This is a genomic window from Sporosarcina aquimarina, assembly GCF_023715615.1.
Classification (GTDB): domain Bacteria; phylum Bacillota; class Bacilli; order Bacillales_A; family Planococcaceae; genus Sporosarcina; species Sporosarcina aquimarina_A.
Map to the genome: position 1 here is coordinate 115,344 of NZ_JAMBOM010000001.1, position 57,671 is coordinate 173,014.

Annotated in this window: 55 protein-coding genes, 1 tRNA gene and 2 pseudogenes (2 of these 58 cut by a window edge); 36 read left to right on the top strand and 22 right to left on the bottom strand. The window is 43.0% G+C overall.

Going from position 1 to position 57,671, the window contains the following annotated elements:
• From M3197_RS00540 to M3197_RS00570, 7 genes are all read left to right on the top strand, one after another.
• On the top strand, positions 1-43 hold the final stretch of the coding sequence (locus M3197_RS00540) for a saccharopine dehydrogenase family protein (RefSeq protein WP_251658075.1). Its footprint begins 1,124 nt before the window's first position; only the last 43 of its 1,167 coding nucleotides appear in the window; its start codon lies beyond the left edge, outside the window; its stop codon occupies positions 41-43.
• A gap of 26 nt (positions 44-69) precedes the next feature.
• Complete coding sequence (locus M3197_RS00545; protein WP_251658076.1) at positions 70-1,269, top strand: acyl-CoA dehydrogenase family protein; 1,200 nt, start codon at positions 70-72, stop codon at positions 1,267-1,269.
• 46 nt (positions 1,270-1,315) lie between these two features.
• Entirely contained in the window at positions 1,316-2,584 is a 1,269-nt protein-coding gene (locus M3197_RS00550; protein WP_251658077.1) for a serpin family protein, read from the top strand.
• A gap of 185 nt (positions 2,585-2,769) precedes the next feature.
• Positions 2,770-3,873: an NAD/NADP-dependent octopine/nopaline dehydrogenase family protein gene (locus M3197_RS00555; RefSeq protein WP_251658078.1), complete on the top strand. Its 1,104-nt coding sequence runs from the start codon at positions 2,770-2,772 to the stop codon at positions 3,871-3,873.
• A gap of 158 nt (positions 3,874-4,031) precedes the next feature.
• The gene (locus tag M3197_RS00560) at positions 4,032-4,601 is read left to right on the top strand and encodes a TetR/AcrR family transcriptional regulator (RefSeq protein WP_039042702.1); all 570 of its coding nucleotides are present in this window, start codon (positions 4,032-4,034) and stop codon (positions 4,599-4,601) included.
• Between the two features lie 66 nt (positions 4,602-4,667).
• Positions 4,668-6,872, top strand: a complete 2,205-nt coding sequence (locus M3197_RS00565) for a YhgE/Pip family protein (RefSeq protein WP_251658079.1) — start codon at positions 4,668-4,670, stop codon at positions 6,870-6,872.
• A gap of 506 nt (positions 6,873-7,378) precedes the next feature.
• Positions 7,379-7,765 (top strand): YhfM domain-containing protein, encoded by a 387-nt coding sequence (locus M3197_RS00570; protein ID WP_251658080.1) that lies wholly within the window; start codon positions 7,379-7,381, stop codon positions 7,763-7,765.
• A gap of 47 nt (positions 7,766-7,812) precedes the next feature.
• On the opposite strand, the gene M3197_RS00575 is transcribed toward M3197_RS00570, so the two are convergent.
• Positions 7,813-8,694 (bottom strand): SDR family oxidoreductase, encoded by an 882-nt coding sequence (locus tag M3197_RS00575; protein WP_251658081.1) that lies wholly within the window; start codon positions 8,692-8,694, stop codon positions 7,813-7,815.
• 132 nt (positions 8,695-8,826) lie between these two features.
• Here M3197_RS00575 and M3197_RS00580 point away from each other — a divergent pair, with 132 nt between their 5' ends.
• The 5 genes from M3197_RS00580 to M3197_RS00600 all read left to right on the top strand — a co-directional run bounded on the left by M3197_RS00580 (position 8,827) and on the right by M3197_RS00600 (position 12,181).
• Positions 8,827-9,609, top strand: a complete 783-nt coding sequence (locus M3197_RS00580) for a hypothetical protein (protein ID WP_251658082.1) — start codon at positions 8,827-8,829, stop codon at positions 9,607-9,609.
• Positions 9,606-10,907: a glycosyltransferase family 2 protein gene (locus tag M3197_RS00585; protein WP_251658083.1), complete on the top strand. Its 1,302-nt coding sequence runs from the start codon at positions 9,606-9,608 to the stop codon at positions 10,905-10,907. Before M3197_RS00580 ends, M3197_RS00585 begins: the two co-directional genes overlap by 4 nt.
• Before the next feature lie 269 nt (positions 10,908-11,176).
• Complete coding sequence (locus tag M3197_RS00590; RefSeq protein WP_251658084.1) at positions 11,177-11,314, top strand: hypothetical protein; 138 nt, start codon at positions 11,177-11,179, stop codon at positions 11,312-11,314.
• Complete coding sequence (locus M3197_RS00595) at positions 11,314-11,493, top strand: hypothetical protein (RefSeq protein ID WP_251658085.1); 180 nt, start codon at positions 11,314-11,316, stop codon at positions 11,491-11,493. The genes M3197_RS00590 and M3197_RS00595 overlap by 1 nt, the downstream gene beginning before the upstream one ends.
• Positions 11,474-12,181, top strand: coding sequence for a hypothetical protein (locus tag M3197_RS00600; RefSeq protein ID WP_251658086.1), 708 nt, complete (start codon positions 11,474-11,476; stop codon positions 12,179-12,181). Before M3197_RS00595 ends, M3197_RS00600 begins: the two co-directional genes overlap by 20 nt.
• Positions 12,182-12,233: 52 nt before the next feature.
• On the opposite strand, the pseudogene M3197_RS00605 reads toward M3197_RS00600, so the two are convergent.
• The 5 genes and pseudogenes from M3197_RS00605 to M3197_RS00630 form a co-directional block, all read right to left on the bottom strand.
• Positions 12,234-12,839 (bottom strand): annotated as a pseudogene (locus M3197_RS00605) (LLM class flavin-dependent oxidoreductase); the annotation flags it as partial.
• 42 nt (positions 12,840-12,881) lie between these two features.
• On the bottom strand, positions 12,882-13,835 hold the full coding sequence (locus tag M3197_RS00610; RefSeq protein WP_251658087.1) for an aldo/keto reductase: 954 nt from the start codon (positions 13,833-13,835) through the stop codon (positions 12,882-12,884).
• Between the two features lie 69 nt (positions 13,836-13,904).
• A pseudogene (locus M3197_RS00620) lies at positions 13,905-15,086 on the bottom strand (MFS transporter).
• 214 nt (positions 15,087-15,300) lie between these two features.
• Positions 15,301-15,873 carry a TetR family transcriptional regulator gene (locus M3197_RS00625; RefSeq protein WP_251658088.1) on the bottom strand — a complete coding sequence of 191 codons (573 nt, stop codon included), beginning with the start codon at positions 15,871-15,873 and terminating at the stop codon, positions 15,301-15,303.
• Positions 15,874-16,284: 411 nt separating this feature from the next.
• Entirely contained in the window at positions 16,285-16,650 is a 366-nt protein-coding gene (locus tag M3197_RS00630) for a MerR family transcriptional regulator (protein ID WP_251658089.1), read from the bottom strand.
• Between the two features lie 131 nt (positions 16,651-16,781).
• Here M3197_RS00630 and M3197_RS00635 point away from each other — a divergent pair, with 131 nt between their 5' ends.
• Complete coding sequence (locus M3197_RS00635; RefSeq protein WP_251658090.1) at positions 16,782-17,624, top strand: SDR family NAD(P)-dependent oxidoreductase; 843 nt, start codon at positions 16,782-16,784, stop codon at positions 17,622-17,624.
• Positions 17,625-17,973: 349 nt separating this feature from the next.
• Here the strand turns inward: M3197_RS00635 and blaI are convergent, their stop codons facing one another.
• Positions 17,974-18,357, bottom strand: a complete 384-nt coding sequence (gene blaI / locus M3197_RS00640) for a penicillinase repressor BlaI (protein WP_251658091.1) — start codon at positions 18,355-18,357, stop codon at positions 17,974-17,976.
• A gap of 16 nt (positions 18,358-18,373) precedes the next feature.
• Positions 18,374-20,149, bottom strand: a complete 1,776-nt coding sequence (locus tag M3197_RS00645) for a BlaR1 family beta-lactam sensor/signal transducer (protein WP_251660031.1) — start codon at positions 20,147-20,149, stop codon at positions 18,374-18,376.
• A gap of 231 nt (positions 20,150-20,380) precedes the next feature.
• Between M3197_RS00645 and bla the strand changes: the two genes are divergently transcribed.
• The 3 genes from bla (at position 20,381) to M3197_RS00660 (ending at position 22,481) form a co-directional block, all read left to right on the top strand.
• Entirely contained in the window at positions 20,381-21,295 is a 915-nt protein-coding gene (gene bla / locus M3197_RS00650) for a class A beta-lactamase (protein ID WP_251658092.1), read from the top strand.
• A gap of 676 nt (positions 21,296-21,971) precedes the next feature.
• Positions 21,972-22,205, top strand: coding sequence for a hypothetical protein (locus tag M3197_RS00655; RefSeq protein ID WP_251658093.1), 234 nt, complete (start codon positions 21,972-21,974; stop codon positions 22,203-22,205).
• Between the two features lie 36 nt (positions 22,206-22,241).
• Positions 22,242-22,481, top strand: a complete 240-nt coding sequence (locus M3197_RS00660) for a CagC family type IV secretion system protein (RefSeq protein WP_251658094.1) — start codon at positions 22,242-22,244, stop codon at positions 22,479-22,481.
• 263 nt (positions 22,482-22,744) lie between these two features.
• Here the strand turns inward: M3197_RS00660 and M3197_RS00665 are convergent, their stop codons facing one another.
• Complete coding sequence (locus tag M3197_RS00665; protein WP_251658095.1) at positions 22,745-24,394, bottom strand: sensor domain-containing protein; 1,650 nt, start codon at positions 24,392-24,394, stop codon at positions 22,745-22,747.
• Positions 24,395-24,522: 128 nt separating this feature from the next.
• Here M3197_RS00665 and M3197_RS00670 point away from each other — a divergent pair, with 128 nt between their 5' ends.
• The 3 genes from M3197_RS00670 to M3197_RS00680 all read left to right on the top strand — a co-directional run bounded on the left by M3197_RS00670 (position 24,523) and on the right by M3197_RS00680 (position 29,153).
• Positions 24,523-25,422 (top strand): EamA family transporter, encoded by a 900-nt coding sequence (locus tag M3197_RS00670; RefSeq protein ID WP_251658096.1) that lies wholly within the window; start codon positions 24,523-24,525, stop codon positions 25,420-25,422.
• Between the two features lie 175 nt (positions 25,423-25,597).
• The gene (locus M3197_RS00675) at positions 25,598-27,370 is read left to right on the top strand and encodes an ABC transporter ATP-binding protein (RefSeq protein ID WP_251658097.1); all 1,773 of its coding nucleotides are present in this window, start codon (positions 25,598-25,600) and stop codon (positions 27,368-27,370) included.
• On the top strand, positions 27,324-29,153 hold the full coding sequence (locus M3197_RS00680; protein ID WP_251658098.1) for an ABC transporter ATP-binding protein: 1,830 nt from the start codon (positions 27,324-27,326) through the stop codon (positions 29,151-29,153). The genes M3197_RS00675 and M3197_RS00680 overlap by 47 nt, the downstream gene beginning before the upstream one ends.
• Positions 29,154-29,188: 35 nt before the next feature.
• Here M3197_RS00680 and M3197_RS00685 read toward each other — a convergent pair whose 3' ends face one another.
• The 3 genes from M3197_RS00685 to M3197_RS00695 form a co-directional block, all read right to left on the bottom strand.
• Positions 29,189-29,692, bottom strand: a complete 504-nt coding sequence (locus M3197_RS00685; RefSeq protein ID WP_251658099.1) for a hypothetical protein — start codon at positions 29,690-29,692, stop codon at positions 29,189-29,191.
• A 159-nt stretch (positions 29,693-29,851) separates the two neighbouring features.
• Positions 29,852-30,322, bottom strand: a complete 471-nt coding sequence (locus M3197_RS00690) for a YusW family protein (RefSeq protein WP_251658100.1) — start codon at positions 30,320-30,322, stop codon at positions 29,852-29,854.
• Positions 30,323-30,414: 92 nt separating this feature from the next.
• Positions 30,415-31,434, bottom strand: a complete 1,020-nt coding sequence (locus M3197_RS00695; protein WP_251658101.1) for a DUF2804 domain-containing protein — start codon at positions 31,432-31,434, stop codon at positions 30,415-30,417.
• A gap of 123 nt (positions 31,435-31,557) precedes the next feature.
• Here M3197_RS00695 and M3197_RS00700 point away from each other — a divergent pair.
• From M3197_RS00700 to M3197_RS00710, 3 genes are all read left to right on the top strand, one after another.
• Positions 31,558-31,629: transfer RNA gene (locus M3197_RS00700), tRNA-Ala, on the top strand.
• Between the two features lie 93 nt (positions 31,630-31,722).
• Positions 31,723-32,208, top strand: a complete 486-nt coding sequence (locus tag M3197_RS00705; RefSeq protein ID WP_251658102.1) for an amidase domain-containing protein — start codon at positions 31,723-31,725, stop codon at positions 32,206-32,208.
• 83 nt (positions 32,209-32,291) lie between these two features.
• Complete coding sequence (locus M3197_RS00710) at positions 32,292-32,876, top strand: nitroreductase family protein (protein ID WP_251658103.1); 585 nt, start codon at positions 32,292-32,294, stop codon at positions 32,874-32,876.
• A gap of 337 nt (positions 32,877-33,213) precedes the next feature.
• Here M3197_RS00710 and M3197_RS00715 read toward each other — a convergent pair whose 3' ends face one another.
• A complete protein-coding gene (locus tag M3197_RS00715) occupies positions 33,214-34,611 on the bottom strand; it encodes a dipeptidase (protein ID WP_251658104.1) in 1,398 nt (465 codons plus the stop codon).
• Positions 34,612-34,947: 336 nt separating this feature from the next.
• Here M3197_RS00715 and M3197_RS00720 point away from each other — a divergent pair, with 336 nt between their 5' ends.
• The 3 genes from M3197_RS00720 (at position 34,948) to M3197_RS00730 (ending at position 38,447) form a co-directional block, all read left to right on the top strand.
• Positions 34,948-36,198 (top strand): hemolysin family protein, encoded by a 1,251-nt coding sequence (locus M3197_RS00720; protein WP_251658105.1) that lies wholly within the window; start codon positions 34,948-34,950, stop codon positions 36,196-36,198.
• 110 nt (positions 36,199-36,308) lie between these two features.
• Entirely contained in the window at positions 36,309-36,854 is a 546-nt protein-coding gene (locus M3197_RS00725) for an RNA polymerase sigma factor (RefSeq protein ID WP_251658106.1), read from the top strand.
• A gap of 117 nt (positions 36,855-36,971) precedes the next feature.
• Positions 36,972-38,447 carry a phospholipase D family protein gene (locus M3197_RS00730; RefSeq protein ID WP_251658107.1) on the top strand — a complete coding sequence of 492 codons (1,476 nt, stop codon included), beginning with the start codon at positions 36,972-36,974 and terminating at the stop codon, positions 38,445-38,447.
• Between the two features lie 99 nt (positions 38,448-38,546).
• Here M3197_RS00730 and M3197_RS00735 read toward each other — a convergent pair whose 3' ends face one another.
• Together M3197_RS00735 and M3197_RS00740 are read right to left on the bottom strand one after the other, a co-directional pair.
• Positions 38,547-38,729, bottom strand: coding sequence for an SE1832 family protein (locus tag M3197_RS00735; protein WP_251658108.1), 183 nt, complete (start codon positions 38,727-38,729; stop codon positions 38,547-38,549).
• Between the two features lie 28 nt (positions 38,730-38,757).
• Positions 38,758-39,798, bottom strand: a complete 1,041-nt coding sequence (locus tag M3197_RS00740) for a hypothetical protein (RefSeq protein WP_251658109.1) — start codon at positions 39,796-39,798, stop codon at positions 38,758-38,760.
• A gap of 529 nt (positions 39,799-40,327) precedes the next feature.
• Here M3197_RS00740 and M3197_RS00745 point away from each other — a divergent pair.
• The 8 genes from M3197_RS00745 to M3197_RS00780 all read left to right on the top strand — a co-directional run bounded on the left by M3197_RS00745 (position 40,328) and on the right by M3197_RS00780 (position 49,943).
• Positions 40,328-42,280: a cation:proton antiporter gene (locus M3197_RS00745; protein ID WP_251658110.1), complete on the top strand. Its 1,953-nt coding sequence runs from the start codon at positions 40,328-40,330 to the stop codon at positions 42,278-42,280.
• Positions 42,281-42,348: 68 nt separating this feature from the next.
• Positions 42,349-42,909, top strand: coding sequence for an NADPH-dependent FMN reductase (locus M3197_RS00750; protein WP_039042717.1), 561 nt, complete (start codon positions 42,349-42,351; stop codon positions 42,907-42,909).
• A 120-nt stretch (positions 42,910-43,029) separates the two neighbouring features.
• A complete protein-coding gene (locus M3197_RS00755; RefSeq protein WP_251658111.1) occupies positions 43,030-45,204 on the top strand; it encodes a DNA topoisomerase III in 2,175 nt (724 codons plus the stop codon).
• A 79-nt stretch (positions 45,205-45,283) separates the two neighbouring features.
• Positions 45,284-45,874, top strand: coding sequence for a hypothetical protein (locus tag M3197_RS00760; RefSeq protein ID WP_251658112.1), 591 nt, complete (start codon positions 45,284-45,286; stop codon positions 45,872-45,874).
• Between the two features lie 63 nt (positions 45,875-45,937).
• Positions 45,938-46,411 carry an aminoacyl-tRNA deacylase gene (locus M3197_RS00765; protein ID WP_251658113.1) on the top strand — a complete coding sequence of 158 codons (474 nt, stop codon included), beginning with the start codon at positions 45,938-45,940 and terminating at the stop codon, positions 46,409-46,411.
• Positions 46,412-46,887: 476 nt separating this feature from the next.
• The gene (locus M3197_RS00770; RefSeq protein ID WP_251658114.1) at positions 46,888-47,520 is read left to right on the top strand and encodes a YczE/YyaS/YitT family protein; all 633 of its coding nucleotides are present in this window, start codon (positions 46,888-46,890) and stop codon (positions 47,518-47,520) included.
• 86 nt (positions 47,521-47,606) lie between these two features.
• Positions 47,607-48,680 carry a hypothetical protein gene (locus tag M3197_RS00775; protein WP_251658115.1) on the top strand — a complete coding sequence of 358 codons (1,074 nt, stop codon included), beginning with the start codon at positions 47,607-47,609 and terminating at the stop codon, positions 48,678-48,680.
• Positions 48,681-48,752: 72 nt separating this feature from the next.
• Positions 48,753-49,943, top strand: coding sequence for a glycine C-acetyltransferase (locus M3197_RS00780; protein WP_251658116.1), 1,191 nt, complete (start codon positions 48,753-48,755; stop codon positions 49,941-49,943).
• Between the two features lie 78 nt (positions 49,944-50,021).
• Here M3197_RS00780 and M3197_RS00785 read toward each other — a convergent pair whose 3' ends face one another.
• Positions 50,022-50,192 (bottom strand): hypothetical protein, encoded by a 171-nt coding sequence (locus tag M3197_RS00785; RefSeq protein ID WP_251658117.1) that lies wholly within the window; start codon positions 50,190-50,192, stop codon positions 50,022-50,024.
• A gap of 14 nt (positions 50,193-50,206) precedes the next feature.
• Complete coding sequence (locus tag M3197_RS00790; protein WP_251658118.1) at positions 50,207-50,875, bottom strand: hypothetical protein; 669 nt, start codon at positions 50,873-50,875, stop codon at positions 50,207-50,209.
• A gap of 188 nt (positions 50,876-51,063) precedes the next feature.
• On the opposite strand from M3197_RS00790, the gene M3197_RS00795 reads away from it, so the two are divergent.
• Positions 51,064-52,008 carry an L-threonine 3-dehydrogenase gene (locus M3197_RS00795; protein WP_251658119.1) on the top strand — a complete coding sequence of 315 codons (945 nt, stop codon included), beginning with the start codon at positions 51,064-51,066 and terminating at the stop codon, positions 52,006-52,008.
• A gap of 573 nt (positions 52,009-52,581) precedes the next feature.
• Here M3197_RS00795 and M3197_RS00800 read toward each other — a convergent pair.
• From M3197_RS00800 to M3197_RS00820, 5 genes are all read right to left on the bottom strand, one after another.
• A complete protein-coding gene (locus tag M3197_RS00800) occupies positions 52,582-53,937 on the bottom strand; it encodes a YjiH family protein (protein ID WP_251658120.1) in 1,356 nt (451 codons plus the stop codon).
• A gap of 172 nt (positions 53,938-54,109) precedes the next feature.
• Entirely contained in the window at positions 54,110-54,775 is a 666-nt protein-coding gene (gene bshB2 / locus M3197_RS00805) for a bacillithiol biosynthesis deacetylase BshB2 (RefSeq protein ID WP_251658121.1), read from the bottom strand.
• 20 nt (positions 54,776-54,795) lie between these two features.
• Positions 54,796-55,146, bottom strand: coding sequence for a YojF family protein (locus M3197_RS00810; protein ID WP_025785533.1), 351 nt, complete (start codon positions 55,144-55,146; stop codon positions 54,796-54,798).
• Positions 55,147-55,274: 128 nt separating this feature from the next.
• Positions 55,275-56,108, bottom strand: coding sequence for a bifunctional hydroxymethylpyrimidine kinase/phosphomethylpyrimidine kinase (gene thiD / locus M3197_RS00815; protein WP_251658122.1), 834 nt, complete (start codon positions 56,106-56,108; stop codon positions 55,275-55,277).
• A gap of 72 nt (positions 56,109-56,180) precedes the next feature.
• Positions 56,181-56,429, bottom strand: coding sequence for a hypothetical protein (locus M3197_RS00820; RefSeq protein WP_251658123.1), 249 nt, complete (start codon positions 56,427-56,429; stop codon positions 56,181-56,183).
• 151 nt (positions 56,430-56,580) lie between these two features.
• Between M3197_RS00820 and M3197_RS00825 the strand changes: the two genes are divergently transcribed.
• Together M3197_RS00825 and M3197_RS00830 are read left to right on the top strand one after the other, a co-directional pair.
• Positions 56,581-57,363: a DUF4230 domain-containing protein gene (locus M3197_RS00825; RefSeq protein WP_251658124.1), complete on the top strand. Its 783-nt coding sequence runs from the start codon at positions 56,581-56,583 to the stop codon at positions 57,361-57,363.
• 5 nt (positions 57,364-57,368) lie between these two features.
• Positions 57,369-57,671, top strand: the 5' end (the start) of a protein-coding gene (locus M3197_RS00830; RefSeq protein WP_251658125.1) for a uracil-DNA glycosylase. 375 nt of this gene lie beyond the right edge of the window; 303 of the gene's 678 nt are visible here — the first part of the coding sequence; the start codon lies at positions 57,369-57,371; the stop codon falls past the right edge of the window.

Sequence of the window (57,671 nt, forward strand, 5' to 3'; positions counted from 1 at the left end):
CCACATTACGGAAACCATTCATACTGGTGAAGCCGCACTTTAATTCGCGCGATGCAAGGAGGTACTGAGATGGATTTCAACTTTACAGAAGAACAGCAGTTGCTACGTAAAACAGTGAGACGTTATGTCGATGATCGAATCCTTCCGAATATCGCGAAATGGGATACAGCAGGCGGTTTTGATCCCTTAGTTTGGAAAGAACTCGCAGACCTCGGGTTTATGGGGACTTGTATACCGGAACGTTATGGTGGTAGTGGCATGGACTATAATGCTCTTGCTATTTTGTGTGAAGAACTGGAACGCGGAGATACCGCGTTCCGAACCGCTGTATCTGTCCATACAGGCCTGAACTCGCTGACTCTGCTGCAATGGGGAACGGATGAACAGAAGCAAAAGTATTTGATTCCACAAGCTAAAGGAGAGAAAGTTGGTGCGTTCGGGCTGACGGAACCTGGTGCAGGATCAGACGTTGCGGCGATGGTTTCTACCGCTGTCCGTGATGGTGAAGATTATGTGCTAAATGGGCAGAAAACGTGGATTTCACTATGCGACAGTGCGGATTATTTCCTCATCTTTGCCTATACGGATAAATCGAAAAAACATCACGGAATTTCTGCGTTCATCGTCGAGCGTACGATGCCTGGATTTTCATCCAAAGCCATCAAAAATAAATATGGCATTAAAGCTGGAAACACGGGCGAGCTATTTTTTGAAGACGTCCGTGTACCTGCTTCCAACTTGCTTGGGAAAGAAGGGGAAGGGTTCAAAATCGCGATGTCTGCATTGGATAACGGACGCTTCACCGTTGCTGCAGGTGCAGTCGGTTTGATTCAGGCGTGTATGGAAGCGAGTATTGCATATTGTGAAGAACGCAGCACATTTGGAAAGCCGATTGGACAGCATCAGCTCGTCCAGCAAATGATCGCGCGGATGGAAGCGGGTTATCAAATGAGTCGCTTACTCGTCTACCGTGCCGGGGAGATGAAAAACGCCGGGCTACGTAATACTCGTGAAACGTCATTAGCCAAGTGGCAAGCGTGTGATTTTGCCAATCAAGCTGCAGACGATGCATTCCAAATTCATGGGGCATACGGATATTCAGACGATTATCCGGTTGCACGATTCTTGCGTAACTCAAAAGCACCGGTCATTTATGAAGGAACACGGGAAATCCATACGATTATGCAAGCTGAATATGTGCTCGGATACCGACAAGACAAGCCCCTTAGCAATATGTTGCCATCTTGGCCATGTGACGTAGACGTGTAACTTGTCTGATTCAAGACCGACTCATCTAGTAAAGGAGATGAGACCAATGTACAAAAAAGCTGTCCTCGCAGTGGCAGTCAGTGCTGTAGTTATCTTATCCGCTTGTGGAACGGTGAGCGCCCCAATGAAAAAAGAAGACCTAGAGCCTGATAAAATTGCAGTTTCTTTCGGAGAAGACGATTACTTGAAATTAAGTGAACCGACAAACGAACTTGGAGCACAACTTGTTACAAAAGCAAAACCAGACGATGACGGCAATGTATTCGTGTCACCAGTCAGTCTTATAATGGCATTATCCATGCTTCAAAACGGAGCGGATGGACAAACTCGCAACGAAATTAAAAATGCGATGCAAGTGATAGGAATGGATACGGAGTCCATTAACCGTGCGAACGCATCAATGTTGTATCACTTCCAAGGGTTAGACGAAGAGTTAGCCTTCAATACGGCAAATTCAATTTGGGTGAACGATGCGTATACGCTGCGAGAAAAATTTAAGCAAATAACACAAGACTACTATTTAGCTGAGGCTCAAGACATGGACATAACAGACCCGAAATCAGTAGATATTATGAACAAGTGGGTTCAGCAAGCAACAAACGGTAAGATTGACGAAATTGTCCAAGCACCCCTTGATGATAGCTTAGTTATGTTTCTGTTGAATGCTGTTTATTTCAAAGCATCCTGGTTCTATCCGTTCAATGAAAATGCAACAGAAGTTAATAATTTCAAGATTTCAGATGGAAATCTTACGAAAGTCCCATTCATGCAATTGAATGAGGAGCTACCCTACTTGGAAACAGATCAATTCCAGGCCGTTTCACTCCCTTACGGAGAAGAAGGAAAGATGACAATGGATATCTACGTCCCAAAAGAGGGGCAGAATTTTGACGACTTCCTCTCTTCATGGACTACTGAAAACCGAGCGAACTGGAAGGGTTCGTTTGAAACCCGGCTAGGTACAGTCCGTTTACCTAAGTTCCGGCTTGATTATGAAATTCAGTTGAATGATGTGCTTCAGGAATTAGGAATGCAGCAAGCATTTGGTGAAGGAGCGGAATTTTCAAAGTTAGTCGTAGAGGATGAAAATCCATTGTTTGTGAGCAAGGTGCTACAGAAAACCTATCTTTCTGTGGATGAAAAAGGGACAGAGGCAGCAGCCGTCACATCCATTACTATGGATACGGTATCTGCGCCAATGGGAGAACCTTTCCAATTCACAGCGGACAAGCCGTTCTTCATCACAATTCGTGACAAAGAAGCAGACGTATTGTTGTTTGCAGGGAAGATTGCCAATCCTGTACAAGGAGACTAGTCGCTAACAGTCTCGAAGCCGAGAGTGGTTATCGGGACTTTTTGTCCGCAAAGGATGCTTTGTTTTTAGACAAATCAAGCAAAATAGTTTTTTAATGGAAACTATGATAAAATAGAGTAGTTGAAATCAGTCAACATTTTTTTGTTCTACATTGTGAAGAATTTCACAAGAAAGGGGAAATATAATTGAAAATTACGATTGTTGGTTCAGGACACGGAGGTTCGACCGCAGCTGCTTGTCTAGCGCGAGATGGTCACCAAGTGAGTATGTTGAAGCTAAGCAATCAGCCTAACGAGCACTTTGCTAAATTGGAAGAAACGAAGTGCATTACATTGAAAGAGGGGAGCGAACAGCAAACCGTTCCGCTTCATGCTGTGACACGCAATCCTGCAGAAGTTATACCACAAGCAGACATTATCCTCATTTATTACGTCTCGAATTACCACAAGTCCCTCGCGAGCGCCCTAGCTCCACACTTGCAGAAGCAACAAACTGTTTACATTTGCCCGGGGTATCTCGGAAGCATTTACTTTTTGAACGAATTGAAACGAATTGGCAGAACTGAAGATGCGCCACTATTTGTTGAAGGCGAAACGTTGCCATACAGCTGTAGAATCACAAATCCCGGTGAGGTTACACTGTATTCAGAGAACTACGGTCATCCAATTGCATCCCTTCCTGCAGATCGTGTTCAAGAGGCATGTCATACGCTAAAACCGATTCTAGGCAACTGCATCCCGCGTGAAAATATTGCAGAAGTCGCACTCCACAACCCGAATCTTATTATGCACACAGTCGGGATTGCGCTCAACGCAGCATATATCGAGAACTCAGAAGGTCAGTTTTCGATGTATACAGAAGGATTTACGCCCTCCACTTGGAAAGTAGCACATGAGTTGGATCAGGAAAAAATGGATATGCTTGAGAAAATCGGTTCGAAACGCCGTTCATACATCGAAGAGTTCAAGGTGCGCACATTCACTGATCCTGAAGCCCAGTCAGATGATGAAGCATTTGCTATCTACGCAGACAGTGTCAAGGATTTGCATACGAAATCTGTTAACAATCGGTACATTACAGAAGACGTGCCAATGGGTCTTGGGCTCCTGCACTCGCTCGGAAAGCACATTGGTTTGCCGACGCCAGTGACTGATTCTATCATAACTCTATCAGGAACGATGGTCGGAGAAGATTATTTCCGAGAGGCGCGTTCTATAGAAAAACTCGGCTTCACAACCGCAGAAGAATTATTGTCATTCATCAATCCTAACAAAACCACTCAAGTATAATGGGATATAGGAAACGAAGGTGCGACACGGCCTTCGTTTTTTCTTTTAAGAATATGATCGGAAAACCCTTGCAATCTATTTGTAGGGCGCGTATTATAAGGAATGACCAAATGACTATAATTGAATTACAGTCATTTTACAATGAAAGAGGTGGGCACATGGATCGCAGAACGGAGATTTTGGAAGCCGCTGCAAAATCCTTCTCACTGTTTGGCTACAAAGCGACCACGATGGACCAAGTCGCTAAGATTGCAAACGTTGGGAAAGGTACGATTTACACATTCTTCGCTAACAAAGAAGAACTGTTCAACGCCATTGTCGTCGGAATGATTGAAGAGATGAGGACAGAAGCGGAAGCCGCCGCTATTGAAGGGGCAACATTTGAAGAAAATGCGCATGCTCGTCTTATGTCGATTTTGAAATTTAGAACGACACACCAACTGTACGCCAAACTGATTGATGAAGGAAAAGAAATCCGGACGCCTGCCGTACAAGAAGTCCTCGTAGATATCGAGAAACAGATTGTGAAATTCATTGCCGAGAAAATCCAAAAAGGCATTAATCGCGGTGAAGTCAAACCATGTAATGTTGAAATGGTCGCGTATTTGCTGTTTAAATCGTATATGGCTCTCGTTGTAGACTGGGGTAAAACCCACCATCAAGAGTTGGATCAAACCGAGATCATCGATTTACTGAGTAGTACCATTTTCAAAAGTCTCTTAATTTGAGACTTCTTTTTTTAAGAATCAATGACCAGAAATCCAAAGTGGTCAACCAGTCAAGGAGGAGAAAAAATGAAGAAGACGATGACAGGAGCGGAATGGAAGCAATTATTGCGCACGCGAAAAATGATTGTGCCTATGATTGCAATTTTATTCATACCGGTATTATATGCAGGGATGTTTTTGTGGGCGTTTTGGGATCCATACGCAAACATGGATGCACTGCCAGTTGCGGTTGTAAATATGGATGAAGGTGCCGAATTTGAAGGAACTGAACTTGATCTTGGTAAAGAACTTGTCGACAAACTTGTCGATAGTAAGCAGTTTGACTTTCAAAGTATAACTGAGTCCGAAGCAAAAAAAGGTCTCACGAATCAAGACTACTATATGACAATCGAAATTCCGGATAACTTTTCAAAACACGCAACAACATTATTGGATGAAACACCTGAAAAACTAGCACTGGTTTACAAACCAAATGAAGGCTTCAACTTCCTCTCTGCACAAATTGGAGATACTGCAATGGAACGCATCAAGGCTGAAGTGAACGAAAAAGTATCATCCACGTATGCGGAGCAACTTTTTGACTCTATTAAAGAAATGGGTGACGGATTTGGGGATGCTGCAGACGGTGCAGGAAAACTGCATGACGGTTCTGGCAAACTTGTTTCCGGGACAGATGATTTAAAAGGGTATTTAGCTCAGCTAGCATCCAGCACGGTGACGCTTGCAGATGGCTCAGATAAGCTTAAAAAAGGTGTCATCGAAGCTGCAAATGGTGCATCTTCATTAAATTCAGGTCTCGGAACATTGTCGTCAGGTGTTAGTGAACTTCAAGGCGGCGCTCAAAAAGCATCTGCGGGTGCGAGTGATTTGAATGCAGGACTGACTCAATACACGCAAGGTGTTGGTAAGCTCGCAAGTAGTTATCAACAGATTGGCGCAAAAGAAAAAGAATTCGGAGCAGGTGTGGGCAACTTAGCTGAAAAATCCGGTTCACTCAATGCTGCAGCTGGTCAATTAACAGGCGGCGCGCAGCAAGTAAATGCGGGAATTGGACAATTGTCTGAACAACTTGCACCAATTTTAGCTTCACTTCCTGAAGAACAAAAAGCAGCATTGCAAGGTGCTCTTGGTGAATTGAAATCAGGCAGCGCAAAAGTGGCAGGCGGACTTGGTGAATTATCGCAAGGCACCGCAGCGCTTCAATCAGGTGCGAAAGAATTGAATGGTGCTGCAGGTCAATTAGCCGGGGCACACTCACAGGCACTTGCAGGTGTCAACGAGTTAAACAGTAAATCTGGGCAATTGCTCGCAGGTTCATCTGCACTTGCTGAAGGAAATAGTGCGCTAAATGCCGGTGTGGGTAAACTTGCTACAGGCGCAACAGCTGCTAAAGAAGGATCTAGCAAATTAGTCGATGGTCTTTCTGCATTATCAGCTGGTTCTAAAACACTAACAGACGGAACTGGAACGCTTGCCTCTAAATCTCAAGAACTCGCAACCGGATCCGCAACACTTGCTGACGGAGCGAAAGAATTAAACGAAGGAACAGGGACACTTCAAGAGAAATTGACTGAAGCGAATGACACCGCTTCTGAAGTGAATCCATCTGACAAAACATATGGCATGGTAGCTGCTCCAGTAGATGTAGAAAAGTCTGCAGTCAATGAAGTACCGAACTATGGAACAGGATTCGCACCTTATTTCTTATCTCTAGGATTGTTCGTCGGTGCGTTGTTACTATCCATCGTATTCCCACTGGTTCAGCCAGTCATATCACCAACAGGTCCATTCCGCTGGTTCGCAAGTAAAGTTTCTGTGCTCGCAGTGGTCGGGCTCATTCAAGCATTGATTGCCGTAGGCGTTATTAAATACGGGTTAGGTATGGACTCCATCAACACACCATTGTTCATCCTCACGGCGATCATTACAAGTTACACATTCATCGCGCTCGTGCAATTGTTTGTTTCTGTATTCAGTGACGCAGGACGCTTCCTGGCGATTCTCGTCTTGATCATGCAACTCGTTACAAGCGCCGGAACGTTCCCATTGGAATTGATCCCAGAACCACTTCAGATTTTCAATAAATTCTTGCCAATGACATACTCTGTTCAGGCATTCAAAGCATCAATTTCTACAGGCGACATGACGCATCTATGGACTTCGAACGGCATATTAATTGGGTTCATGGTCGTATGTCTTGCGTTAACAGCAGGCTACTTCGCATTGCTGTTCAAAAAACGCCATTCTGCAGCAGATGTTGTAGAAGCATAAGAAACAATTCACAACCGGCAGACGGAATAACACGTCTGTCGGTTTTTTTGTGGATAAAAATTCGAATGATTTGAAAAGTTATCGACGGGTGACGACGAAGTTATGCCCAATTGGGGATGGAATTGGGGTTATCCACAGAGGATTACGAGATATTTTGTGCAAAGTAGGGGTATGGACTGGGTTGTCCACTTTTTTAGAGGGACGAGCGGTTCTGTGTTGGTGACGACAAGACTGTGACCGGTATAAATTGCGTTCTTGATCACTCAAGTGGGATTGTCCATCACTTGCGTTGACTTCTCAATCACTTAGTCGGATTTGTCCGACACATAGGAGAGTTTGTCGATAACGGGACACGGCTCAACTGGTTTAAAGGGTTAATTAGCAGTATTGCACCACTCCTGAATGTTTAATCTAACCGTGTACCACGATCCGTTGTCCAGCGCGTCCAAATTATTTGTAACCTTCTCAAATTTCCTTCGTCTACTAAAAAAATGGGGAGTGAGAACATGGACGCAAAGTGGAAATCGATACTTATCATCGGCATAGTGCTGTTACTCGCTCTAGCGGGAGCGTACTATAGTCAACCAAAACAGCATATATCTGTTGAACAGATGAGCTCGTTTAATGAGGTCGTTCCTAATTCGAAAAGGGAAATTACTCAACCATCAGATGCGCGCACGATTCAGCGCGCTGTGAGGACAGCTAAAAAACTGCCAGGTGTTGTAGACGTCGCCGATCCAAACTATAAAGTTACGATTGGGGAGAATGAGTATTATTTGTGGCTGTATGAAGGAGAAAAAGTAGGCTCTATGATGAAAGTCACTAACACGAACAACTTGTATCGATTACGTTCCTCTGAAAAACTCTTAGCAATTTTCAACACGTTCAATTAAAAAAGCAGCGCCTCCTAACATGAGGAGTCGCTGCTGTCTATATCTTATTACGATCCCACAAAATCTCCGCCATCGACGTGAATCGTTTGACCCGTCATATAGCTAGAATCGTTCGAAGCGAGAAACACGTAAGCGGGTGCGTTTTCAGCAGGCTCGCCGCGACGCTTCATCGGTGTATCGTCTCCGTGCTTTTTTACTGTCTGCGCATCGAAAGTCGAAGGAATGAGTGGAGTCCAAATCGGGCCTGGTGCGACTGCATTCACCCGAATCTTTTGACCCGCTAAGTTCAAGGCGAGTGAGCGTGTGAACGTTGTAATTGCGCCTTTTGTCGCGGAATAATCGAGCAATCCGGGAGAACCATTGTAAGCGGTGACTGAAGATGTATTGATAATCGAACTACCTTCTTTCATATGTGGCAACGCGGCTCTAGTTAAATAAAACAGCCCGAAAAAGTTCGTTTCAAAAGTCTCACGTAATTGGTCACCAGAAATATCAAGCAGTGATTTTTGAGGGAATTGTTTTCCGGCATTATTCACGAGCACATCAAGGCCGCCAAATTCTTCAACTACTGCTTCCACTAACGTTTCACAGTTTTCTTCTTCGCTAATATCAATACGTTTTTTATAAGCTTTCCCACCATATTTCTCAATAAGTTTAATGGTTTTATCTGCATCGACATCTTCTTCCGGACTGAGGTACGCAATCGCCACGTCTGCGCCTTCTTTTGCGAAAGCGACGGCAACTGCACGACCGATACCGCTATCCCCACCGGTTATCAACGCCTTCTTCCCAGCTAACTTTCCGGACCCTTTATATAATTCATCGTCGTAAATCGGCTGTGGTGACATCTCATCTTCCACGCCAGGTTGCTGTTCCTGCGTCTGGGGTTTTACGTTTTCATCGATCTTTTCGTATTTATCTTTAGTCATCTGCAAAATCCTCCTTACAGGGTATCTAGTCAAAGTATTCCCATAAGAAGCACTGGCAAACCTCATGTGTTTTTGAATATACTATTAGGGAAGAGTAAGTTTAATAGTAGTATCAAATGGGGGGATGTAGATGTGAAGAGTGTTACCCTATGGCAACGACTACAAATGCCAATAGCTGCAACCGTTTGGTTAGCATCCGCTGCAGTGTTACTATGGCTGCAAAGTGATCAGAATTCATTGTACGTAATGCTTAGTTTTGTTGGAATGGCAGCCCTCTTTTTCCTAGTGACTGACCGCATAGCTTTTTTCGCTTTTATATTATTTACGTTAACAACGGTATTCTATTTTTTGTACCGGGCATTTATAGAAGGATGGTCTCCAGGTGAGCAAGCAGCTGGGATTGGTACGCATTTTTTATTTTTACTGCATCTCTTTGCTCTTTACAGTATTGCAAAGTACGTGTATTCGTATCGGTCTGAAAATAGAGCATTGAAAAATCGTCTCGAAGAGTTACAAGAATATATTTCTGAACATGGCGTATTGACGAAAAGAGAATTTGAAAAACAATCTTCTATAGTGTTGTCTACAATGGCGCGACATGGGGAGCCCGGCTATTTTGTTCAAGTGGATTTATCGGAAATTCGAAAAGTGGCACGCAAACAAGCACTGATTGCTTGCTCGTCAGTCATCTTCGGCACATTGCGAAAGCATTATGATCTTGTAGGGCATTTTGATGACAAAACGATTGTTGTGTTATTGCAAAATATAAGTGATGAAGGATTTAAGATTGTCGATGGACGCTTAAAAGAAGCCATGCAACGACAAATCGAAGAGGGTGCTTTCGAGCAGATTAATTGGAACGTCCGTCAAATCCAGGGGGAGCATTCCATTGAAGAATTGTTGGTGATTCGATGAATAGGCGCCTCCTAGTTCTGCTTAGCGTAGCAATTATTTTTCTCATAGGTCTTGTCTTGGCAGCGATTTTAAATGTGAGAATTCTATTGTTTTTCACAACTGCTTTGTTTTTAACATTATTAGGGTACTACTCATTATTGACACTAGCGGGACTATACAATCGATTAAAAAGACCGGAGATTCCGGAATTGGAGTCATATCCAGGTGTGGATATCTTGATTCCTGCGCATAACGAAGGAGTCGTCATCAAAGATACGATCGAAGCGATGACGGCACTTAATTATCCGGGAGATTTGCAAATATATGTGTTGAATGATAATTCGTCGGATGAAACCGGGGAGATTGCGGGCGATTTTGCAGCAACCTTCAAAAACGTCCATCATATTCAGGTGCCACCTGGAGAACCGCGTGGGAAATCACGTGTGCTCAACCATGGATTGAGTATTTCATCAAATAAATATTATTGCGTCTATGACGCGGATAATCAGCCTGATTCTGAAGCACTCATTAAGCTAGTTGCGACGGCTGAGAAAAACGAGCAGTCTGCAGGCGCTGTTGGCTACGTGAGAACAATTAACGAACAAAAGAATTGGCTGACCCGTATGATTTCAATAGAATTTCAAGTGTTTCAACTGCTCATGCAATCGGGGCGTTGGCAGTTGTTTAAAACGGGCTCTTTGACAGGAACGAATATGCTTGTTAAACGCAGTGTCATAGAAGATCTAGGCGGTTATGATCCATATGCCATCGCGGAGGATGCAGAACTGACACTGAGAATCACGAAGGCGGGGTATTATTTACCGATTGTCACTGATTCCATCACGTGGGAGCAAGAGCCTGAAACGCTAGGAGTCTATTTAAAACAACGGACACGTTGGTTACAAGGGAACTTATACATTGTTGAAAAGACCTTAACGGAACCAGGCTATTTCAAAGGGAAGTTACTCGTCCATTCGATTCACCAGTTACTCGTTTATGTAATTTTTTGGCTGTTTCTCATCATTTCGTATGTGTGGTTTGCCCTTGGAATCTTGGATATCTTCTATATCGAGTATACGTATCCATTGCTGTTCATCTGGTATCTAGCATACATTGTGTATACGACGCAGCTGTTTGCAGCACAAGCGACCCAGCGAACCTTCACACCGCTTAATGTATTCATCAGCGTCATCATGTATTTCACGTATGCGCAACTATTTTCATATTTGTTCGTGCGAAGCCTGATTCTGTATGTGAAAGCGAAGAAGAATCGTCAAGTAATTGGATGGGATAAGACGCAACGATTCAAATCGAAATAACAACCTACTCCATAAAAAAGATTCTAATTCAAAGGTTGGGGTGTTGTGACTTGCGCACGTCACAATCAAACCTTGACGAATGATAATTTTTTTACACTGTATGTTTTGTAATATCTTCACCCTAAAGTGATCGAAACGTCTAAAGCCATGGGCATTGCGTTTCATCACTTTTTTTATTGATGCCCTTCATAGGAAGACATTTGAGTAATTAAAGGAGAAACTTCAGGCGCAAGAGGAGGCTTTCCGGCGTACTGAGGAGCTTTTCAATTGTGAGGCAGTCGATTGTTGAGCAGTATTATCCAACACTAGAAACGAGTCAGTGGACGTCTTACGAGAAGCGAGCACTAGTCAATGAAACGGCTCGATTGGATCGTGTTTTAAATGAAGTGGAAATTAAAGAACATTGATGCAGGCGCGTGAGGAAGAAGTGGTGGAACAAGTCCAGTCGATTTTAAAACAACCGATTACGTCTGTTATAGAAACACAGTTGGGTTTACAAGCCGTGCAAACGCGAGCGGCAACCTTTTATGTAGACGTAGGGGGTATCGCTTCAACAGAAGGCATCTATGGACTTGCTATCTCCTGATGAAAAAGACAACTTTGAAAGTATGTTGAAGGAAATCAATAGATTGCAACTGGCATTACGTTTATTTGGATCTCATTATGACGAGCGTATCCAGTTGCTGATGCAAAGTTTGAATGTATCGGATAAATCCCTAATTCAGCGTGAGTGGCTGATGACGGCAATGGATTATTACGGAGAAGCTTTCACAAAAGAACGATTGGCCAATTTTCCAAGTGAGCCACCGAAGAAATACAAGAAAGAGCAATTAGTGGTCGTGCCTGATTATGTACGAGTGAAACGAGCATATGATGTAGCCGTTTTACGAGGAGAGCAGGTGTCCGCGCAAGAGTTGCTGCGAGTACAAAAAGGAATGGAACTAGAATTATTGAAGGATTTGGCCCGCCCTCGTTATCAAGCTTTTGAGTTTAGTGATTGTTTTGAAGAAGACATCTTGTCCGAAAAGAAAGCGAATGCTTTTTCAGCAGCTGTAGAAGTGCCACCAGAGCAAGGAACTGTTTTTTACAATGACACGTTCGGAGGCAAACAAATGAACATCTACAGTTCCCAAACGTTATTTGAGCAGTTTTTTAAAGGAAAAGCCATAGAAAGGACATTGGGTGAGTTGGAATATAAGGAATTTGAAAAATTGAAGGCGCAGCAGAAACAAATGAAACAAAAGAAGGGGATGAATCAAAGAAGGAAATCATGAATTTCGGTTAACATTGATTAATTGGTAGTACCAGCGAGGCTGACACCGCTTCAATGGGCAGCCCCAGCTCTCCTGCTCGAATGGCCGATTCTGGGCGTCCTCCGGTTCCGACCCACACTGGAAGCGAGTCTTGGACGGATCGCGGATAGACGCCAAGATCATGGATTGCGGGGCGATGACCACCTCGCCATGTGACTTTTTCCGAAGCTCTAACTTTTAGAAGCAACTCAAGATGTTCTTCAAACAATTCGCTATAGTCATTCAAGCTATATCCAAACAATGGAAATGAATTAGTAAAGGATCCTCGGCCCACCATAATCTCCGCCCTGCCGTTACTGATACTATCTAACGTTGAGAAAGATTGGTATACGCGGACTGGATCATCTGAGGAAAGAACGGTAACGGCACTCGTGAGCCGAATTCGATTGGTAAAAGCTGCAGCCGCTGCAAGTACCACGGCTGGCGATTCAGAGGCATAATCAGACCGTTGATGCTCTCCTATTCCAAACACATCAAGGCCGACTTGATCTGCAATAACGATCTCTTCGATCCCGTTCCGAATCCGCTCGGGATGGCTAATCCTTTTGCCCGTTATGGGATCCGGTGAGTTCTCTAGAAAAGTATTGATGCCTATTTCGAATTTATCTGTTAATTCAATCGTGGTTGATCCTCATTATCGTATTGATCGCAAACAGAATTATTATCGATGTCCTGCAGCTACGTTTCTTGGCGCTACCTCATGGATTCGTTTAAGATCAGAATCCGTAAGCTCAACCTGCAAAGATCCAATATTCTCCTCCAAATACTTTCTTCTTTTCGTCCCTGGAATAGGTACGATATCGCTGCCTTGCATCAATAGCCATTTCAGCGCCAATTGCGGTGCGGAACACCCCTTTTCAGCAGCCATCTCTTGAATTCGGGCGACAAATCGAAGGTTTTTCTGTAAGTTTTCTCCCTGAAACCTAGGGAAGTTTCGTCTGATGTCATCGTTTCCCAAATCCTCGTATCGTTGAATCTTACCTGTTAAGAAACCACGTCCAAGCGGACTATAGGCTACAAAACCGATTCCAAGTTCTCTGCAGGTAGGAAGAACTTCGTCCTCCACGTCTCGGGACCACAAGGAATATTCCGTTTGCACCGCAGATAATGGATGAACCGCATGTGCTCTGCGTATCATAGCTGGCGAGGCTTCTGAAAGGCCTATATAACGGACCTTCCCTTCCTTCACCAGATCAGCCATCGCCCCTACAGACTCCTCGATTGGAGTGTGGGGATCAATACGATGCTGATAATACAGGTCGATATGATCAACGCCTAGTCTGAGCAAGCTTGCTTCACAGGCGGCCTTAACATATTCCGCTCTACCGTTATATTCCCACATCGGCCCTTTGTCTCGTACTACCCCAAACTTGGTAGCCAAAGTGACCTCATGACGGCGATCTTTGATCGCTTTTCCCACCAGTTTTTCATTTTCGCCGATACCATACATATCCGAGGTATCCAAGAAACCAACACCAAGTTCCAGTGAACGATGAATCGTCCGTATGGATTCTTGTTCATCCCGGTCGTTGCCGTAAAAGTCGGACATGGTCATGCAGCCTAATCCAAGAGCTGATACTTTCAGCCCACTTGATCCAAGTGCTCTTTTCTCCATAAAAAATCACTCCTCATTTTCAATGTTGGAATCACAAAACGGTATTTTTTGCATTTCGATATCTTTTTCTCATATTCTTTTGAGTTGTTCTGCTACATTCTGTTTATTTTTCAAAGCAATCGAAATCACTGCAAATACAGTTGCAAGCAATACGATTAGCCCTCCGACCCAACCAATCGATGATAGGGAGAGTTGTTCGACAACCACACCACCTAGAACTGCCCCCAAGGCGACACCAAGATGGAATGCAGAGGAATTCAAACTCAAAATAATATCGGTTGATTGAGGAGCCATAGTAACCAGACTAAACTGCTGTGCTGGGGCCGTTGTCCAAGCTCCAAGCATCCAAAGAGCTAGTATGAACAAGGCACCTGCAAATGTGACGGCTGCTATCGGGAGAAAAAACAGGGCAATCACATGAAGGAGCAGACTTGCAATTAGTGTACGACCAATCCCCCATTTGTCAGCTCCGTAACCTCCTAAACGCGATCCTACAACAGCCATTAGTCCCATGCCTAGCAAGACAAGGCTAATTGTATTGGAGTTAAGACCTGCGTTTTCGCGCAGCAATGGAGCTAGATACGTAGAAACAACAGAATAACCAGTAATAAAGAACAAAGAAGTTAACAAGCCACTTATTACTTTGAATTCTTTGAGTACGGCCAGTTGTTTAGATAGCGGAATCACTTCTTGACCGGATAACTTAGGAACGGCTTTTACTATGGGAACAGTCATTATTATGGTAATTACGCCAAGTATAGCGAAGATCCAACGCCATCCCATATACTCCCCGATCAAAGTGCCAAAAGGAAGTCCGATGACGAGTGAAAGACTTGTTCCCATTAAGACAGTACCGATCGCACTTCCTCTTTTCTCCGGCGGAGCTATTTGTGCAGCTACACCCAAGGCAACTATGGAAAAAACGCCTGCGCTTACTCCCAAGACCGCTCAGGAAATCATGAGTAATGCGTAATTAGGGCTTAGAACAGCAATGATATTGCCGAAAACGAAAATACATAATGCTGCTAATAGTAGATTTTTTCTATCTATTCTTGATGTGATTGCGATTAGAATCGGCGTACCCAATGCGTAGGCAATGGAAAACACTGTAACTAATTGTCCGGCGAGACCTATTGATACATTTATATCAGAGGCAAGCATGTCAAGAATTCCAGTTATAATCGATTCGGTCGTGCCGACCACGGTCGCACCTAGTGCAAGAAAATGAATAATCAATTTGTAGTCCTTCATGATGCTTCTGATTCCCCGTTTTCCTAATATGAAATGGATATTGAATCTAAATGAATAAAATCAATTCTTTAACAGGCTTTCCTACGCATCATGATGTTTCCCTGTGCTTTTGTTATAAAGCATAAAAAGTTCACTTACTTTCAATCGAACGTTCGTTCAAATAATCTCAAAAATATCGAACGTTCGATTAATATGTTTTAAAGAAATGAGCTGTTTATGCTTTAATAGCATCCCAGCTCATTTGAATCATTTTATCGATATTAGTAGAACTGAATTCATATTCACCATTAATGTACTCTTTCCCCATTTGAACAAATGGCAGACAGGAATAGGTAACCAAAAGATTAGTCTCCAAATCCTTGAACAGTTCTTCTTTAATCCCCCTCTCGAATAGAGCATACATCGGCTTGAACACACCGCCGTTATGATCTTTACAGTTTTTACGTATAAACGGCGATTCAAGAAACTGTTCCATTAACATAAAGTTAGCATGATTATTCATAATGTAATTTGAATAATCACATAGAATCTTCTCGAAACTATACCTGACTGACATATCCGCTGTTATACCTCTAAACATAATCTGATGCATTTGATCCTTGAGGTTATAATATATTTTAATCAGTAAGTCTTCTTTACTTTCAAAATAAAAGTAAATGGATGATGAAGAGATGCTTGCCCTTTTCGCAATTTTGGACATGGATATATCAGAGAGCCCTATTTCATTGAGAAGTGCAATGGTTGTCTGATAGATAAGTTCTTTTTTGTTTTCAGTTTTATTTTTCATAAATCGACTATAATCGATCGTTCGTTCAAAGTCAAACTGTTTTCCAAGGATATACCGAAGTATACGGTTTTAAAACCATTGATGAACAACAATCGAAATGTGTGCTATCTCATTCACGATGTTATACCCACAATCTTTAACTATACGCGCCCGATTGTTGAAGATCGTTATTAAAGTAAAGCCCTCGCTACTTTAAGTGGGATTATTCGCAATTTTAACATTTCACTACAAGAATGTGCCTTGAAAGTAAAATGATTTTTTTCTTTGTGAAAAAACCCCTGTGGCTTTAGTTTAGTCCAAATAAGCGGTACTAGATTCATTCTAAGTAATAGTTAGTAGCTAAAATTTGTTTTTTGTTTCCATCTGAACCACCACATTAGCAAGTATTGTGCTGGAATAATTATTGACATATCATTTTTCAGCTTTCTTCTTTAGCCATGTTCCTTCGGCTAATTTTTCATCGATAAATTCCAAAACAGTCTGTAATTGAGCAATTTGACTTTTAACTTTTTCCTTCTGCTGGAGCATGCCTGATATCATTTCATGAGTCATATTACTTGTTTCAGCAATATCAAGATATAATTTCACTTCTTCTAAACTAAGACTTGCCTTTTTCATACAGAGGATCAGTAGCAGCCGTTCAATATCGGATGGTGAAAAGACCCGATGTCCATTCGGAAGCCGTTTAATAGTTGGAAGCAATCCAGCTTTTTCATAATATCTAATTGTATCAATGCTCAACCTGGTAAGAGTGCTAGCCTGTTTGATGGTATACATACGTCTGCCTCCTTCTTATCGATAAATTATAAAACATGAAGTCAACTCCAGGTCAAGCTGTTTCTTTTCTATTGACCTGAAGTTAGCTCCATGTTTTATACTTCAGTCATTCACTAATAGGGGGAAATAAAATGTTAAAGTCAGAAAGAAAAACAGCACTTGTTACAGGAGCGAACAGCGGAATAGGACTGGAACTTACGAAAAAATTAATCGAGAACGGGTGGGAGGTTGCTGCTTTAATCCGCTCTGAATTTCCAAAGGAAGAGCTAACACTCCAACAAAAAATTCGTCAAGGAGATATCCGTATTTATAATGCAGATTTATCTGATTTCACGCAACTTAAATCTACCTTGATACGAATAAAGGAGAAAGAAACTAAGCTGGATGCTCTCTTCAATAATGCTGGAGGCAGTTTCTCGAACCTACGTTTTTCACCACAAGGGCGTGAGCTGCATTATGAAATTCAGACAGTGGTTCCCTTTATCATCACAATGGAACTACTTGATCTTTTAAAAAGGGGAAATCCGGCTTTCGTTATCCAAACAAGTTCAGATGCGTTTAATTTTAAAAAATCTTTCGTGCCGGAAGATTTGGCAAACCCTCCTAAATTTCAGAAACTGATAGGCCCCTATGCATCGACGAAGTTGGCAATCACTTTGTGGACACATGCATTGGCACAAGAACTAAAGCGAGAGGGGGTGACAATTATCAGCATTGATCCAGGCAATAACAATACAATGCGAAAGGGCAGAAATGGAGGTTTGCCATTGATCATTCAGCCGTTCATCCGTTTGTTTGGTCCGCATCCCAGTGTAGGGGCAAGCCGGTTGTTTGCTGGGTTAGAGAGGTCCCCCAATGAAGCTGGATTGTATATCTCAAAAGGAAAGTCTACTGAGTTCAAGTTTAAACAGCATGCTCCCAAAGTTTTATTACAAGTAAAATCTGTATATGAAAAAGAATTTTTGACACTGTAATTTAGACAAGCAGGCTGTCGAAACTTTCTCAACAGACTTATTATTATAGTTCATTTCTTTTTAGACTAAAGAAAGCGACCAGGAAGAGTGCAAACACTCGTTTATCACTAGTTAGACACAACAAATCTTTCTTCGACTAAACTGGCCTGATTGTATATATGTAAGCGTAAAATAAAGCCCACCTAGCGTATTAGGTGGGCTTTATTTTACGCTTACTTTATAGAGAAAAAATCGATTATTTTTTAATTTAAGCAAAAAATGCGATAATTATATGAGAAATATGTCCCCCAATATTTCGATTTCGACCGAAAAAAGAGATTTGGAAGAATTCCAAATCACCTTTTTAATATTATTGTTTTTTAGGTTTCTTATTTAAAGTAGAGCGTAGTTCATTGATATCGTCTTCAGATAGGGTATCTTCCTGAATGAATTGGACAAGCATGGATTTCAGGGCACCTCCATAAATACGCTTAATAAATGATTCGGTCTCGGCACGCTGGTATTTTTCCCGTGTATATAGCGGGGAAAAGGTGTAAACTCTTAGATTTTTGTTGACACCTACAACATCTTTTTGAACCAATCGATCGAGAAGAGTACGTATGGTTTTCGGCTTCCAATCGGTACTCTCTTGTAAGGATAATATGATGTCATTCGCTGTTTGAGGGGCTTTATCCCAAAGCACGTTCATAATTTCCCATTCTGATTCTGATATACTAGGAATGTTTTTCTCCATATTTCTTCCCTCCATTTTAATTATAGACTCCTAAATCTTTTAAAATTGATAATGTAATTTCCGCCGCCTTGCTTCCAGATGCTTGATCTTTATTTTGTATATTGGTAGCAAAGAAATAAGTATTGTTGTTCGTCTCTACATACCCGATAAACCAACCATTGATGTTTTTTCCATTCACTGCTCCTGTACCTGTTTTTCCTGATAGGCGAGCTTCTTCATTCTTTTCTAAGAGTAGTGCTTCCTTCACAGCTTGGATATGCATTTCCTTATATCCGAATTGATTATTATGAAAGGACCGAAGCAGTTGGACTTGCTCCATTGGAGAAATTTTTAATGAAGATTCGTTCCAGAACTCACCAGATCCCCCAGATACATCGGAATTTCCATAGTTTATCTCTTGTAGATTTGATTGTATTGTTTCAAATCCTGTTCTACGATCTAATTCTTGGAAATACCAGTTTACAGATTTTTGTAAAGCAGATGAGACATCTTGATCCATATTCCAAGCGTTATAGGGTTGCTCCTTCCCATCCCATGAAAGAGTGGATTCTTCGGGTGATATGACATTTGATTCTAGAGCAAATAAGGCACTATAGATTTTGTATGTGGAATCAGGTGATACCCGCAAAGTACTTTTCTCATCATTATAAATGTGATATTGCTGTGCGTTTTGATTATATAAAACAAAGCTTCCTTCATACCCTTTAAAAAATCGATCTAAATCCTCATAAATTGCTCCGTCATTATTAAAATAGTATCGGTCATTTTCCGTCGCAAATACGGAAACGAATGGTAATTGGATTGTCAAAATGATACTCGCCAACATATAAATATAGACGCTTTTTCTTATTGATTTTTTTGCAGAATGCTTATAAGCAGAAATTTGTTCAATTCGTTTTTTGATTTGAAGCTTCGAACCGTTTAATCGTGTCACTAACTGTAGCTCACTTGACTGTTTTGAAAGATCCAAAAAATTAATGATTGTATTTCCATATTCAATAAATGAATGATCATCTAGTAACTGTAAAACAGATGTATCACATGCGATTTCCCGATCTAATCTCATTTCTCTAAAAGCAAGCCAGACAAGGGGATTAAACCAATAAATGGTTTGATAGAACAATATCAAGTAATTTGTCAGCAGATCCTTGTTTTTATAGTGATTCAGTTCATGAAGAAAGATATATTCGTAATCTTTCAAGCTAAGCCAGTTTTCATGCTGAGAAGGTAAGACGATATATGTTTGAAAAAGTCCGAATATCATTGGAGATTGGACCCTTTCCGAAATAACAACCTTTATTGATTTTTTAATTTGTAGTCTTTTCTTGCATTCTTCGAAAAGCACGAGAACTTCTTGATTGGAAAATGCAGAAGAATAATTCTTTATCCTTCTTAGTGTGAGCCATCCACGAACCATAGTAAAGGTAAATAAAAGCATACCTAACATCCATAATCCCATCGCTCCCATATTTAATAAGGATAGATCCGGCCGATTGACCGATACAGAAAAGTCTTGTATCAGGTGTAGGCCATGCATCATATCAGTTTCAGTTTTATCCATAGTAGAACTGAGCTTATTAGTCTGATATGTATCCCCACCGTTAAAGAGAGAACTAAAATTAAATAAATCTGTAGGTATGAATGGAAGTGTTAAAGCCATGAAAAGAAACATCCACAAATGATAGTGCGATTTAGCAGTTAGTTGTTTTCCAAACCATTTTCGTATAAGTAGAATAACGGTAACGGAAAATGAAGACACCAATAGACCTATTACAAAATGAGTTAAAAACATGTCCTTCAACACCAACTCTCTTGATTTTAAATTTAAAAAATCAGGTATTAAGCATATTTATAGTAACTTGACGGTTAGGAAATAAAGAGTTGACTTTATTCGATTACGTATGTAATACTATACTACAGATGTAATCAGACTACAAATGTAATCTGTTAAAACTCCTTGAATAAGGTTGTTTTTTCAATTTGTACATATGAGTCTAATCAAATAATTAGGAGGTTTTACATCATGAACAAAAGATGGTTTTATCAAATACTAGCACTGATAGGCTTGGTGCTTGTGGTTGTAGGCTGCTCGGATGAAAAAAAACAGGTTGTACAAGAGTCAGAAACAGAAAAAATAACGGCAAAAGAAACCACAAAAGAGAAATTTGAAGAACTTGAGAAGGAATATGACGCGAGGCTTGGGGTCTATGCCATTGACACAGAAACAAAAGAAATCGTGAAATTTCGTGAGAACGAACGATTTGCGTACACATCTACATCCAAAGCGCTAGCCGCAGGTGTTTTATTAAAGCAAAATCCGATATCAGAGCTTGAGGAAATAAGGACGTTCACCAGTGAAGACATTGTTCCCTATTCTCCGATTACAGAAGACTTTGTGAACAAAGGGATGAGTCTAGGAAAGATAGCGGAAGCAGCGGTGCAGTATAGTGATAATACAGCAGGAAATCTTCTGTTCGAAGAATTAGGCGGACCAGATGGATTTGAAAAGGCGTTACGAGAAAGTGGCGATACTGTCACAATGGCTGACCGTATAGAACCAGATTTGAACGAAGCTATTCCTGGGGATACAAGGGATACAAGTACTCCTAAAGCACTTGCAACATCCCTTGAGGTGTTTGGAATCAGTGAGTACCTTCCTGCCGATAAGCAAGAAGTTTTTACAAATTGGCTAAAAGGGAGTACCACAGGTGATTCCCTCATTCGAGCTGGTGTACCAGAAGATTGGGAGGTTGGAGATAAGAGTGGAGCCGGTGGATATGGAACTCGAAATGATATAGCTATTGTGTGGCCACCTAATCAAGATCCGATTATTATTGCGATCATGTCAAGTCGCAATGAAGAGAATGCTAGCTTTAATGATGAACTCATCGCAAAGGCTGCAAAAGTGATTGCTCAGGAATTTTCTAACAACAAATAGATTAACATTTTAGAGAAAGAGTACTCTTCTGGTAAAGGTAGTTTTTTACTACAAAAAAGTTGGCGAAATAATATACTTAAAGGTGCTTATCTTGAATAAGTATTAAGCAATGATCTTCTACAAACGGACGCTATTGTGGCACGCTCAAAAGGTCAATTTCTCAATTCATTGTTGAGAAGTTGACCTTTTAGTTAGCTCATTTCCCTAGCTTCATAGCAAACAACCTATAAACTATCATTACAAATTTATTGCAATCATAACGAAAATTCGCCTTTCAATAAGTATATATATAATATTTTGACAACAATCAACTTTTTATAGAGAAATACCAATGTATACTATTTAAAAGTAGGTGATATGTCTAATGATAGAGCGATGGTTGAGCAATAATGACCTATACAGATTGACTTGACGGGCGTTTTGTGCGCGGCGGGGAGAACAAAGGACAACCGATTTCGGCTGTTCGGTAAGAATGTAACCAGGAAGAAGTAGAGGGGTAGATCGAGGTAAAGCCATTAAAATTGCGTCAGAACTTTTTGCAGCAAGGAAATTTTTAAAATGCTGAGAAGGTGGAGCAAGTAGATGGAACGGTTTTCAAGGCAAGCGAGGTCGATTGCTTGCGGAAGTGAGTTTTGCTGGTACCAGTTTTTTAGAAGGGTTAATGAGTGTGTATGACATGGAACTGGATCAAGCCGTGAAGCGTTACGAGGAGAAGTTGCAGTTGTTTGAAGTCGAGCAGCGAGAGAAGAAACAGAAAGCCATCTTTATCGGACGCGTAAGAAAAGTGGAATTAGAACAGCTTTCAGAAGGATTTCCCACCGTTCAAGAGGCGAAAAGAAAGTTAACGAATATGCAACAACAAAAGGAAATTGTCCCCCAAAAATTTGTAGAGATGAAGCGAGAGGAATAGCAGATAGATAAATGAATAGTGAAAGTAGGTTTGAGTATGACAAAACAACACGTAAAAATACGCTTCGCATTTAGCACAGCTTTGGCTCTGTTGTTTTGTTTAGCAGTTATACCCGAAATCGTTTTTGCCTCAGCTGGACAAGTCCAAGCTAAGCTCACAAATGCAGCCAATGTCGTGAAAGGCATTTTGACAGCGCTTGTGGTTTTAGTCGGGGTTTGTGTAGCTTTATTTATTATCATCAAGCGTATGCCTGGAAAGGAGATCCACGTCTCCTAACCGAAAAAGCGCTATGGGAAACGACTTCTCGGTCCCCTTAGTGCATCTGATTTATAAACCCGGGATATCCTTGGTATTATTCATATGTACGCATCACCTTTCATTTACTTGTTTCTCGACAATTCAAGTATAAAAGAAATGGTGATTGCGTGCATTTCTTTATGCAAATTGAATCTACTCCCCCAAACAGATATTATAGAGCATAAAAAAGAGCTATTCCGCTTGCCTGGTAAGGGCGTTCGGAAAAGCTCTTTTTGTTAGGTTCATTTCAATAGAGTTTCTGCTGGAACAGGAGCCCCAATATAATAGCCTTGAACTGCATCGATTCCCATCGTTTTAAGCAAGTCGTATTGTGCTTTATGTTCGACACCCTCGGCGATTGTATATAATCCCATTGACTTACTGAATTGGATCATTCCTTCGACAAGTTGCTGCGTCTTTGGATGCGTCAACAAGCTGCTCATATAAACTTTGTCAATCTTCACTTTGGAAATCGGCAAATGTTGCATATAGCGGAACGATGCATAGCCTGTACCAAAGTCATCGAGGATGAATTCAACACCAGCATCTTGTAATTCTTTCATCTGCTGAATGATGGATTGCTCTTCTTCAGCTTGGAACGCGAATTTCTCCGTGATTTCCAACTCAAGCTGGCCAGGACGGCAAGACGTTTCATGCAAGATATTGAGAATGTTGTCTTTCATCGGATTGTTGGAAAACTCACGAACAGATGTATTAACTGAGACGTGAGGATTCCCTTCCTTCTCTTCCAACTTTACAGCTAATTGCGCTGCTTCTGTTAGTACATACGACCCGATATTAGAAATTAGACCATTTGTCTCTGCAATTGGAATTAGTTCATCGGGCGTTACAGTGCCAAGCTCGTCATCTTCCCATCGTACAAGTGCCTCATAGACCGAGATTTTCTCTGAAGCGATGTCATATTGTGGCTGATAGACGACTTGTAATGCGTTATGGTCAAGTGCGGTTAACAATTTGCGATTAATAAGAGAACGGCGGTCAAGCACTTTGTGTGAAGAAGCGGACAAGGAAACAATTTTGCCGCCGCCTTGGTGCCGTACTTCCTCCAAGGTCATAGCGGATGCTTCAATCAAATTCACAAAGCTTTTTTGGTCTTCAGGGTAACGAGCGATTCCTCCGCTTATCGAAAGAGGCAAGGCTTCGTTGCCCACGTAGATAGGTTGTTGCTCAAGGAATTCCAAAAATCCTTGGACGTACCAGTCGCCAAAAGGAGTTAAAATAACAAATTGACTACCCCCGACACGTGCAATCGGGTTATCTTGGAAGTAACGTTTTAGACGGTTTGCAAAGGCTTGAGTGAGCTCTGTTTCAGCTGTCCCTGCCTGAAGTTCTTTAAGTGTGTAATAATGATCGATGGACAAATAGACGAAAGAAAAACTTTTTTCTTCTTGGATCATTTCATTCACAAGGACTTCTAACTTATGGCGACTCATTAAGCCAGTTTCTACATCGATGAATGCAATCTGTTCAAGACGTTCTTTCAAATGTACTTCTTCGGTGATATCGAGTTCAAGGAACATCGTGCTTTCTAGCTTACCATCCTCTGTCATGGAAGGAACAGCGAGTAAATTCGTATAGTACGTCTCACCCGTGCGTTTTAGCTTTTGAGCAGTCCCAAACCAGGTTTTACCTTCTTTGAGCTGTTCCCAAATCATATGGATCGCATCTTGTGCTTGCTCGGAGTCATCAAACATTTGCCAAATGGTTTTCCCTAAAATTCGTTTAGGAGTCCAGTTGCTGACATTCAGAAAATTTTTATTTACCGAAATTACGAGACCTTCGGCATCAGTTCGGGTTACCATATAGTAATGATCGAGACTGCGACGGATATCGGGTAAGCCTAAATCAATCTGTTCTCGTGAGATGGTCATGCTGTGTTCCCCTTTCAACTAGTTCATAAGACTAGTATATAGGAGAACTAAGAACTTTTCACCTATAAATAAAAATAAAAAAAGAGTAATTCGATATACGTAGACTTTATAGAAACGAAGGTGGATGAATGGAACGGATAAAAGGACTAGCAATGATAATTATCGGAGCATCTTTATGGGGGCTATCAGGCCCGATGATGGAATGGACGCTTGGGCATAGTAAGATGTCCGTTTCCTATTTGCTGACAGTTCGACTCCTCATAGCGGGATTGTTGCTAATTACCTATTTAAAACTTAAAGGAAAACAAGTGACACAACCTTGGCGCCAAAAAGTGTGGGCACGCCAGATGCTGATATTCGGAGTTGTGGGTATGCTAGGTGTTCAATTTTCATTCACCTCGGCGATTGCACAGAGTAATGCAGTCATTGCAACACTCTTCCAATTCCTATCGCCAATTTACGTCATCTTATTCGTTTCGTTGCGGCAGCGATTCATCCCGCCAGTTGCGCAAATCATTGGGATCTTTGTCACGTTAGGTGGACTATTCCTCTTGCTGACAAACGGGTCACTATCCGGGTTCAGTTTAAGCCCAAGTGCTGTATTCTGGGGAGTAGCAGTAGGATTTGCCTTTACATTCTATACGCTTTATCCGGTTCGTCTTATGCAGGAATGGGGCGTGTTGCTATCAATCGGCTGGGCGATGGTTGTCGGAGGAGCCGCACTGCTAATTACAAACCCAGTTATGATAATTCGAGACTTCCAATATTTACTTAACTGGAAAATGGCAATGATGTTGCTCGGTATCATCGTTGTGGGTACGGTGGCTTTCTTGTTGTTCCTTGCTAGCATGAAGTTCATATCCCCAATTGAAACAAGTATTCTCTCAAGTTTCGAACCGCTGACGGCGATGATTATATCGGTTATCTGGCTCGGAGCCGTTCTTGGTGCTTGGCAGCTAACGGGAGCAATCGTAATGCTATTAGGTGTGACAGGAATCTCAATTGCCGGCGGTCGAGTGAAAACTTAATCTATTTGAACGCTCTCGTTTGAGGGCGTTTTTTTAAGTAGATTTATTAATAATCATTGGGAATTCTAGGGTTCAGATAATTCTGTTCAATCGCTATACAGTCATTCAGGAATATGGCATACTAAGTATAATTAACTAATTCGATAAACGAAACAGTTCAGGAAGGACAATGCCGATGAAAACTGTATTTTCTTATGCAAAGCCATATAAATGGCCTATAGTAATTGCGCTTATTTTAATGTTAATCGAGTTAAGTGTGGAGCTCATTCAGCCGCTCCTTATTGCAAAAATAATTGACGACGGGATTTCTGTTGGTGATCGAGCAACGATTATTCTTTACGGAAGTATCATGATGGGGCTCGCACTTCTTGCGTTAGTATCAGGTGTCACAAACTCGTTCTTTGCTGCCCACGCGGCGCAAGGTTTTGGCTACGATTTGAGGCAGGCCTTATTTAAACAAATTCAGGCATTCTCTATGTCGACTTTTTTGCGTTTTCCGACGTCCTCACTCATTACACGACTGACAAGTGACGTCACGATGGCGCAAAACATTCTGTTCATGGGTCTTAGGATTTTGCTTCGGGCGCCGCTCGTCGTGATTGGAAGTTTAGTGATGGCAATGCTCGTGAACGCGAAGCTTGCTTCGTTTTTGTTAATAGGAGTTCCTTTCTTATGTGTATTTTTGTTTGTTATGGCTCGAAAAGGGGTTGGCTACTTTTCTGAGGTTCAGCGTCGCCTGGATCGAGTGAATCGAGTCATTCAGGAAAATCTTCAAGCTGTCCGTCTGATTAAAGCATATTTACGCGGTGTGTATGAAGGTAGCCGTTTCTCAAAGGTTGCGGATTTATTGAGGAAAGATACGGTGAAGGCGTTTCGGATGATGGAACTTATTATGCCGATTTTACTACTCATCATGAATGGGAGTTTAATGTTGGTTTTATGGCTCGGAGTCGGGGTCGTTCGTGCAGGCGATGCGCAAGTCGGTGAAATCGTTGCAATTGTGAACTACGCATTTCGTATTACAGGTGGATTTTCAATGTTTTCATTCCTAATTGTAGCGTTCTCAAGAGCTCAAGCGTCTTCTGTACGGATGGAAGAAGTGTTGCTTGCCGATGAAGATCGTGAATTCATCATTCCCGGCAATTCAGGCAGTGAAGAAGAAAGTCGTGGTGCCTTGACTTTTAATCATGTTACTTTCCATTATCCTGGTCACCCGGAACAAGTTCTATCGGACGTTTCCTTCACTATTAATCCAGGCGAAAAAATTGCTGTCATGGGAGCGACTGGATCCGGGAAGTCGACGATGTTGAACTTAATTCCACGCATTTTTACCGCAACTTCTGGTGAAATTCTACTCGATGGAAAGAATATTGAAGATTGGCCGCTAGAAGAGCTCCGCAATGCAATCGGCCTCGTGCCGCAGCAGTCGGTCCTCTTTACAGGAACAATTCGAGAAAACTTAGCGTGGGGCGATCCAGAAGCACGGGCGGACGAATTAGAAGCTGCAGCTGAAAAGGCGCAAATCCATACATCGATTCAGCGTTTTCCAGCAAACTACGAGACGCGTGTGGGCCAGAAAGGGGTCAACTTATCGGGGGGACAAAAACAGCGCTTATCCATAGCGCGGGCACTTGTCCGTAAGCCTGCGATTTTGTTGCTAGACGACAGTACGAGTGCGCTCGATGTGAAAACGGAGAATGCGCTGTGGGAAGCGTTGGAAGGCGAACGAGCCACCATGATTGTCATTACGCAAAAAATCCACACTGCCCAAGGTGCCGATCGCATTCTTTTGTTGGATGAAGGAAAAGTGGCGGCGTACGGTACACACGAACAGCTCATGAATCAGTCGACATTGTATCGGAAAATAGCTGAATCCCAGTTGGATGAGGAGGTGGTGGACGATGGTGAACAACGTGAGGAAGCCCTTCGGTTACGAACCGATCATTAAGCGGGAAGATTTGAAAAAAGGTGCGAAACGCAAGAAAGAAGAAGTGGGGGATTGGAAGCAGGCATTGCTCAACGTTTGGCGGCTCGTAGATGAACAACGCGGGCTACTCATAACAGTGTTAGTTCTAGTGTTTGCCAGCTCCGGGCTCACACTACTCGGTCCTTTTCTAATTGGACAGACTATTGATAATTTCATCATTCCGATGAAAACTGATGGACTTGCGATGCAAATTGGCTTGTTGCTATCCATTTACGCGGGGACGTCGCTGACGATGTATTTCCAAAACTTCTGGATGGTCGGTATTGCTCAAAATACGGTCTATAAGTTGAGAGTGGGCTTATTTAATCATTTGCAGAAATTGCCCGTTTCCTTTTTTGATAAGCGTCAGCACGGTGAGCTCATGAGCCGAATGACGAATGACATTGAAAATATTAGCCAGACGTTGAATTCATCGTTCATCCAAGTATTTTCTAGTATATTAACGCTCGGTGGAACTCTTGCGGTCATGCTCTATCTTAGTCCACTTCTAACTTTACTAACGATGACGATTGTTCCAGTCATGTTTATTGCGATGCGTTGGATCACTCGCCGTACTGGAATTCTTTTTAAGGAACAGCAACGCGCAATCGGTGAGTTGAACGGAATGATTGAAGAAACGATGTCCGGACAGCGAATTGTAAAAGCTTTTTCTCAAGAAGAACGGATGAAGGAAGAGTTTGCTGAGAAAAGTGATCGATTGAAACGAACCGGATTCTGGGCATTGACATATTCCGGTTTCATCCCAAAAGTGATGAATATGTTAAACAATGCAGCATTTGCTATTGTAGCGGGTGTCGGGGGATTGCTGGCTTTACGGGGAGACGGGATTGTGACGATCGGTACAATCGTTGTATTTGCGGAGTATGCACGACAATTTACACGTCCATTGAACGATTTAGCAAACCAATTCAATACGGTCCTTTCCGCGATTGCAGGCGCTGAACGAGTATTTTCCATTATGGAGGAAGACGTTGAACGGGATGCGGCAGAGTTGAATGGTGATATCCAGCTCAAAGGGAACGTCGAATTCCGCAATGTATCCTTTGGCTATGCTCCCGAGACGAATGGTTACACGGTGGAGGATGTCTCGTTCAACGTGAAGGCGGGGGAGACGGCTGCACTCCTCGGGGCGACAGGTGCTGGGAAAACGACCCTTGTCCAATTGATTGCCCGATTCTATGAAGTGGATAAGGGATCGATATTGATAGATGGCATCTCGATTGACGACCTTCCACGCGCGACATTACGAAGTCAGACAGCATTTGTTTTGCAGGATCCGTTCTTGTTTGAAGCGTCGGTGAGAGAAAACATTAGATATGGGAAACTTGATGCGACTGACGAAGAGATTGAAGAAGCAGCGAAAAAAGCAAACGCTCATGAATTTATTAGCCGACTTGAAGAAGGTTACGATACATTGCTCTCAGCGGATGGAAGCGAAATCTCACAAGGGCAAAAGCAGTTGTTGTCCATTGCGCGTGCATTTGTGGCGGATCCAGTGCTGCTGTTGCTGGATGAAGCGACGAGTAGTATTGACACGGTCACAGAATTAGAGATTCAGGCTGCGCTTGAAAAACTCATGGAAGGTCGTACAAGTTTCGTCATTGCCCACCGCCTCAATACGGTGAAAAAAGCAGATATTATTTATGTAATGGATCAAGGAAAACTGATCGAGTCCGGCAGTCAATCTGATTTGATCGCCCAAAAAGGTATGTATTATACGATGTTGCAACAATCTAAGCTATAACAGCAAGGCGCTCCCTAATTAGCGGGAGCGTTTTTTCATGTGGAATGTGCTATGCAGGAAGGGAATAGCTCAATTACTGAACCCGCTCGTTTCCAGTGAGAACTCGCTCGTTCCGAATCCGAACCCGTCCGTTTCCCTGGAGAACCCGCTCGTTCCGAATCCGAACCCGCCCGTTTCCCTGGAGAACCCGCTCGTTCTGAATCCGAACCCGCTCGTTTCCCTAGAGAACCCGCTCGTTCCACATCCGAACCCGCCCGTTCCCCGAGAGAACCCGCTCGTTCCGAATCCGAACCCGCTCGTTTCCTGGAGAACTTGCTCGTTCCGGATCCGAACCCGCCCGTTCCCCGGGCGAACCCGCTCGTTCCGGATCCGAACCCGCTCGTTTCCCTGGAGAACCCGATCGTTCTGAATCCGAACCCGCTCGTTTCCCTGAGAGAACCCGCTCGTTCCACATCCGAACCTGCCCGTTTCCCTGGAGAACCCGCTCGTTCCACATCCGAACCCGCCCGTTTCCCTGGAGAATCCGGCGCCCCATCCATCTCCTCTTACTCCAAAACCAAGCCTGATTGATGTGCTCCCTTCCACATTTAGGAAGGGGGAGTGGGCATTACCCCTCCAACCCGTCTGATAATCTCAAACCTCAACCCGCTCTTGCTAAAACAAAAAAACCACCCGATCGGTGGTTTTTAATCAACTATTTACTGTTTATCTTCAAATTCCAACTGTGTACCATCGTCAAATTCGACATCCAGTTTAAACTTTGAATACAAGTCAATCTGGAAGTACTCCAAGATTTTCTCGCGGGCTTCTTCACCAGACATTTCATGTTGAAGGTTTAAGGCGATGAACATCTTATCCAGCTCATCCATCGCCTTGGCACCTTCTAAGTCGATGTTTGTCAACGTATTTTGGTACTCTGGGTCGAAATTCTTTTCTACCTTATATTCCGCATCGATGGCGTCTTTGTTATCTACGTCAATCTCCAATTCAAATTTGTTGAAACCGTAGGCATCTCCGTTATCACGGTCGCCGCCCTCTTTTGACTCGTTCGTCACAATGTCTGCTTCTTCTCGGTTGTCTTTGTTTGCATCTTTCCCGATATTCCCGCAGCCGCTGACAAATAGAACGCTCGCAAACACAACAGAACCCATTGCTGCTAGCTTATTCAACTTCTCACGTCCTCTCTGAATAGTTCGATTGCTTTGATACTACTGTACCTTTTTCCAAACGAATTTAAACGAAAGTGGGTGGGAGAATAGTTTTACCACTTAGCCTGAAACGCCTCACAAGACCCCAATATGCGGCGAACCGCTAACTGTTCACCAGACTCCAACCGAACTTTCCCGCTGAAGTAGCCGAACATTTGAGTGAAATCCGCTTTTAATCCCCTTCTGTGAGAACTCGCTTCGCGTTCGAAAAATGGAGTGAAGGTCAAGTCTACGCAATCTGTGAACTTAGTATGGATTGTCCATGGTTCCATCATACGTTCAGGATTAAAAGAAAAAATCACATCTTCATGAATTTTAGTCATTGCACCGTCAACGAATACAGCGTTTTCGGTCAATCCCGTACCATCAGTCCACTTGCCACCGAAGTTTAATCCGATACGGCGACCTCCTGAACGTTGTGAAGCCATCGCCCAATTCCACTCCGTCATTTTTGGCCAAACACCACGTGTATAATTCAACACCGTAAAACTATAATCCGGATTGAACTCATACCGTTTGTCTCCAATCTTTAAAAAGCCAGAAGTCGGTAGCGTATGATGCTTTGCGGTGAATTGAAAGGTGTTCCGGTTTTTCGGAATGACAACATTTAATGACTGATCTTCTAAAGGGTGGCTAATATGGAGATCGGCATGCAGCGTTTCGTTGTCAAATTCAGGGATGGAGACAGATAAGTGCGTCTCCTCATTGGTATGACTAGCATGTATCGAAAGACGATTATCTAAAAATTTACTATCCGTCAGTACGTCTTCAGGCATCTTTACATGACGAGCAAAGGGCAAGGCAATCCTTTTTTCAAAAAAACGTTCCGTCTCATAATCCAGAAAATAGACAAGACACACAGCACCGATGTCAAAATGAGCGATGGTTGCAGTGAACAAGACTTCTTCTCCATAGACGGTCCACGTATTCCACTTCTTCTTATGAGGGAACTGTCCCTTCAGATTACTTTGGACAATCGGCTTCTGAGCAAAGCCAATCGCTTCAGGATTTAATAATCCTTTGCTATCACAAAGCAATACTGGCGAAGTCAGTTCGCGTTCTGCATGTTGCATAAGCCGTCCTCCTAAACATTGTCTTCTAACGCACTTGTTGCTATACTTTTAATTGTATCAGATTGAGGCAAAATTAGCGTTATTCAGCAACACCTTTTGACAACATATATTCCTAGAAAGAACGGGGCATTAGTTCAGCGGGAGAATACTTCGCTGGCAGCGAAGGGGTCACCGGTTCGAATCCGGTATGCTCCATAATACAGCGTCCGCTAAGCGGGCGTTTTTTATGTGCATTTTTAAGGATGAAAACCAAGCCACTCACATAGAATAGGATGAGGAGGCGAATCGATGTATGACCGCGAAGCTGCAGTCTGGTATGCGGACAAATGGTGGGATGGGCGTAATCCACAGTATCCCTCATTCGATGTGGATTGCACAAATTTCATTTCACAATGCTTGCGTGCAGGTGGAGCACCGATGCATGGGAGTCCCGTACGAGATCGTGGTTGGTGGATTACGAATTCAAACTGGAGTTTTAGTTGGTCAGTAGCCCATTCGCTGCGCTGGTACTTAGGAGGCTCAACAAGAGGGCTGACTGCCTATCAAGTGCAATCGGCTGAAGAGCTGCAACTTGGAGATGTCATATTGTATGATTTTCAAGGAGACGGACGCTTTGACCATTCAACGATAGTGACTGCTAAAGACGGCTCGTCACCACTTGTCAATGCTCATACTTACGATGTACAAAGAAGAAGTTGGGACTACAAAGATTCCTACGCCTATCGACCAAACGCTAAATACATTTTCTTTCGAATAAATGACGAATTTTCTTAACTTATAAATCATGATAGAAATTAGAAACCAGTTATTGAAATGATGTATACTGAAGACTATCAATGACAAAAGGGGATACAACAATGGATGAACAAGCACTATCAGTAAGAGACGCAATTATTTCGCGCCGTTCCATCAAGAGCTTTAACGGACAGCCAGTTGAACAAAGCGAAATTGACGATATCTTAGAAGACGCAATTTGGGCACCCAATCACGGAAACCGTAATCCATGGCGTTTCGTACTCGCTGCAGAAGACAACTACGAGCAATTTTTAGACGTCTTGCGCGAGTTCGGTGTACCGAAATGGAAAGAATTGTCGGATGAAACCCTTGAAAAACAAATGAGCAAATTCACCAATGCAAGCGCGGCAATGTTTGTCATCGTTCCAGAAGATGCACGGCAAAAACAACGTTTAGAAGACTTTGCAGCGGCAAGTACGATGATACAAAATATTCAATTGCTCGCCTGGGATAAAGGGATAGGAACATGCTGGAAAACTCCAGGTTTCCTAGATGATCCTAAGTTTCGTGAAGCATTACGTGTCCAGCCGGGAGAACGGATTATTAGCATGTTGCAGTTTGGTCACTTTGATGAATTACCAAAAACAAAGCCACGGACTCCGGTTGAAGACATCGTCACGTATTGGCAAGCTGAACCCACTGAATAATTGAGAAACTCTTCCGTTTTTGATGGAAGAGTTTTTTGTTGTTGGTCAAATTTCCGCGCATCTTGTGGGGCATGGCCGGTTATTTTCTTTATTCCACCAAAAGGAAGAATCGGAAAGATGCTTTGTAATATCGGAAACATGGCGCGTGAAATCAGCATTATTTAGTAAATAATCAGCACTACGAGACAAATATTCGGCACTATTAATGAATTAATCGAAAGCGAGACACAATTTAAGTTGTGATAGCAGATAAATGGAAGCGAATTGTCGACCTATACTCCCTTGTCCAGACTAAAAAACCCTATCGCGAGCAATCGCAATAGGGGATTTAAAAATCTTATTTCTTCAACTCATCGATAGATAAGGCAGAAAGTTCTTGGTAATAGTCACCAAGCACGCGCAATCCTTTGTCGAAGTTCTCAAGTGTTAAGTGTTCGTTTGGTCCGTGTAAGTTCTCTGTTTCAAGACCGAAGCCCATGAGGACAACTGGTAAACCAAGAATTTCATCGAAGTCGGCAACGATTGGAATCGAACCACCGCCGCGTGTATACACAGTTGGAACGTTGTACACTTTCTCGTAAGAACGGCTTGCTGCTGTAAGTGCTGGATGGTCGAAAGGTGTGATGAACGGACGTCCCTGGTCAAACGGTGTGACCGTCACTTTAACACCTTCAGGCTTGTGCTTTTCTACGTGTGCTTTCAATTTTTCAACAATTTCCGCTGGGTCTTGATCGGGAACGAGGCGGCATGTGATTTTTGCACCCGCTTCTGCAGGTAACACAGTCTTGATACCTTCGCCGCTGAACCCACCGAAAACGCCGTTCACCTCAAGAGTAGGACGGGCAGAAGTACGTTCTAGGAACGAATAGCCTGGCTCGCCGAACAGCTCAGAAGCTCCGATTTCCTGTTTGAGTGCTTCTTCGTCGAAGTTGAGGTCTTTGTATGCTTGACGTTCCTCGTCGCTCAAATTACGAACATTATCATAAAATCCGTCAACTGCAATCGTTCCTTCTTGGTCATGGAATGACGCCAAAATTTCTGCAACTGCATGAATCGGGTTTTGGATACCGCCTCCGTACACGCCAGAGTGTAAGTCGCTCTTAGCGCCGAAGACATCGATTTGTACGCCGCTCAATCCGCGAAGTGCGTAACAAATCGCAGGTTGACCTGGAGCGTGAAGCGCTGTATCTGAAATAACAATTGTATCTGCAGCAAGCTTTTCTTTATGGTCTTTAATGAATGGAACAAGGTTCGGACTTCCGACTTCCTCTTCACCTTCAATGATGAATTTCACGTTGATTGGAAGCTTACTATCCAACTGCATCAACGCTTCAACAGCTTTCACGTGCATGAACACTTGTCCTTTGTCGTCAGTAGATCCACGGGCGAACATTTTATCGTCACGGATTTCTGGCTCGAATGGCGCACTATCCCATAAATGCAATGGGTCGACAGGTTGTACGTCATAGTGACCGTAAATGAGGACCGTCGGTTGGCCTTCTGCATGAAGCCAGTCAGCGTAAACGACCGGATGTCCGGCAGTAGGTTCGATGGAAATGTTTTCAAGACCTGCATCTTTGAACGAATTTGATAACCATTCCGCAGCTTTTTGCATATCAGCTTTGTGCTCAGATAACGCACTAATGCTTGGAATACTCAAAAATTCCTTCATCTCATTCAGATGCGTGTCACGATTCTTTTCAAAATACTCATTCAGTTGGTCAAGCGTTGCCATGAAATTACCCCTTTTCGTTTTCATTTGGATAAATGCGAGGTTGCAGCTGAGAGATCGCTGCTAATACCCTCATTCGTCAACAGTGATTGGGCTAATCCTCAAAAAGATTGGGTGCACTGTAACGATGCTGATTCCTTTAGTATAGCAGAAAGGGAGTGAATTCGAAAAAAGGAGACTTCTGAATCCTTTTCTTTCTGGTACTTATGCTATACTATTCCAACAGCTATAAAATCGAATTCAAATTGTAGCCGTCTTAGGTTTGCAACCTCAACCCTTAGATATACGTCTATATATGCAAATCGAAACGAACCAGGAATTTTTCGGGAGGAATCGCTCTTGTTCATCGCACTTGCTTTCTTTTTGGTGATGTCATTTTTCTTATCAGGAAGTGAAACTGCACTTACTGCCGCTAATCGGATGAAAATTCAAATGCGCGCAGAGCAAGGAGACCCAAAGGCAATTCGGCTCCGCGCCCTCGTTTCGAAACCAGATCGAATGATTACAGCAATCTTAATAGGGAACAACGTCGCAAACATCATGATGCCGACGATTGTGACAATGATCGCTTATGACAAGGGATTAAATGTTGGTCTCATGACAGGAGTGTTAACCGTAGTCCTCATCATTTTTGGGGAAGTGTTGCCTAAGACAATCGCTGCAACATTTGCAGATAAGTTGGCATACACTGTCGCACCTGTCATACGCGTGATTGTTAAATTACTAACACCGCTTACGTATTTATTAGCTCTCTTTACGAACCTGTTCATCCGCATCTTGTCAAAAGGTGCTGTGACGGAAGCGACATTGACTAAAGAGGATCTACGCTCGATGGTCGATCTTGCCTCAACTGAAGGAACGTTTCAACAAGATGAATCGTTGCGGTTAAAAGGAGTTCTCGACTTTCCGGAAAAAGACGTATCAGACGTCATGGGAACCCACCGGACAGACGTCGTTGCCTTACCACTCGATTCAAGCTATGAAGACGTTCGCAGTACAGTTCTTGAGTATTTCTATACAAGGTATCCAATTTATGAAGAAAGTATCGATAAGATAATCGGTGTGTTCTATTCCAAACGGTTGATTGAATGGTCGATCACACCCGAAGAACCGTTTGAAGATATGATTGACCATGATCCCTTGTTTGTCGTCCAGACTGCGAGTGTCGAGAAAGTGTTTAAAATGATGCTGGCGCACAAGAAGCATATGGCGATCGTGTTGGATGAGTATGGAGGAACGCTTGGTATTGTAACTCATGAAGACATTATTGAAGAAATGATCGGGCAAGAAATTGAAGATGAAACCGATGAAGCAGAAGACGCATTGGTCTATGAACATACAGAGGATACACTCGTTTGTCAGGGGCGTCTTGAAATCGAAGAGGCGGTGAGCTTACTTGGAATCGACTTGCCGACTGAAAACGAAACAATCGGTGGATTCGCTTTCCAGGAGCTCGATCACGTGCCAGACACTGGAGAACGATTCACTTATGGACCTTTGTTGTTTGAAATCGAAGAAATGGACCGCAATCGAATTGTACGTCTACGAATCACTCGCCGTCCGGAAGAACTAATTGATGACGAATCCTAATATACAGCAACCTTACACGTTTGTAAGGTAACTGAAAGAAACTCCGATAGTTCAGCAGAGTGTTCTAGTGCATACTTAACGTAACAGCTAGAACACGGAGGCGTTATCGAATGAAACCAACACTTAATGAACTACATGATGAATATGGCAGATACTTATATCACTTATGTTTAAAATTAACACGAAATAAAGAAGAGGCTGAAGACCTCATGCAAGATGTGTGGGTTAAAGTAGTCCGCACAAGCGATCGTATGGAAGGCGTAGATCGTATGAAAGCTTGGCTGACAACGATTTGCATGAATACGTTCAGAGATCGTTATCGTAAAGACGTCCGTCGTAGTAAGTATGTCATGAACCAGCCGGATACTTTGGACATTCCCTTGCTCGATTTAGTGCCAAGTGGCAGTCCACTACCAGGTGAAATTGTTGAGAAACAAGATCTCCGCGCTGCGGTTCGAAGTAAGATTAATGAACTCGATGGGATTTATAAAACAACGATTGAGTATTTTTATGTCAATCAATACTCACTCATTGAAATTGCAGAAATGATGCAAGTATCTATAGGTACAGTAAAATCACGTTTATTCCGTGCAAAAAAATATTTAAAAGAACTATTAACACAAGATCAGTCTGTCAACGAACTTGTAATAGCGTAATACTATCTATTTTGGACTTCTCCTACTACAGGGGAAGTCTTTTTATATGGGTGCGAAGTTTGTGAGATGCATAGATAGGGAATGTTTCAGTGATGGATTTGAAGTGGAGGTTAAGTCATGGGGAAGAAAGAAAATAAACGGAAGAGATTTACAAAAAAGCAGAAACATATTATGTGGCTGGCGTTAGCAATCTTTTTTCTTATTTATATTGCTGTCATTTTATATCATACATACAAGCCTTTGCCAAAAGGCGTCAATTACAAAGGAGACGTCCATTGGACTGATGATGTAGAGATTTTCACTGATTTATCCTATTCCAAGACGAGGAAGAAAGAAGATTTAAAGCACGATTTGAATATTTTTGATGAAGTCTATTCGATGATTGATGAAGCAGATGAATTCATCGTGCTGGACTTCTTTTTAATGGATCATTATTCAGATGAAAAGTTAGACTTCCCAAAGATTGCGGAGACGATCACAAAGAAATTGGTCGAGAAGAAAAAAGCCAATCCCGATATGCCGATTGTATTCATTACCGATCCGATTAATAAAGGATATGGCTCCTATGAATCGAAATGGTTTGGTAAGTTAAAAGACTCAGGTGTGGAAGTCGTGTATACCAATTTGGAGCCATTACGCGATTCAATGCCACTCTACTCTGGGTTGTATCGGACGTTGTTTCGCTGGGGGGACATAGGTGGAAAAGGATGGATTCCGAATGCAATGGCTTCTGAAGCGCCAAAGTTCCGATTAGCATCTTACGTGGAACTTTTGAATGTGAAGTCGAATCACCGTAAAGTAATTGCAACGGAAAAAGCCGGGCTTGTAACGTCTTCCAATCCACATGATGCAAGTGGTTTCCATGGAAATGTTGCACTCAAAGTATCCGGACCAATTATTAATGATTTATTGGAAGCCGAAGAAGCGGTACTGAACTATTCAACGGGACAAACAGGACAAACATTGCCTCGTATTGAAGCAGAAGAGCCGGAAGATGGGGAATACGCTGTCCAATATGTCACTGAGAAGAAGATAAAAGATGTGTTGATGGATGAACTAACTGCTACTCAACAAGGCGATCGAATTAGGATGGGGATGTTTTTTATTGCCGAACCGGATGTTGTGAAAGAAGTGACAGAGGCTGCGAAACGCGGTGTAGAAGTGAAACTCATCTTAGATCCAAATCAAAACTCTTTTGGTAATCAGAAGTCAGGTCTTCCCAATCGACCTGTCGTACAAAAGCTCGTCGAAGACAGCAATGGTGCGATTGAAGTACGCTGGTACAACACGGTTGTCGGTCAGTACCATACAAAACTCGTCATGATCGAACGTGATGATAACATGCACATTTTAAACGGTTCCGCCAATTTAACCGAGCGAACACTCGATAACTACAATCTGGAGAACGATCTGTATGTGATCGCTCCGACGGACAGCGAACTTGTGGGTGAACTAAATGCGTATTTCGAACGTTTATGGAATAACGAAGACGCATTGTTCACATTGGATATGGAAGAATATCAAAATACATTCACTCGTCCGCAGCGCGTAATTTATGCGCTACAAGAGTGGCTGAAATTGACATCTTATTGAATGAGGAAATCTTCAAGAAATAGTTAAAAATCCTCCTACCAATTTTAGGTAAGAGGATTTTGGGCTTAGATAAGTAGATGAGTTAGAGAGTTTTAAGAGTCAAAGCGCTACAAGCATCTCATTAAGCTCTGCAAGACGGTCTTCCATTTTTGCAAGTCTTGCCTCTGCTTTTTGGACAGAGTCTCCATGACCTGTAGATTCAAGTTTTTCGATGTCTCCTTGCAAGTTTATATAGTCCATTTTAAGTTCTGCGATTTCAGATTCGATTTGTGATTTAGTCATGACTGTTGTCCTCCCTGTGTACTTTTCCTCAGTTTACCACATCAGGTAGGGGTTTGCCGGGGACTGCACGTTTCGGATGTTCGAGCAGGTAACGGATCGTTTCAAACACCGTTTCCGCTTCTTCACCAAGTGGTAAAGCGAGCTGACGATCGACGTCACGTTTACGAAGAGAGTCGTGCAGTAGTGGCTCCATGATGGCGTTCAACAGATTGGATTGCTTCACTTTGCGTCCAAGGCCCAAATGTGTGAATCCATCACGGTCGATTGGGAATCGCAATTCGGATTCAAAGGTACTTTGTGCGAGTACGATACAAGGTACTCCGAGACAGGCAACGTCGTATGGCATGTAACCCCCACCACATAGTACAATATCCGCTTCTGCCGCTAGGTCTAGAAAATCATGTGGAGCCTTTTTGACAGTTGTATTTCTACGGCTCAGTGCCATCATTTGAAGTGTACTCGCATCGTGTTCATAGGATTTACCGAGCAAAATCGTCACGTTGAGAGGGATTTGCAAATTCATCACATGACGGAAAGAACGAAAGGTTAAGTTGCCAGGGTCATTCTCGCCGAATGCGATGAGAAGGCGAGGGGGATCACCGAACACATGCTGATCTCTTTTTGAACGCAAGTCCGCACAGCGGTCGTCAGGTATGAACGTTTGAATGCCTGTTTTGATAGGACTCGTAACATCATGTTCGGTTTCTCCATATAATGTTTGGATTACAAAATCGGCGAGCTGTCCGCCTTCTCCTAAATCATCGAAGTGTAAACTAGCAGGAACGAGTCGAGAGATCGCCTCAACTTCTTCTTTAATTGTGCTACCCGTATCTCGAACGAGTAGATCCGGTTTTAAAAAGGATAGTACTTGAAGAAGGGTACGATGATTATTGGCTTCCATCGACCGATACATAGGTGGTATATCGGGAGATGCAACTTGTGTAATGAAAACAATGGTTGCTTCTGAAGAAAGTTCTTCTGCAACTCGTAACGCTCTTCGCAAAGGATAGCCATTTTTTTCTTCTGTAGATGAAAGACAGATCGCAATGAGCTTTTTTGTTTTGTTCATAATAGGAATCATCCTTTCCACACAGTCTCTTCACCTCCCAGTCTATGAAAAGGACAGTTTCATTATGATAAAGAAATTAAATTGCGGTGGAGTAGTGAAGAGCTGGTGTTGTAGCAGGGGAGGCGGTTTATGAGCAAATTTCAGGTTTTATGATCAGAAACCGAGATTTATTAGCACATTCCAATTTTTATGATCACTTTCAACGTTTTATGATCATTTTGAGAAGTGTGTTCTAGCTGGTCACGAGATAGGGGATGGGGAAGCTGGCGTTGTACCGTGGGAGGCGGTTTATGAGCAAATTTCAGGTTTTATGATCACATTTCGAGACTTATGATCAGATTTTGAGTTTTATGATCAGAAACTGAGATTTATGAGCACATTTCACTTTTTATGATCATTTTCAGGAATTTATGATCAACCTCAAGGCACGTCCTCTAGTCTTCATCCGAAAACCTCAAATAAGTTGTTTCATAGAGTGGGTGTGGTACACTAGTACGAAATTTCAACTCGATAGGAGTGGCGAAATCGAATGTTCGGATCTATAGCTGCAGACCTTATGCTCGTTGTTCTGATTGGTATCCTCTCACAATGGGTTGCCTGGAGATATCGCCTTCCCGCGATCGTCGTCATGGCGATTGCAGGTCTGCTCGTTGGACCTGTATTCGGATTGATCAACCCCGAAGAAACATTGGGTGAGTTATTTAGCCCAATTATTTCGTTTGCGGTTGCGATTATTTTATTTGAAGGAAGTCTTAACCTCGACTTCCGTGAAATTAAAGGGTTCAGCAAACCGCTCACGCGCATCGTAACATTTGGGGCGTTCATTGCTTGGATCACGGGATCACTTGCAGCCCATTATTTAGCGGGACTGTCTTGGACTGTGGCTTTCATTATTGGTGGGTTATTCATCGTCACCGGGCCGACAGTGATCTTACCGATGCTCAGACAGGCCAAACTTAAGCCTCGTCCAGCAGCACTTCTTAAATGGGAAGGCATTATCGTCGATCCTTTCGGCGCGTTGCTTGCCGTGTTTGCATTTGAATTCATCAAATTTGTCAATGGGCAAGCTACTCTCTCAGCGCTTGGATTATTCGTTGCGGCGTCTGTTTTCGCTGTTTTCATCGGTTGGGCATCTGCTCGTATTCTTGGATATGCGTTTGAAAAAGGCGGTGTACCCGAGTTTCTCAAAGCCCCAGTGCTTTTCGCGGTCGTCTTATTTGCGTTCGTTGTTTCGGATGAACTTATGCATGAAACCGGGTTACTAGCGGTAACAGCGATGGGGATTGTGATGGCAAATATGCATTTAACTTCCATTCATGATATTCGTCAATTTAAAGAGAACATATCTGTACTACTCATATCAGGGATTTTTGTGATGCTCACTGCTTCGTTAAATCCCCACGTACTCATTGAAATTTTCGACTGGCATATTATTACGTATGTATTGGCGATGTTGTTCATCGTCCGCCCGCTGTCAATTTGGGTGTCTACAGTAGGTACGGATTTATCGAACAGGGAAAAAAATCTGATTGGATGGGTCGCTCCTCGAGGAATTGTGGCGCTCACAGTGTCGGGATATTTCGCTTCAATTCTCCTTGAAAATGGCTACAAGGATGCAGAATTACTCACTGCGCTCACGTTTGCTCTCGTTCTTTCGACAGTTGTGTTACATGGATTTACAATTGGTCCATTTGCTCGTCGATTGAACTTGACGACAACAGATGAATCAGGTGTACTGCTCGTTGGAGGTACTAAATTTGCGGCTGAGCTTGCGTATTCGATTCAAGACACAGGCAATGATGTGTTGCTGATGGACACTTCTTGGGCAGGGTTGTCTCATGCGCGTAAACTTGGTTTGTCCAGTCATGTAGGGAATATTTTGACGGAGCAAACGGAGTATACGCTCGATTTGACGCCGTATCGATATATGCTTGCCATGACAAAAGCGGATACGTACAATGCTCACATTTGCGCGGATTTCCTGTATGATGTGGGGCGCGAGAATTTATTCCAAACGTCATTCCATGTGGGTGAAGGGGTTGAATCGTTTAACGTCACGGGTGGACGTACGTTATTCACACCTGCGTTATCAATTTATGATTTGGAAGAACGCATGAATTCCGGACACGTATTCCGCAAAACTGTACTTTCTAAACAGTACAGTTACACACAATATTTGCGTGAGCGGGATGATCGTTCTATACTCCTATATATTTTACGGGAAGATGGGAGCGTTGAGTTTTACACGCCAACAAAAGAGTTGCAGGCAGTAGCAGGAGACACAATTGTTGCGCTCTCACACCCGACTAAACAGATTGAACGTGCTAAGGAAAGAATTGCAGAAGAAAAAGGTGAGGAAGAGGTTCACCACGAGAAAATAGAAAAGCGATTCAGCGAGGATCAGGGGAAAACAAGATCATCGATACCTGGCGAAGCACCACCTTCGATTCAAAGTGAAGTAACAAAAAATTCAACAAGCTAATTGCAAGTCAATTCCCATTCTTTCTGATAGGATGTAGAGTGAGAATATCATTAGGAGGTACGGTCATTTTGAAAGTTTTGTTTGTGGACGGGACCATTATCGGCAACAAAACGGGTGTCGTACTTGAAGCTGTGCAGCAATATATAGAAGAAACGGGCTGCGGTTTTGAGATAGAGAGATTGAATTTCTCTGAGTACGATCACCAGTTTGTCGATGGGCGACCTGCAGAAGAATATAACGAAGATATGAAGAAGCTGATTCGCAAGTTCGATGAGGCGGACGGCTATATTATCGCAACACCTGTATTCCAGGGATCGATTCCAGGGGTGCTAAAGAACGCATTCGATTTGCTTCATCCCCGTACAATGCGATATAAACCGGTCTCAATTGTGGCAAATGGTGGGACGTATCAACACCATCTCGTTGTCGAAAATCAGATGAAGCCTATTCTTGATTACTTCCGATGCTTGGTGACACCAAATTATGTGTATACGCATCGTGATCATTTTGATGAAAACAGTAAAATTATTGACGAAGATGTACACGATCGCTTGAAAGAATTAGCGCGCGTGTTCGTGAAGTATACAGAAATGGGAAAAGAACTGACCCACGGTATAATTGACGCATAAAATAGAAGAAAGAACGTCCGTCCGAGCGGAATTTCCGCGGGACGGACTTTTTTCATATGGTTAAAACTGAAGAAACCAACTAAATTGCGTATAATGGAGAGAACGAAAGGGGATTGAACGATGTCTAAATCACTTGTACTTGCAGAAAAACCATCTGTCGCACGCGATATTGCCCGTGTGCTTGGTTGCCATAAAAAAGGAAATGGATTTCTAGAGGGGGATCGGTACATCGTCACTTGGGCGCTCGGCCATTTAGTCACACATGCTGATCCTGAAGGGTATGGTCAAGAATTCAAAGAATGGAAAATGGAGCATTTACCCATCATCCCTGAGCCATTTAAGCTGACACCTATCAAACAAACAACAAAACAATATCATGCTGTGAAAACTCAGTTGCGCCGTGGGGACGTTAAAGACGTCATCATCGCAACTGACGCTGGGCGCGAAGGAGAGCTTGTGGCTCGTTGGATTTTAGAGCTTGCAAAAAATCGTAAACCAATCAAACGGTTGTGGATTTCATCCGTGACGGACAAAGCGATTAAAGACGGATTTGCCAACTTAAAAGACGGAAAAGCCTATGAAAACTTATTTGAAGCTGCCGCAGCACGTGCGGAAGCGGACTGGGTAGTTGGCATTAACGCTACACGTGCACTGACCGTTAAACACAATGCGCAACTATCGACTGGTCGTGTGCAAACTCCGACTCTCGCGATGATTGCTGAACGCGAACGGGCGATTCAAAAGTTTCAACCGAAACCGTACTGGGGCATGCAGGCTCTGACGGAAGCGGGTCGATTTACATGGCGCGATGCGAAAGGCGGCCAGAGTCAAGTCTTCGATAAAACCGTGATCGATGCGAAAATGAATGAGTTGGATGGTATCACAGAAGGCAAAATCACTGATCTGAAATCAACGCCGAAATCACAACCCGCACCTTCTTTATTCGACTTGACGGAACTGCAAAAAGAAGCGCATCGCCGCTGGTCATGGTCCGCAAAAGAGACGTTATCTACGCTGCAAAACTTGTACGAACGACATAAAGCAGTGACATATCCTCGGACCGATTCGAAACACTTAACTGCTGATATGACAAGCACATTGAAAGATCGTGTTAAAGCGGTTGAAATCGGACCCTATCGAAAAGCAGTGAATTCATTGTTACGAAAAGGACCTGTCAAACCTCAAAAGGGTGTCATCAATGACAGCAAAGTATCCGATCACCATGCGATTATTCCAACGGAGGAGAGTCCTTCACTGCATGCGCTTTCCGACAAAGAACAACGTCTCTACGATATTATCGTTAAAAGATTTTTAGCTGTGTTCTATCCACCATTCCAATACGAGCAATTGAGTGCGGAATTACAAGCAGGCAATGAAATCTTTACATTGAAAGGCCGTACTGTGACGGATGAGGGATGGAAGGCTGTCTATTCATCCGATGAAGAAGAACTGGACACGGACGCATTACCTGCTATGAAAAAGGGCGAGACTCTTCAAATCCGTGCGTTTTCAAGAACGGAAGGAAAAACCAAGCCACCTGCACGGTTCAATGAAGGAACACTACTGGCTGCGATGGAGAATCCGACACAGTTCATGGAGGGCGAATCTAAAGACTTGATCAAGACGATTGGTGAAACAGGCGGACTCGGAACTGTTGCTACGCGAGCGGATGTCATTGAACGATTATTTGGCATGTTTGTCATTGAGAAAAAAGGGAATGATATTTACACTACGTCTAAAGGACGTCAGTTGTTGGAACTCGTACCAGAAGATTTGAAATCTCCAGCACTTACTGCCGAATGGGAGAGCGATTTATCGAAAATCGCAGCTGGAAAACTGAAGAAAGACCAATTCATCCGTACGATGATCGACTTTTCGAAGAAAACAATCGTGGATATAAAATCGGATGATACAAAATTCAAACATGATAATGTAACAGGTAAAATGTGTCCGGATTGCGGAAAGCCAATGCTTGAAGTGAACGGGAAACGAGGCAAGATGCTTGTCTGTCAGGACCGTGAATGCGGCCATCGTCAGACTATCTCCACGTTGACGAACGCACGCTGCCCTAACTGTAAAAAGAAATTGGAACTTCGTGGACATGGCGATGGCAAAATCTTTGTTTGTAAATGTGGATATCGTGAAAAGCTATCCTCATTTGAAAAGCGAAGGGCTCAAACAACAGGTAAAAAGGCCGATAAGCGCGATGTCCAGAGGTATCTTAAGAAGCAAGAGAAGGAAGAACCTGAAAATACGGCAATGGCAGATGCGCTAAAGAAACTATTTGACAAGTAATAATTAAAATCGTTCGCCTCATGAAGTAAATGCAAATAGACTGTATAATTAAAAGACTAATTTATGATGGGGTGAGTTCATGGTCTCAATTTCGATGAATCCGGTAATTACGGAAAATACAAGATATGAGAATGCAAGAAAGCGTTCTGCAGAAGTGGCTTATACCCGTCATGCGGATTATGCAGGTGGAAATGAAGCTAAACGGAACAAATTGGCGCAACGCTTAGCTAATGCTAATGTGGATTTGCAACCTTCACAAACGAAAGAATTTAAAAAACTGGGTGCCGGCCAGCTGAAGCAGGTCGCATTGCCGCTCGGAGAAACATTGGAAGAAACCATTCAGAGCTGGCGTCATGTCCGAAGTGAAGCACTATCTAGTCCAAATCCATCTGAAGTCGACCATCAGCTTGCAGCAGCAGCTTCTGCTAAGATCATGGAAGCTGAAGCCCAAATGGCATTGGAAGATCGTCTGCGTTCTGCTCAATTAGCAGAAGCAAGTCGTGAAGATTCAATGGTGCAACTGCAGGAGTCGATTTCAGCAACAGATTCTTCAATGTCGGACGCCATGCGGAAACTATACGATCAAGCCTCGGCAGCTTATGCGATCCAAACGAGTGCGAAACAGCAAGGATACATGGAAGCTAGTCCGGCATACTCACTTGTCGCATAAAGAAATGAATGACCCGCCATTTAGTTGGCGGGTTTTTGAATTGGAGAAAGGGAGGCACTTATCTTGGCGAAGAAGAATAAACATATTAAAACAAATGCGATTCGTATTTTAGAGTCTGAAGGGATCCCTCATGAGTTACTGGAACGTGTTTTGTCTGAAGAAGCAAATGCCGCAGCAGATGGCGGGGATAAAGCAGATGTTTATAAAACACTCGTAACAACAGCGGGTACTGCCCGCAATTATGTGTTTGTCATTCCGGTAGTATGCGAGCTTGACTTGAAAAAAGCGGCACGCGCAGCAGGAGAAAAGAAGTTGGAAATGCTTCCATTAAAACAGCTGACGGACGTGACGGGGTATATTCGAGGTGGATGTTCAGCGATCGGTATGAAGAAGACGCTTCCTACTTTTTTAGACAGTTCTGCCAAAACTAAAGAATTTATCTACGCGAGTGCCGGTAAACCAGGTTTCCAAATGAAACTCGCTCCTGAAGATTACGCAAAAGTAACAGGTGCCCCATTTGTGGAGCTGTGTAAATAAAGCCTCGGAGAACGTGCTCATAAAGCAAGAAAAGTGCTCATGACCATGGAAAAGTGATCATAACCCTGGAAAAGTGCTCATAAAGCGTGAAAAGTGATCATAACCCTGGAAAAGTGCTCATAACTCTGGAAAAGTGCTCATAAAGCGTGAAAAGTGATCATAATCCTGGAAAAGTGCTCATAAAGCGTGAAAAGTGATCATAACCCTGGAAAAGTGCTCATAAAGCGTGAAAAGTGATCATAACCCTGGAAAAGTGCCCATAAAGCGTGAAAAGTGATCATAACCGTGAGAAAGTGCTCATAAAGCATGAAAAGTGATCATAACTCTGGGAAAGTGATCATAACCCCAGATATCCACCCATAAACATCGCCACAAGCTCGAAAATCCCTCATCCAGAGGCTTGTTTTCATGCTACAATTGACTATAGAGAATACGCCGCTAGATCCACTCAGCGGCTTGCGGAAAGAAGAATGTGTATGATGACGTTAAAAAAATGGAGATGGATCTTTTTCATCGTGGGACAAATGTTCCTATCATTAGGGATTGCGATGACCATCAAAGGACAACTGCTCGGCATTGGACCGTGGGATGTCCTACATGTCGGTCTTTATCGTAATATTGGGTTTTCCATAGGGACTTGGAGCATCATAACAGGGTTGCTCATCGTGCTCATTACAGCGGCTGCACAAAAGAAGTGGCCGAAATACGGTACCTGGCTCAATATGCTTATGCTCGGTACGTTCATTGATCTGTTCAACTGGCTATTGCCCGACGTGACGTCAATTGCGGCTCAAGTCGTATTTTTCGTAACAGGCGTTGTGATCATGTCATACGGGATTGGGCTTTATGTATCTCCAAATATGGGGGCAGGTCCGCGAGATAGCCTAATGTTACTAATCGTGCACAAATTTAATATTAGTGTAAAGATTGTTAGGACCTCTATTGAAGTTATTGTAGCATTACTCGGATGGGCACTTGGAGGACCGGTTGGGATTGGAACGGTGCTCATCGCATTACTGATTGGACAATTCGTCCACTACGCGATGCCGCAATGTCAGAGACTTTTACTTAAAGTAGCCAAACAAGAAAATAGTCAGGTTCTATTATAAAGAAAAGCACAGTCATCCGTGGCTGTGCTTTTTTTCGTCTTCATTTCATAAGATATTCTGAAGAACATGCGAAAGGGAGTGTCACGATGAACGGAAAGTTAACAGAATCGATGGGAACAGCCTATACAGGAGGAGGACTGTCCCATAAGTACGAGCACCTTATCCAACAAGCTACGACGACAGTGTTCATTAAATCACCACCTACATTTGCGCTTTCTAGCATATTAAATGAGCTCGCCGTTTATTATGTAAAAAGAGGATACGATGTCGACCGATTTAGGAGTCCCTTGCATGTCGAGAAAACAGACGGGATTTATGTGAAAGGACCAGAACTTTTTTATATCGCGGCCTCTTACCCGGTTCCACTTGAACCTACAGACCTTGGCGGGAAACACCGCGTTGTAAGCTTTTATGATGTTTATGATGAAAACAAGTTGCGCTCAAATAATCCACAAATTGCTGGGCATCTTGAAGAGGCGGCCACTTATTTGGAAAAAGCTCTCGCTGCACTAACTGAAGCGAAAGCCATCCATGATGAATGGGAAAACGTCAACATCCGTCGTATGGATTGGCAAGCGCACGAGGCTAAAATCCAGTCGCTTGCAAGCGAATTATTTGGCGCATTGGATTTACGTAAAGATTCAGCAGTTTCACACCGCATTATCGGATCGTTGTCATCAAAAGGTGCGCATGATTTCATCCCATCTATCACCAAATCTCTAAAGAGAAGACTTTTAATCAAAGCCCTACCAGGAACGGGCAAGTCCACGATGATGAAAGCACTTGGAGAGGAAGCCGAAAAACGGGGGATTGATGTTTTATATGGCTGGTGTGGGTTAGATACAGGAAGTATTGACCTTGTCCAGTTCCCTGAGCTGTCCGTGTGCATATTCGACGCAACCGAGCCTCACGTGTATGAGGCAGAACGAGAGGGCGATGAAATTTTGGACCTCATTGCAATGTGTGCCCCTAGTGAAAAAGCGGAGCAGGAAATTGATGAAATCCGTACGCGCTACAAAGAAACAATTGCAAATGCAGCAGGGTATATGCAGTCCTATGCGAGGCTGACGAGTCTGATCGATGCAGGAATGGACAGTGCACTTGATCAGAAAGCGTTTCATGGAAAAGCGGAAATGCTGACAGAACTCCTCGTCCCGTAACACACTTCGGTTATGGGGTCAGGCACAAATATGCTACACTAAGAGCATCACGTGTCTGAAAGGAAGATTAGTTTGTCTAACATATTAAACGCATTTCTAGACGAGAACTTGCAAGAACTTCGAGATCAGGGACTCTACAACGAAATTGAACCAGTGGAAGGTCCGAATGGTCCAATCATTAAAATCAAAGGCAACGATCTCATTAACTTATCATCGAATAACTACTTAGGTCTTGCGACAGACGAGGACTTGAAAAAACTTAATATTGCAGCTGTAAATAAATACGGTGTCGGTGCGGGAGCCGTGCGTACCATCAATGGTACGCTCGATATCCACATCGCACTTGAGAAAAAACTCGCTGAATTTAAAGGAACGGAAGCTGCAATTTCCTTCCAATCCGGATTCAACTGTAACATGGCGGCGATCTCAGCAGTTATGAACAAAAATGATGCAATTTTGTCGGATGAATTGAACCATGCATCGATTATTGACGGTTGCCGACTATCAGGCGCTAAAATCATCCGTGTGAAGCACCAAGATATGGACGATTTGCGTGCGAAAGCAAAAGAAGCAACAGAGTCCGGGCTATACGGAAAAGTCATGTACATTACAGATGGTGTCTTCTCGATGGATGGGGATATCGCAAACCTTCCGGGTGCTGTTGAAGTTGCGAAAGAATTCGACCTCATCACATACGTAGACGACGCGCACGGTTCAGGCGTAACGGGTAAAGGAAAAGGAACCGTGAAGCATTTTGGACTTGAAAAAGAGATCGACATGCAAATGGGAACACTTTCAAAAGCGGTTGGTGTCGTTGGCGGTTATGTAGCTGGCACACAAAAACTGATTGATTGGTTAAAAGTCCGTTCTCGTCCGTTCTTATTCTCAACAGCAGTACCACCTGGTGACGTTGCCGCAATTATGGGGGCGCTTGATAAAATCAGTGAATCTACTGAGCTTCACGACAAGCTTTGGGAGAATGGAGACTATTTGAAAGCGGGCTTGAAAAAACTCGGCTTCAATATCGGGAACTCCGAAACGCCGATCACACCTTGTATCATAGGAGAAGAAAAACTAACACAGCAATTCTCAAAACGTCTTGCTGAAGAAGGCGTCTATGCAAAATCGATCGTATTCCCAACCGTACCAAAAGGGACAGGCCGCGTGCGCAACATGCCAACTGCTGCTCACACGAAAGAAATGCTCGACGACGCACTTAAGATTTATGAAAAAGTCGGCAAAGAGCTGGGCGTTATTCAATGAATGTGAGCTTCCTTTGAGCAATCTTATATGAAAATTAAAAAGCAGTGAGGAAAGGGTTTTATACTTTCCTCACTGCTTTTATTTTGTTGGATTTTCTAAGAGCCGTGCAATTTCTTCCTGATAAACCGTGGTCAATTCGCCGTTTGCAAGTTCGATGTCATATTGGGTGCGATCGTCTAAACGTACCAGCACAATCATTCCTTTGCAACCGTCATGCAACTCTACGTAAGTATCTTCTTCGTAAATCATGGCCATTACTCCTCCTATTGGATTATGGGAGATACTTGGTCTCGACGTTGGAACAGAGAAACTAATACATAGTGCTGAACTCCACGGGCATGGGAGGTTGAGAGCTCCACTTCTCTCTGGTAGGCGGTTTGGTCGCCAGACTGTTTGGCGATACTAGCTTGAAGGGCGTGTTTCATCCATTGCTTTTTAATGGCAGTTTGTAGGGCCTGAGCACTTTCTATATTTCCTTCCATCAACAAGGCGTTTGCTGTGTAGTAGTTCACATAATCCGCTGTCGGTAAGTGAATGGAAAGACGGTGTAACGCCTCTACATCTTGTTGCCAAACAGCAAGATTTGCAGCATAGACCGCTTGGACTTTAGGTTGTTTATGAGATTGTAAAATGGTTTCGATCGTTTCAATGATTTTATCGTCCGTTTCATGTGCAATAGCGTATGCATAAGCAAAAAGGGTATTGGAACGATTTTTCATCAAAAATTTATCAATTTTGTCCATATCCTTCGTTCCATAAATGATATATATCGGCCATCCCATTGTTATCAACATATACACCACCAGGACAATGACGAAAACTGCCCAAAAAGGAATATTCGCAAACAGCAGCACAACAGTGAAGAGAACGCCGCCACCAAATAGCAAAAGCCACCGGGCGACTCCTCGGATAATAAATGGATTATCTTTCAAGCTATACACCCTCCAGTTACCAACATTATACCATAAAATTCCGACAACTGAAGGAAACGTTATTCAGAGAATTGTATTTTCCAGCAGAACAGTTTATAATCAGTTTTAGTTAATGAAACTGGCTATCTTATTTGGTGACCAAAAAATGTCCTCTCCAAAAATACAACCATTCATAGGGGGAATACACGATGAAGAAAATTATGGTGACCGGAGCACTCGGTCAAATCGGTTCAGAGCTGATTACCAAATTGCGAGCGGAATATGGAGTCGACAATGTGTTGGCAACAGACATTCGCGAACCGCAAACAGAAATGAATGGCCCATTTGTAATTCTTGACGTAACCGATGGAGAAAAGATGACCCAAATTGCAAAAGAATTCGGAGCAGACACGCTTATGCACATGGCGGCATTGCTTTCTGCAAAAGCGGAAGAGAACCCGATGCTCGCATGGAACCTCAACATGGGAGGACTCGTGAATGCGTTGGAGACAGCACGTGAACTGAATCTTCAGTTCTTCACACCAAGCTCTATCGGCTCATTCGGACCATCGACTCCAAAAGAAAATACACCACAAGATACATTCCAGCGTCCAACAACAATGTATGGAGTGAACAAAGTGTCTGGTGAATTGCTATGTGATTATTATTATCAAAAGTTCGGTGTCGATACACGTGGTGTTCGATTCCCTGGTCTCATTTCATATGTTGCACAACCAGGTGGCGGCACAACTGATTATGCAGTCGACATTTTCTACAAAGCTGTGGAAGAAGGCAAGTATACATCATTCATCGCGGAAGGTACCTATATGGATATGATGTATATGCCAGATGCGTTGCAAGCGATTGTGGACTTAATGGAAACCGATGCAGCTAACTTGAAACATCGTAACGCTTTCAACGTAACTGCGATGAGCTTTGAGCCTTCCGAGTTGGCAGCTGCTATCCAAAAGCACATTCCAACATTCGAAATTAGCTATGATGTCGATCCAGTTCGCCAATCGATCGCAGATAGCTGGCCAAACTCTCTTGATATATCTGTCGCTGAATCTGAGTGGGGCTTCAAATCCACGTATGACCTCGATGCAATGGTTGTAGATATGCTAGAAAAGATTCGTGAAAAAGTAAATTCTTGATAAATGAACCCGCTCGCACCGTTAAATACTGGTGCGAGCGGGTTTTTGCGTGGGAGATAGGGAGCGTGTGCTCATAAATATGGGGAAGTGCTCATAAAGTGTGAAAAGTGATCATAATCACGGGGAAGTGCTCATAAATCGAGAAAAGTGATCATAAGTCTGAGAAAGAGCTCATAAATTAAGAAAAGTGATCATAACCACGAGAAAGAGCTCATAAATCGAGAAAAGTGATCATAAGTCTGAGAAAATGCTCATAAAGCGTGAAAAGTGATCATAAACCTGAGAAAGTGCTCATAAAGCGTGAAAAGTGATCATAAACCTGGCAAAGTGCTCATAAAGTGTGAAAAGTGATCATAAACAAGGGAAAGTGCTCATAAAACATGAAAAAGTGATTATAAACAAGGGAAAGTGCTCATAAAGCATAAAAAGTGATGATACTCCCAGCCACAACACGCCCGCGGAAGTGAAACCCTATTCACCCATCACCTAATATCGCGACCAACCAAGCACTCCCTAAAACAAAAATCACCCCTATGCAACTAACTAGCTGCATAGGGGTGATTCTAATTTCTATTAAAATAACAAGTGGGCAACGCCCGCCACGATTGGTAGCGCGATGATCGTACGAAGTAAGAAAATTACAATCAAATCCCAGATGTTGACGGGAATCTTAGTTCCTAGAATCAAACCGCCGACTTCAGACAAGTAGATTAGCTGAACGACAGAGACGGTCGCCACTGTGAAAAGGGTAATCGGATCAGAAATCATACCGTCTGCAAGAAGAGCAGGCAAGAACATATCTGTAATCCCGACAACCATAAGTGAACCAGCTTCAGCTGCTTCAGGAATATGAAGCAGATTTAAATATGGAACAAATGGCTTCCCGAGAATCGTAAATAGACTTGTATACTCTGCAAGCATCGTTGCTATCGTACCGAATGCCATAACGATTGGTGCTACGCCAATCCACATGTCGAGAACGTTTCGGAATCCTTCACCAAACATTTTACCTGGCGAACGGTTTTTGTCCGCAGTTGCGAGTGCGTTTTCAAGTCCATGAGAGAAGACATTATACCCTTCAGGTAGACTTTCTTCCGTTCCCGTCTGTGGAGAACCGTCTATGAACTCATCAGCTTTCTTCGAAAGAGGATATATTCTAGGCATAATGAGACCAAGAACTAGGCCTACAAATGCCACCGTTGCATAAAACGGAACGAAATAGTTTTCTAGACCAACAGTCTTAATGATAACAAGCGAGAATGTAATTGAAACAATGGAGAACGTCGTTGCAATAACAGCTGCTTCACGTTTCGTATAATGACCATCTTCATATTGCTTACTCGTCAACAAAACACCGATTGTACCGTCTCCAACCCACGACGTCAGTGCGTCAATGGAGGATCGGCCAGGAAGCTTGAATAACGGACGCATGATTTTCACCATCATTGTTCCGAAGAACTCCAGCAATCCAAAATTCAGTAGTAACGGCAAGAACAAACCAGCAAATAGGAAAATAGTGTATAAAAACGAAACGAGTCCATCAGGTGATAGTAACATTCCGCCCGTATTTTCACTCCAGATCGCTTCAGGTCCGAGCTTGTAAGTCACCATTACAGCGAAAACAGCACCAACTACACGTGTCAATGTCCAGAACGGTGTCACTTTGAACAACGTTTGAGCGAAAGTCGGCTTCGAATCTCCGTCTTTAGGAATAAATAAGAAGATTATCGAACCAACTGCCGAGACGATAATGAGTACCATCGCTGCGAATGGCATCGCAGGTTCTACAAAACCAGAGAGTTTATCAGCAAGAAACGCAATCGGCACTTGCCAGCTATCTCCGATCTTAAGTGGAACCATGAACAGAACGACCCCGATAATAGATGGAACTAAAAACAATAACCAATTGGATAATGACGCTTTTTTCATGAATGAGCTCCTTCGCAAATAGTAATGCATACTATGTATATTTATTCATAATAATGAATGAATACCAAAAAGTAAACTAGAAAATTTCTCCAAAGCTCTATATGTATACCCGGATTCACTAGCTGAAAACTAGTAATCCGGTTGTTACCGCAGTTGAAAGCGGTTTCCTTACTTAAAAGGTATATGTGTAGAAATGTTCTGTCTTTAACCATCTTAACGCATCAGGATCTTCCGCGTCCAGACGTTTTTGCATATCTTCCATCATCCATACTGTTTGGGAAGCATGTGCATTCATCGCTCCAAGCTTTCTCTCAGTCACGCCAGACACATCATGATGAACATCGGGATGACCGATTTGCTCTACCGTGTTGTTGTCGAACGCAATCGTATACAGCTTCGGACGTTCGGAGTCTGCCATTCTACGGATGGCTTCGACAACTGCGCGACCTGTAGCATCATGATCGGGGTGTACAGACAATCCTGGATAGAACGAAATCATCAGTGAAGGATTCAATTCTTCTATCAAGTCTGTTACAAGCTTCACCATTTTTTCATCGTCCTCAAACTCTACCGTTTTGTCGCGAAGTCCCATCATACGTAAATCCGTTAGTCCCATAGCGTCCGCTGATGCTTGTAGCTCTTTTTTGCGGATCATTGGTAACGTTTCGCGGTTGGCGAATGGAGGATTCCCAAGATTTCGTCCCATTTCACCGAGTGTAAGACAAGCATATGTCACAGGGACGCCCATTTCGATATAAGTTGCAATTGTTCCCGAAACACCGAAGGCTTCATCATCCGGATGTGGGAAAATGACTAATACATGACGTTCTTTTTCCATCTCAATTGGTCCTCCTTTTATTAATACGTAAACGGAGTTTCGCTAATTTCGAAGGCTACGGCCAATTTTCCATCTGGTCCTAGACCCGCCATCAGCAGACGTCCGTGTTCATCTAATTCATAGTGTGTAATTCCTTGTGCGTAAATCCACCCGGATGGTAGCTTCAATCCGATACGGTGTGGGGAGTCGCCCGCCACTTTTCCAAGTTCATAATTCACGACGATATTGCGGATAAACGCACCTGCGTTAAAGAATCCTTCTTGAAAATGCGCAGCATAAGAGCCGTTTGTCGTCTCCAAATGAATGTAGACATCTTTGCCCGCAAAGGAATCGATCAAGCTCTGAAGCTGATCTCGTTGTACAAGTTCCACATGTCTTCCTCCTCTGGCTGTATTTTTACTCTGCCTTCAATTATATCGGGAAAGCGAAGCAATTGCGATTTTGCGGTTTCAGCAACAAAAAAGCACGGAAGGACTTGCCCTCCCGGTGCTTGTGTATTTTAAACTTCAGTTGTCGTAATTTTAAATCCATCAAAACGGTTTTTAGCACCGTGCATGACAGGTCCAACATACTCATTCAACTTCCAGCCATTCGCAATTGCAGCGGCAACAAACGCTTTTGCCTCGATCACTGCATCTTTAATGCCTTGGCCGTTTGCTAAGTTTGCTGTAATCGCAGCAGCAAACGTACAGCCCGCCCCATGGTTATAGTGAGTATCTGTTTTTTTGGATTCCAATAAAAGATGTGTCTTTCCGTCATAGAACAAGTCCGCCGCTTTATCGTGCTGCAGTTGCTTACCGCCTTTAATGACGACATTGCGTGCACCGAGAGAATGAATCTTCTCAGCTGTCGCTTTCATCTGCTCAATTGTACTAGGTGTTTTCATACCTGCCAGTTGTCCAGCTTCGAATAAGTTAGGCGTTACGATTTCAGCACGTGGAAGCAAGTATTCAATCATTGCGTCGACGGTTCCAGGGTTCAGGACTTCATCTTCCCCCTTACAAACCATAACAGGGTCAATTACGACGTGTGTTAGCTCAGATTCAGCAATAGCTTCACCTGCAGTTTGAATGACTTCTTCCGTGCTCAACATCCCTGTTTTAATGGCATCGATGCCAGTGGATAGGGCAGTTTTGATTTGTGATTTAATCACATCGATTGGAAGGGAATAGACATTGTGGCTCCAATGCTTGTCCGGATCCATTGTGACGACAACTGTCAAGGCAGTTATGCCATACGTACCAAGTTCTTGGAAAGTTTTAAGGTCTGCCTGTATGCCGGCGCCGCCGGATGTATCTGATCCTGCAATTGTCAAAGTCTTTTTCAACGTCATTATAGAGGGCTCCTTTACGAATAGGGTATACTTAAGTGTACTTAATCAGAAAAGCAAATACAAATTGTCGAATTATGCACGAAACAGCTTTAGGAGGATGAATCCAAGTCCCCCTCCTACGACTAGACAGATTGCACTTCCTAAGTAATGACCTCCTTGTGCGAGACCGATTGTTAGCGCAACGAGAAACAACGTAGCGATGCCGAAGATGCCATAGAAGAAGAACATTCCTACACTTTTGGAGGAATCAGAATACGATTCTCCATCTTTTGCGGCTTCTGCAATACGCTTTACTTTTTCACGGATTGGAACGTTAGACAAGGTACCCCCTCCTTCGCGCCATCATACCATGACGGAATACTTGTCTGCACGGGAATTTTCCTGCAAACTGTACGTACTGAGTAAGGCTGTTTTTTTATCAACTATAAAGAAAGACCAATAGCTAGAATCGCTTTTGAAAAGGAGGACTGACATGAAGAACGATAACAACTCGAATGACGAGCGGAAACTGGAAGAAATCGAGAAGTTACTGAAAGAGATAAAAGCATCGGACAAAGAAAGTGCAGTTACGGTGGATGAAGCGTTTGCACGACCGAAAAAGAGGCGCCGAAGTCTATGGCACATTCTTACGCTATTTTTCTCGCTATGGCGTAAATCGTTTCTCATTATCGCGCTAATCGCGATTCTACTCATTGCTTCTCTGCCGTTTATTGCTTTCTATTTATTGAAGCAAGGAAGCACATACACTGAACAAAAAACAAGCTTTCTAGAGCAAATTCAAGACTTGAATGAAATGGCAACTGCAGAAGCCTATACAAAAGTCATCATTGAGCGTCAAGACAACCAGCTGTTCGGCCAGAGTATCGGACTCAACCTCCCAGGTACGAAACGCCAACTGCTTGTAGTAATACCAGGCGCTATCAAGGCAGGTGTGGATTTATCAACAGTGAGCAAGAAAGACATGGATATCAATGAGGCCAAAAAAACCGCAACACTCACGTTGCCGAAACCTGAATTCCTTGGAGGGGCTGAAATTTTCTTTGACCAAGTTGAAGTGTACTCGTTTGAAGGCGTATTCCGAGAGAAAGCCGACATCACAGAAGCGTATGAACTTGCTGAAGAAGCGAAGAAATTGATTCGTGAAGAGAGCGCTGGACAAGGCGTGTTGGAAACTGCTGAGAAAAATGCAGAACAGACGCTACGTGAAATGTTTTCACTGGCGGGATATGACGTGACGATTCAGTTTGAGGAGTGAGTGTAGTGAAACCACATTTCGAAAGTCAATGGGATGCAGTGCTTGAAGACACTTTTGACACCTCGTCCTACGCGCAGTTGCGTGAGTTTTTGAAGAAGGAATATACAGAACAAAACGTCTATCCTGAAATGGATACGATATGGAACGCATTTAGACATACCCCATATGAATCGGTGAAAGTGGTCATTTTGGGACAAGATCCCTACCATGGGAAAGGACAAGCACATGGCTTAAGTTTCTCGGTTCAACCGGGTGTTAAAAAACCACCGAGTTTGCGCAACATATTTAAAGAGCTTGCTAGTGATATT

Coding starts and splice junctions, on each gene's coding strand:
- M3197_RS00545 (WP_251658076.1), top strand. CDS start 70: ATGGATTTCAACTTTACAGAAGAACAGCAGTTGCTACGTAAAACAGTG.
- M3197_RS00550 (WP_251658077.1), top strand. CDS start 1,316: ATGTACAAAAAAGCTGTCCTCGCAGTGGCAGTCAGTGCTGTAGTTATC.
- M3197_RS00560 (WP_039042702.1), top strand. CDS start 4,032: ATGGATCGCAGAACGGAGATTTTGGAAGCCGCTGCAAAATCCTTCTCA.
- M3197_RS00565 (WP_251658079.1), top strand. CDS start 4,668: ATGAAGAAGACGATGACAGGAGCGGAATGGAAGCAATTATTGCGCACG.
- M3197_RS00570 (WP_251658080.1), top strand. CDS start 7,379: ATGGACGCAAAGTGGAAATCGATACTTATCATCGGCATAGTGCTGTTA.
- M3197_RS00575 (WP_251658081.1), bottom strand. CDS start 8,694: ATGACTAAAGATAAATACGAAAAGATCGATGAAAACGTAAAACCCCAG.
- M3197_RS00585 (WP_251658083.1), top strand. CDS start 9,606: ATGAATAGGCGCCTCCTAGTTCTGCTTAGCGTAGCAATTATTTTTCTC.
- M3197_RS00595 (WP_251658085.1), top strand. CDS start 11,314: ATGCAGGCGCGTGAGGAAGAAGTGGTGGAACAAGTCCAGTCGATTTTA.
- M3197_RS00600 (WP_251658086.1), top strand. CDS start 11,474: ATGGACTTGCTATCTCCTGATGAAAAAGACAACTTTGAAAGTATGTTG.
- M3197_RS00610 (WP_251658087.1), bottom strand. CDS start 13,835: ATGGAGAAAAGAGCACTTGGATCAAGTGGGCTGAAAGTATCAGCTCTT.
- M3197_RS00625 (WP_251658088.1), bottom strand. CDS start 15,873: ATGAAAAATAAAACTGAAAACAAAAAAGAACTTATCTATCAGACAACC.
- M3197_RS00630 (WP_251658089.1), bottom strand. CDS start 16,650: ATGTATACCATCAAACAGGCTAGCACTCTTACCAGGTTGAGCATTGAT.
- M3197_RS00635 (WP_251658090.1), top strand. CDS start 16,782: ATGTTAAAGTCAGAAAGAAAAACAGCACTTGTTACAGGAGCGAACAGC.
- blaI (WP_251658091.1), bottom strand. CDS start 18,357: ATGGAGAAAAACATTCCTAGTATATCAGAATCAGAATGGGAAATTATG.
- M3197_RS00645 (WP_251660031.1), bottom strand. CDS start 20,149: ATGTTTTTAACTCATTTTGTAATAGGTCTATTGGTGTCTTCATTTTCC.
- bla (WP_251658092.1), top strand. CDS start 20,381: ATGAACAAAAGATGGTTTTATCAAATACTAGCACTGATAGGCTTGGTG.
- M3197_RS00655 (WP_251658093.1), top strand. CDS start 21,972: ATGGAACTGGATCAAGCCGTGAAGCGTTACGAGGAGAAGTTGCAGTTG.
- M3197_RS00660 (WP_251658094.1), top strand. CDS start 22,242: ATGACAAAACAACACGTAAAAATACGCTTCGCATTTAGCACAGCTTTG.
- M3197_RS00665 (WP_251658095.1), bottom strand. CDS start 24,394: ATGACCATCTCACGAGAACAGATTGATTTAGGCTTACCCGATATCCGT.
- M3197_RS00670 (WP_251658096.1), top strand. CDS start 24,523: ATGGAACGGATAAAAGGACTAGCAATGATAATTATCGGAGCATCTTTA.
- M3197_RS00675 (WP_251658097.1), top strand. CDS start 25,598: ATGAAAACTGTATTTTCTTATGCAAAGCCATATAAATGGCCTATAGTA.
- M3197_RS00680 (WP_251658098.1), top strand. CDS start 27,324: ATGGTGAACAACGTGAGGAAGCCCTTCGGTTACGAACCGATCATTAAG.
- M3197_RS00685 (WP_251658099.1), bottom strand. CDS start 29,692: ATGGATGGGGCGCCGGATTCTCCAGGGAAACGGGCGGGTTCGGATGTG.
- M3197_RS00695 (WP_251658101.1), bottom strand. CDS start 31,434: ATGCAACATGCAGAACGCGAACTGACTTCGCCAGTATTGCTTTGTGAT.
- M3197_RS00705 (WP_251658102.1), top strand. CDS start 31,723: ATGTATGACCGCGAAGCTGCAGTCTGGTATGCGGACAAATGGTGGGAT.
- M3197_RS00710 (WP_251658103.1), top strand. CDS start 32,292: ATGGATGAACAAGCACTATCAGTAAGAGACGCAATTATTTCGCGCCGT.
- M3197_RS00715 (WP_251658104.1), bottom strand. CDS start 34,611: ATGGCAACGCTTGACCAACTGAATGAGTATTTTGAAAAGAATCGTGAC.
- M3197_RS00725 (WP_251658106.1), top strand. CDS start 36,309: ATGAAACCAACACTTAATGAACTACATGATGAATATGGCAGATACTTA.
- M3197_RS00730 (WP_251658107.1), top strand. CDS start 36,972: ATGGGGAAGAAAGAAAATAAACGGAAGAGATTTACAAAAAAGCAGAAA.
- M3197_RS00735 (WP_251658108.1), bottom strand. CDS start 38,729: ATGACTAAATCACAAATCGAATCTGAAATCGCAGAACTTAAAATGGAC.
- M3197_RS00740 (WP_251658109.1), bottom strand. CDS start 39,798: ATGAACAAAACAAAAAAGCTCATTGCGATCTGTCTTTCATCTACAGAA.
- M3197_RS00745 (WP_251658110.1), top strand. CDS start 40,328: ATGTTCGGATCTATAGCTGCAGACCTTATGCTCGTTGTTCTGATTGGT.
- M3197_RS00755 (WP_251658111.1), top strand. CDS start 43,030: ATGTCTAAATCACTTGTACTTGCAGAAAAACCATCTGTCGCACGCGAT.
- M3197_RS00760 (WP_251658112.1), top strand. CDS start 45,284: ATGGTCTCAATTTCGATGAATCCGGTAATTACGGAAAATACAAGATAT.
- M3197_RS00770 (WP_251658114.1), top strand. CDS start 46,888: ATGATGACGTTAAAAAAATGGAGATGGATCTTTTTCATCGTGGGACAA.
- M3197_RS00775 (WP_251658115.1), top strand. CDS start 47,607: ATGAACGGAAAGTTAACAGAATCGATGGGAACAGCCTATACAGGAGGA.
- M3197_RS00785 (WP_251658117.1), bottom strand. CDS start 50,192: ATGATTTACGAAGAAGATACTTACGTAGAGTTGCATGACGGTTGCAAA.
- M3197_RS00795 (WP_251658119.1), top strand. CDS start 51,064: ATGAAGAAAATTATGGTGACCGGAGCACTCGGTCAAATCGGTTCAGAG.
- M3197_RS00800 (WP_251658120.1), bottom strand. CDS start 53,937: ATGAAAAAAGCGTCATTATCCAATTGGTTATTGTTTTTAGTTCCATCT.
- bshB2 (WP_251658121.1), bottom strand. CDS start 54,775: ATGGAAAAAGAACGTCATGTATTAGTCATTTTCCCACATCCGGATGAT.
- thiD (WP_251658122.1), bottom strand. CDS start 56,108: ATGACGTTGAAAAAGACTTTGACAATTGCAGGATCAGATACATCCGGC.
- M3197_RS00825 (WP_251658124.1), top strand. CDS start 56,581: ATGAAGAACGATAACAACTCGAATGACGAGCGGAAACTGGAAGAAATC.